This is a genomic window from Buttiauxella sp. JUb87, from assembly GCF_004361975.1.
GTDB lineage: Bacteria > Pseudomonadota > Gammaproteobacteria > Enterobacterales > Enterobacteriaceae > Buttiauxella > Buttiauxella ferragutiae.
Map to the genome: position 1 here is coordinate 57,672 of NZ_SNVY01000012.1, position 49,156 is coordinate 106,827.

The following is a 49,156-nucleotide window of genomic DNA, read 5'->3' on the forward strand; positions in this document are numbered from 1 at the left end:
CTTCCACGGTTCGTGGAGATAACGAAAGATCGCGAGCCATCTCTTTGTTCGATTTCCCCTGCATGATAAGCGCCATCACTTCATGCTCGCGGGCAGAAAGAGTCGCCAGTTTCGCCTGTAAATCGGCCTGATTTTCACGCTGTTGCTGGCTGAGTTTCTGTTGTTCGAGTGCCGCCCCCACTGTTTCAATCAGCAAATCTGCATCAACTGGCTTGGTAAGAAACTCAAACGCGCCATTTTTAAATGCACGACGGCAAAGATCGATACTGCCGTGACCCGTCATCATAATGATTGGCAAAGTGCTCCCCATTTGCTGCCAGTTCTCAAGCAACGTAATGCCTGACTTTCCTGGCATGCGAATATCCAGCAGTAAACAACCGTTCAGGTTTTGCACATCAGGCTCTGCTTCCATAAAACACTGCACGCTTTCAAAAACCTTCGTTTCCCATCCCATGGTCGCCAGAAGTGCGCTTAGCGAAAAGCGTATCGCTTCATCGTCATCAATTAGGTAGATACATTGCGCCATCATGCCTCCTGTTGAGCAAAGGGAAATATCAGGGTAAAACACGCTCCGCCATTGGGGCTATTTTCTGCCTGAATGCTGCCGTTAAGCCGTTGTACCAGCGTTTCGGTCAACGCCATTCCTAACCCCAGCCCTTCTTTTCGAGTCGTGAAGAAAGGCATAAATACTTGCTCTAAGGCCTGTTCGGATAAACCCTGCCCGCCATCCTTGACCGTCAGAATAATGCTGTCAGCCGTCTGGGATGCATTGATTGTGACCCAGGCTTTGTCCGTTTGCTGCTGCGCCTGAATCGCGTTATTGAGCAGATTATGGAAGATTTGCTCAATACCCAATGGCGAGGCGATGAGTGGAGGCAGAGACTCAGGAATCTGGTTAATGACACTGACTTTGCCACGCTCGATTTCGTTGCCCAGCAGCATGACCACTCGTTCCCAAACCTGGCGCAAATTGACCGGTTGCAGTGCCTGTTCGTCACTGTGCAATTTTTCTCTGAATGCCAGTAGCAGAGCGCTGATGCGTTTGGTTTGCATAACCGACGCATCCAGCAGTGGCTGGGCTTTTTCCGCCTGTTGCTGCTTAATTAAACGCTGTGCCGTCTGCGAATAACTTAAAATTGCCGTGAGTGGCTGATTCAGTTCGTGCACCATGCCTGCGGCGATTTCTCCCATCGCATTCAAACGCGCCAACTCTGAAAAATGAGCGCGTAAATTGGCAATATTGCGCTGTCGTTTAGTCATCTGATACTGATTATAAAAGTAGATAACGACCGCCCAAAAAACACCCACCAGCAGTAAACCCAACCAGGGCAAACTTCGCCAGTCCGGATTACTCGTCACCAGCAAATTCAACGGCTGTGAAGGGCTGGCGATGTGCTTTTCCCAACTCCACCAGTCATTCTTGCCTTCCGCCCCCTGCGTGAGAAGCGGCGTATCTTTCCAGTTAAGGCTGAAATGGTGGAATTTCTGGGTGCGAACAAAATCGGCCAGCAACGTTGGCAAATCAATCAGCAAAGATCCCTGCGGCGAGTTTATCCAGTAAGTGCCTGCACGCGCAGGGTTAATATCCGGGCGTGGTGGCTCATGGGGTTTGGTTTGCCAGCGCAGAATATAAGGGAATTTTTGCTGCACAACGGCAGGATCGCTGCTGTTCGAAAGCAGCGCGAGGATCACATCATTTTGCGCAAGTTTAACCGTGATATCGCGGTACAAAATACGAAACTCGGCGCTTTGTTCCTCATACTGCTGATGTAACGCATAGATAACCACGCCGCCGCCAGAGAGCACCGTGAGAATCAGCCAGATGAGTAGTTTACGCATCGCGTTCCTTAATTCGGCGAAGTGTTAAACAGCGGTCAAAGCCATCCTTTCCTGGTAAAGGTGATTCTGGTCGCTTCGTTTAAATCATAGTTGTTCAGGTCTGACGGTTTGACCCAGGCGATTTCCTGAAACTCTTCATTAAAAGTGACCTGGCGATTGGCGCTGATGCAATCGAACAACAGATAAATCATGTAGATTTCTTCTTTGCTACCATCAGCATAGGTTTTTACCCGAATATCATCCGCAAAGGTCCAGGGTTTGATGCGGGTTATCTGTAACTCAGCCCCCAGCTCTTCCTGGATTTCGCGCAATAACGCCTCTTCCATTTTCTCCCCAGGCTCCATTCCTCCGCCAGATAGCGCCCATTGGCCGGGAAAAACACCGCGATCGTCCGCCATCTTACACAGCAGCACTTCGCCATTATTTTCAATAATCGGGCAAACGATAACTCTCTGACGCATTGGATTTCCTTATGTTTTATGGCCGCCGTATGACCTTAACAGATTACTCAATTTGCTTAGAAAAATATTTTGCGAGGCACTTTCCACAATTTTTGGCAGTGGCTGTCGCTCCCCGTTTTCTGGTAATACAGTCGCATTTTCTCGTGACTGAGAAAATATATTACGACTCCAACAGAAACGTACAAAGTACGAGAAAGGACTTGTCAATCGTACTGTGTACGCATAGGATCATCACAAGGAAATGAGTACGATATGGATTATTTTGAATTCATCGAGACAGTAATCTTCAGCAGGCAGAGAGCTATGTTGCTAGATGATGACAGCTTCATGGAACTTCAGGTATTCCTGATCAAATATCATTCAGATGGCGATACGATACGCAAAACCGGTGGCTGCCAAAAGATAAGATGGAATCGCCCTGGTATGGGAAAACAAGGCGGGGTCAGGGTTATTTATTATGTCGTCGAACCTGATAACAGAATTTTTTTGCTAACGGTTTACGCTAAAAATGCAAAAGACGATCTGACTGACGCAGAAAAAAATACATTTAAAAAATTAACTGAAAAACTGATTATTCAAAAACAAATACCCCTCAGCTCAACGGTAAAGGCCTTGATATGGATAAAGAACTTTTTGACGATTTGGTAAAAAGCATGGAAGAGATGGTTGCCATTCATAATGGAGAAGTGCAACCGCCTCCTGAGAGGATTCACCGCCACCCGATGCCAGCGGTAAAAGAAATCCGTGAAACTGCCGGATTAAAACAAGAAGAATTTGCCCGTGCTGTAGGCGTTAGCCCTTCGCTGGTACAGAGCTGGGAGCAAAAACGCCGCATCCCATCAGGGTCATCGCTAAAAATATTGTTGATGCTCGAACACAATCCGGCGCTGATTAATGTGCTGCTGGCACTGTAGCTACAATCTTTTAATGGCTTGAGTTATTCATCATATTTATGATGAGAAATACATCCATTTATTTAAAAGCGTAATTTTTCACTCTATGCAAATCAAAAAAATTGTTTGCGAGTGGCTTTCCAGTATCTGAATCACACGCTTTCGGATGCGTTTTTAAAGCAATAATATACCCACGCACCTGCGAAATCAGGTGCCAGGCCTGGCGTCCTGCACACTGACGGAAAATCACTTTTAATCATTCATTCGTTAGAAAGGACGCCGAAATGGTTGCTTATCTTCACTACTTAACACCTATTTCAATTAACACCAAAAACCTCGACATTATCGATCTTGCCGAACGCTGCGAATTACTCACCGATATATTAATCGATAGCGAAAACCCAGCCGAATGTGCAGCGCTGTGCAATTACGTATATGCACATATTGAAGCGATAAAAGAGAATCTGGATAAACCATTATCCGCTGCACGTATTGAACAATTATCGGTTGACGATCCGTCTGAATTCCCCGAAGCGAAATGGCTTGCGGATAGCGACGATCTTTGTGATTACTGCCAGGCTGTTACGCGAGCGTTGTTATGCCGCTCGCTACCGTTGAAGACAATGCAACAACTGAATGGTTTATTGATGAGGCTGGTTAATGCACTGGTGGATGATTTAAAAACGCCGCGCTTTTTGCGTACTGTAAATGTAGCCTGAAAAACTGGTGGATGACGCTAGCGCTTATCCACCCTACAACGGCATTTCCCAGGTCGGGTAAGCGCAGCCTCACCCGACATTTTCTTTGTGCTCTTTTTCGTTTTAAAGTAGCAGCGCTGATAATCCCCCTTTACTGTAAATCCCGTTGCCGTAAATGCAGCGTCTCAGAAGGTTTCTCAAGAAACAGCCGTTGATAGTCCGTCGCAAACTGCCCCAGATGCCAGAAACCCCATTGCATAGCGGCATCTTTCACTGTGCTCCAGGTCGACCATGGGCTTATCAATTCGCGGCGGACGGCATTCAGGCGCAGGGTTTTTAACCACGCATTCGGGCCGATACCCAGCACCGCCTGGAAGCCATTTTGCAAAGTACGGCGGCTAACGTGCAGTTCATTACAAAGGTCGAGCACCGTTAATGGTTCCGACGTGCGGCTTAGCACGCAGTCACGCGCTTGCGACACCAACTTTTGGTAACTGATTTTGCGTGAGATAACCTCAGAAGAGACAGGCTGAGCACTTTCCAGCAGTTCACTCACCCCGGATAACAAATTATGGGTGAGCACTTTGCGTACATTCTCATTACGCATAGATTGCGGGTCGATACTTCCGTGAGCCAGGGCATGATGGATAAAACACCACAGTGTCTCTTTCTTCTGCTGGCAGACATCCAGCGCAGAGTTATTCAGCAAAAGCTTAAACAGTGTTTCCGGTTCATGAAACAGCCCGGCGTTACGAAATAACACATCGTTGGCGATGACGACCCCAAGAATGGTGTATTCGTCTGGCGTGCTCAGCTCAAATTCAGCCCCGCCAGGGCGGACCGCGATCTCTTCCTTCCCCAGCAGTTGGGAACCGATAAACCCCTTTTCACCATGAGTAGCAGGTATGCCAAACCAAAAAGCATTTGGCCATACCATGCACGACTGACGAAGCGCCAGACTGGTGTATTCACGAAACATCTGAATATCATCCAGCAGCATCTCCGTCAGCTCCCCCTGAAAATGCCCAGGCTGGAGCTGATCATAGAGTTGCTGCCATGCCGTTATGGTGCAGGCATGTTCATACACATCTTTAGTGACGCGCTGTTGTACGCTCTCTTCTTCAATCAGAGGCATCACTTTTTCGTCCAGCGCGTACTCAGTTTTACGCAAATGGTGTAAGTCAGCATTTATTTTGCTACTCATACGCGATTCCTTGCGTCGCTAATCCGGCTTCAGACGATAGCGGCTGCTACGTTTGCGCAATTTCCCGTCACGGAATAGCGCATCGAGCTGTGCTTTAGCTTCTTCAAGCGGCCAGTTAAAATGTGCCGCAACTTCACCGACGGTCATGCCATGCGCCTGAGTTTCCAGGGCATCAAGCAGTGGTTGGGTATACTGCGGTTTTTTAACCGCAGGTTTACGCCCAAACCCACAAACCAGCCGCTCGATGTCTTCATCCGGGCGGCCCAGTTCCTTACGGCTAATGACTCGCCCGGTGCGGCTGGCAGCAGCAGACCCCGCATCCAGCGCAGCGCGACAGGCCGCGAGGTCACCTTCGACAACCAGCGTCACCATGCCTGGGTTGAGCACTTCGTGGCTGAGTAAACGCACGTTTGCCGCTTTTAGCATCGCATCTGCAGCGTCGATACCCGCCACCAAACCGTAAACTTCCAGTAAGCCGAGAGAGTTCATTATTGGCCCCCTACGCGCGCTGGATTGGGTTACGTGCTATCTCAAGCACCGCTTCGCTAAAGGCATTACAGGCGGCTTTACATGCAGCCTGGCTACCGGTCATAAACGCCGCGGAGTAGTTGGTTTCCGATGGCGGCGGCACGTAGGTAACAATGCTCACATCAGCAGATTTCAGCGCAGCATCAATGCCAAAGGTGGCTTCAAGCGGCGGCGCAACCAGATAAGCCATTGGGTCACCCAGCAAAATTCCGGCGGTAGTCGAAAGATACGACCCTGTACGGGAAATTAAATGTGCCAAAAACGCGGTATCCTCTGCATCGTTGGCCCACTGGAATGCTGGTCCTTGTTCGATAGTGGCAAGCATGGAATCCAGTCCGGCGCGCACTTCCGCCGGATTCGGCCCACCCAGCATAATCAGCACTTCCCCGGCTGTTGGCGATGGGCCATGTGCGGCACCTGCGTACAATGAACGGCCAAATACCACTTCAACCTGTGCCTGTTTAGTCGCTTCGTCGGCTGCGATATAGGTTACATCATCGGAATCGGCAGTAATCAAACCCAGGCTACGAATATGGGAAGGCAATTTCAACTGGCGGGCAAATCCTTCGCTCACGTTGGCGATAACCCGCATCGCTTTCACATTCGGTTTAATCAAATCTAAAGCTGGCATGATATCGCTCCCTTTAACGAGTCAGGTTGATGCCCGACGCTTTCTGCGCCAGCATACGTTTTGCAAGTTCGACAATGACGGCAGCCGCTTCTACTGGCGGTGTACCACCCCGGTGAATGTTGGAAATGCAGGTACGGTCGGCTTCAACCGTGGTGGCTGTTTTTGGTGAATACACGGCGTAGCAAGACAAGCTTTCAGATTGCCCAAGCCCTGGTCGTTCGCCGACCAGTAAAATCACCACTTTCGCACCTAACAGCTCGCCGATTTGGTCTTCTATCTTCACGCGCCCGTAACGCACGAAGAAAGGCGTGCCGACATGCAGACCAGACTGTTCCAGCCCCTGTAGCAGTGGCGGTAAAATCTCGCCGTAGTTGGCGGTTATCGCGTCGGTTGAAAGCCCGTCGGAGATAACCACCTGAACATCCGGGTTTTGCTTACAGCTGGTGCGCAGCAATTCGATAGCATTAGCACTCAGACGGCGACCTAAATCCGGGCGGGTCAGGTATAGGTTTTTGTCGCTGATTTCTGATTGCAGCTCCAGCAAACCCTGTTGCTGCACCCATTCGGCTGGCACTTCTTTGAGAACGGTATCCTTGGAACGGGAATGGTCGGCCAGGAAACGTAGCAACGCCTGAGTACGCGGACGCGGGCCAGCACGCCCCGTACACACACGGGCAACCGTGCTATGGCGCAATTCTTCCAGCACATCTGCGCGATGCGGGTTCTGCACACCAATCCACATTTTCGCCTCAACAGAACCTAAATCGACGCTACAGCTTTCTTCAGCCGTAGTCGTTGCGGCAGGCGTGGTTGGGGAAGCGGCCTGCACAGGCGGTACTGCATTTTCCGGTGTATCCATATTTGCCAGAATGCTGCGTACAATTTCTTCAATCTGTTTTTGATCCATGATGATTTCCCTGATGATTTCAGAAGAACAACGACGGGTCGCCCGCCCGTGAAGTTAAACGGCCATTTGCCATCAACCCCATGGTTTCCAGCCATGCCTCAAACTCCGGCGAAGGCCGCAGGTTCAACAACTGACGCACAGTGGCGGTATCGTGGAAGGCCGTAGTTTGATAATTCAGCATGATGTCATCACCAAGCGGCATGCCCATGATGTAGTTACACCCGGCGGTCGCCAGCAAGATCATCAGGTTTTCATTGAGGTTTTGGTCCGCATCCGCGTGGTTGGTGTAGCAGCAGTCACAGCCCATTGAGATGCCGCTGAGCTTGCCCATAAAGTGGTCTTCCAGACCGGCGCGGATAATCTGCCTGTCGTTATAGAGATATTCCGGCCCAATAAAGCCGACAACGGTGTTGACGATAAACGGATCGTAATGGCGCGCCAGACCGTAATTTCGCGCTTCCATCGTCACCTGGTCTGCACCAAAGTTGGCTCCGGCAGACAATGCCGACCCCTGCCCGGTTTCGAAGTACAGGCAGTTTTCTCCGGCAATACGGTTGAACTCCGCACCTACCGCGCGCGCTTCGTCCAGCATGGCAAGCTCGACGCCAAATTCCTTCAGCCCCTTCTCGCTGCCACAAATACTCTGGAAGATAAGCCCGCCAGGTGCGCCGCGTTTAATCGCCTCAATTTGTGTGGTGACGTGCGCCAGTACGCAGCCTTGGGTCGGAATGGAGTACTTGTCGATAACGCTGTAAATGGTGTCGAGCACGCGGGTTAAGTTGCCAACATCATCCGTCACCGGGTTAACGCCAATAACCGCATCGCCCACACCGAAACACAGCCCTTCGTAAATTTGTGCCTCAATGCTGCGCACATCATCGCGGGTATCGTTCGGTTGCAGGCGTGCGCTGAACGTACCGGGTAAGCCAATGGTAGTGTTGGCTTTTTTGATGACCGGCATTTTTTTGCCGCCATAGACTAAATCTGCGTTCGAGCAGATTTTTGCCACCGCTGCCACCACTTCAGAACTGATGCCTTTGCGCAAGAACGCAATGTCATCAACGCTGGTTTCATCGCTAAGGATGTATTCACGCAGCTCGCTAATGCTCCAGTTTTTAATCCGGGCATAGGAAGTTTCGTTGATGTCATCCTGAATAATGCGCGTCACGCAGTCGTCTTCGTAAGCGATAACCGGGTTCATGCGGATATCCGCCACCGTCATCTCAGACAACACCTGTTTTGCCGCCACACGCTCCTGCGAACTCTGTGCGGCAACGCCTGCCAGCACATCACCGGAACGCAGTTCGTTGGCTTTCGCCAGCACTTCTTTAACATCCTTGAACTGATAAACTTGCCCAAACAACGTGGTTTTTAATTTCATTGTGTCGATCCCTCAGGAAGGAAAGGCGAGCGATTTAATGGTTACCGGAACGACAGCCCCGTCAAACAGTGGCAAACCAATATCGATATAATCGCCAGTACGGGTGACCACTTCGTCGATCACCGCAACTTTGCGCTGCTTCATTTGCGGATAAAGCAGCATTCCCAACGCTTTGCCCAGATCCTGCTCCGCTACCACAATCAGCGGCTGTGAACAGGGAAAACGCTGGTTGAAAATATTCAGTGCATCAATCACTTGCTGTACGGTTGCATAACAGGTTGGTAATTCAGACGGCACCGCCAGGGCGTAACAGTCTTGTGTCGCGTTGAGATCCATCAGCGCCAAAGCCTGTTGCCAGCTCAAAGCCAGGTCGTCGTGGCCGATAGGATGAACAACCGGAATGTTGCGCAGCGGTAGGGTCAGCTCATCAAGCCAGATGGTGCTTCCGGAAAGCGAAAGCGTATGCGCACCGGCACCAATGACGGTGGCTCGCACGGTTTGCTCAGGAACTTGCACCGGGAGTGTGGAAAACCCGCTGTGGCGATGAATCGCCTGTGCCAGCAGCGGCCCAATATCACCGAATTCAAAGGGGTTGGCTGGCGGCTGGCGATAGCATTCCCCCACTCCGCCAGACAGCGTAATCACGTCCGCAGCTTTCCCGCCAGACAGCGTATCGGTCATTAATAAACGCTGCGCCAGCGGTGAAATATCGCCGGTTATCACTTCAAAAAGCAGTTGCGCCATGCGGTCGGCAACGGCTTCAAGCTGTGCGGTTGTCAGCGAGTGTTGGCCTTCGCCGAATAGCTCGTCAGCAATCCACTTGCCTGGCTGATGGATAAAAGTGACGTTGCCGTGGGTATCGGTTTCAAACAGCCGCCCGCCGACATTCAGGCAGGCTGACGCCACCACCTTGCCACCTTCGAACAGCACGTAGTTGGCGGTGCCACCACCGATGTCGATATTCATCACCCGGTTTAGCTGGCGTTGTGAGAGTGCCTGCGCACCAGAACCGTAACCGGCAATCACCGACTCAAGATGCGGACCTGCGGTAGCGACGACAAAATCGCCAAGCTGTTGTGCGAGCGCAAGCACGGCAGGCCGTGCATTACGGGTTTTGGCGGTTTCGCCGGTAATAATAATGGCGCCGGAATCAATCGCTTCAGGTGCAATACCTGCGGCCTGATACTGCGCGAGGATAAGCGTTAACAGCTCGGCTTCGCGCAGATGCCCATCGACATCAACCGGGGTGAAAAACACCGGGCTTTGCCAGGTGATTTCACGTTTCACGAACTCATAGCGTGGCACCTGCGAAATCGCAGCCCGGTTGACCAACGCCAGGCAGGAGAAAATCACCTGCGTAGTGGTGGTACCAACATCAATGCCAACGCTCAGGAGTTCGCGGATTTTCACGATTGCGCCTCCGCTGATTCCACCGCAGCCGGAGTATTTTCTTCTTTCGGTACCAGCATCATGGCAACGCCAATCGCCGTCACGCCACCCACCAATTTGCCGACGATCATTGGGAAGATCATCGGTGCCATGTTGGCTGCCGCGAAGCCCAGATGGTCACCGAGCGCGAAAGCCGCCGACACCGCAAACGCGCAGTTGATGACTTTGCCGCGCGCATCCATGTTCTTCATCATGCCGTACATAGGGATGTTATTGGCCAGTGTCGCCACCATGCCGCCCGCCGCAATATTATTGATTTTCAGCAGATTGCCGACACTCATCAGCGGTTTTTCAAACCAACGAGTCAGCAGCAGAACCATCGGGTAAGCGCCCAGCAACACGCAAGAGATCGAGCCAATCACTTCGATGGCGCGCATCACTTCGCCAGGTTTGTCACCCTCGCTCATGAAGATAGGATCAAGCCCTGGAATGATGGTCCAGCCGACAAGGAATTTCACCACTGCGGCCGCCAGGCCAATGGTGATAAGGGCGACCAGAATTTTGGCGAAAATCTGGAAACCGTTGATCATTTTTTCCGGGATGAACTTCAGCCCCAGCGCCACCAGCACTGCGACGATTATCACCGGGATCATATTGAGTAGAATCAAGCTCATGGTGAATTCAATCGGTTGCCCGTTCACTTCAACACCGGAATACATCGCCACCAGCCCACCGGCAATACAACCGATAGGAATAGTGACAATCCCTGCCAGCACGCCCAATGCGAGATAACGCCGGTCGGAAGGCTCGATAATGCCCAACGCCACCGGAATCGAGAACACAATGGTTGGCCCCATCATTGAGCCTAGAATAAGCCCCGAATACATCCAGGCGGCGACATCCCCACCAGCAAGTTCTTTAGCAAGGAAGAAACCACCCATATCGCAAGCCAGCAAGGTTCCGGCAAACATCGACGGGTTGGCGCCAAGCATTTCATAGACCGGGATAATCACCGGGCCAAGCAAGTAAGCCAGAACCGGTGCCAGCGCTGTCATCCCGACCATTGCCAGCCCCAGCGCACCCATTGCCATAAAACCTTCTTCGAACTGGCCACCGGAACCGGAAATACTTTTCCCGAGTTTGCCTAGCCCAATAAAACCGAGGATTTTTTCTGAACCGCCAAACTGGGTGAATACCCGGTCAACGGCGGCAATTAGCATAAAAATCATCATGATGTACATGATAATGTCGTTAATTCCCATATCCCTTCTCCTTCATCGCCTGCTGGCAGGCGGGTGTCATGTCCGTTCAGGCGTCCTGATACAGCTCAATAATCTGGGCTTCCGTCACAGTGCGTGGATTGGTGGTAATACAGATGTCGCTCAATGCCGCACGAGCGAAGTTGGCAAAGTCAGTTTCGCAGCCTCCTGCTGCACGTAATCCGCATCCAAGTCCTAGTTCGTTAATGAGGTGTTCAACGCAGGCGATAGTCTCGCTGGCCGCGCAAGATTTCCCTGTCAGCGCGTGGCCAATTTCTCCGTAGGTGCTTTTGCATACCAGTTGGTTAAATTTCATCACGGCGGGCAACATGATGGCGTTAGCTTTGCCATGGGGGATGCCATACGCCGCGCCAATCTGATGCGCACTGGCGTGGCATAAACCTAGTCCCGCGTTGGAAAACGCCATGCCCGCCATGTAAGAGGCCAGCATCATCGCTTCACGTGCGGCTAAATCATGCCCTTGCCCAACCGCCAGCGGTAAAGCCTGGCCGATGCTACTAATGGCGCGATAAGCAAGTCCTCGAGTGAGCGGTGTGCCATTGCTTGCCACGTAGGCTTCAATCGCGTGCGTTAATGCGTCGATTCCGGTGGCGGCGGTGATATGAGCCGGGACACCTAACGTCAGGCAGGCATCAATAATCGCCAGGTCGGGTATCAGCATGGCGTGAACCAGCACCTGTTTACGGTGCGTTTGTGCCGCAATAATCACCGCGACATTAGTGGCTTCCGAACCGGTACCTGAAGTCGTCGGGATAGCAATAAACGGCAAGCGGCGATTCAGACGCGTTCCTGCCACAAGATTGTCGAGGGCTAAGTCAGGATTGGTGGCAATCACCGCGACCACTTTGGCGGCATCCAGAACGGAGCCGCCACCGAGGGCGATAATGCCATCGCACTGGCAACGGGCGATTTGCTCAACGGCGGCACCAATGTCGCGGTCGACAGGTTCACCCGGCGGGCAAGGCCAGACTTCGTAATCAATGCCGCTGTGCCTGAGATTGCGCTCCAGCACTTCGGTCATTCCGGCACCATGCAACATGCCATCGACCATCAACAAAGGGCGGTTAATGCCACGCTCGCGTAATGCTTCGCCACAACGAGCCACCGCACCCGGCCCCATAAACGTGGCGGGGGGAACAGAAAACTCGCGCACGTTGCGGGCATTCATCATGTCCAGCGCCTGATACAGCGCGGACTGCATTTCTTCACTGCGCATGAGCACCCTCCACTTCTGTCATGCCACAAACCGCGATGGCGAGTGGGGTCATGAATATTGAATGTGGCGGTAGCCGCACCGTGACACCAGGGAAAGACTGTTGGAACAACCCTTCCACACCGGGCTGCATACAGGAACCGCCCGCCAGCCAGAGGTGTTCAATGTCGTAACCTTCAATGTGGCGCGCCACGATATCGGCCATTTTTTCGTATACCGGGCGAACCACCGGCCAGAGAGTCGCATCGCTGCCGCGCTTCATCTGTTCCGCTTCTTCCAGCGCGATGCGCCGATTACCGGCCAGCGTCAGGGAAATGTGGTGCCCACCGGTCGCTTCGTCGCCGGAGTAAATCACTTGCCCTTGCGCCACCACCGCAATGCCCGTGGTGCCACCGCCAATATCCACCACGGCGGCTTTGTCGAGTTGCAGCATATCGGCGACGGCTGTCGGTTCATCCAGCACACGGCTGACTTCCAGCCCGGCGGATTCCAGCACATTGACGGAAATGCGCGGATCGGTGCCTGGTGGAAATGAGGTCGCAGCATGGGTAAAACGAAATCCCAACTGTTGTTCCAGCGTGTCGAGGTGACGGCGCACGATTTGCACCGCACCAAAGAAATCCCACACGATGCCGTCACGCACCACATCGGCCCAGTCCAGGCAGACCGCAACTGGCTGGCAGTCACTATCCACAACCAGTGACACCACATCGCAAGTGCCCAGATCGATACCCAGCCACAGCGGTTGTTGCGCAGCATCGGGTTGCCCGTTGCACAGCAAAGCAGCATGACTTAAACGGTCGTTGAGCCAGGTCTGTTCGGTACGTGACATGACAAGCTCCTTATACGATGCGGAAAGCATCGACCAGTACACAGCGACGCAGGCGCACAAAGGTTCTGGCCGACGTCACGCCTTCGCCGGTTGGCGTGGTGATGGTCATCGAGGTCCAGCCTTCACCGCCCAGCCCCAGCCCGGCAATGCAAGGGCCATTTTTAACGAAAATACTGGTGTCGATGGCATTGGCCATCGCGTTCATATTTTCGATATTGCGTGAGTGCATCGCGGCGGTGTGGTGGCAACCGCCTTCCAGTTTCACCGCCAAAGCAATGGCTTCGCTGACGTTTGCCACGCGAATCATCGGCAGCACTGGCATCATCATTTCGGTGACGGCAAACGGATGGCGCGCCGTGGTTTCGACCAGCAGCAAGCATGTTTCAGGTGCCACGTTAAGGCCGATGGCCGCGGCAATTTTCGCCGCATCACGCCCGACCCAATCGCGGCTGACTTGCCCTTTTCCGTGCTCATCGACATTTTTAAGCAACACTGGCTGAAGTTGTTCTGCCTGCGCATTGCTGAGTAACACGGCGTGATGGCGCTGCATTTCTTCGAGCAGCGCATCTGCCACGCTTGCCACCACAATCAGCACTTTTTCATCTGCGCAGATGATGTTGTTATCAAACGATGCGCCCTGCACGATGGATTTTGCCGCACGAGAAATGTCGGCAGTTTCGTCCACCACCACTGGCGGGTTGCCAGCACCGGCAGCAATCAGGCGTTTATTGGTGTGTTTGCGCGCAGCTTCTACCACCGCTTCGCCGCCCGTAACCACCAGCAAACCGATGCCAGGGAATTTGAATAAGCGTTGCGCGGTTTCAATATCAGGATTAACCACGGTCACCAGTAAATTCGCCGGGCCACCTGCCGCGACAATCGCTTCGTTAAGCCAGGTGATGGTTTGCTGTGAGACTTTTTTGGCCGCCGGATGTGGAGCAAACACCACGCTATTGCCGGCTGAAATCATGCTGATCGCATTATTAATGATGGTGGCGGCAGGGTTGGTTGACGGAGTCACCGAGGCGACAACCCCCCACGGCGCATTTTCGATAAGCGTCAGGCCGTTATCACCCGTCAGCACTTGCGGAGTCAGGCATTCAACACCAGGTGTGCCACGCGCCTGAGCAATATTCTTGGCGCATTTATCGGCGACACGCCCCATTCCGGTTTCCGCTACCGCCATTTCCGCAAGCGGTTGTGCATGTTGTTCACCCGCAAGGCGGATGGCCGCAACGGCTTTTTGACGCATCGCTACGCTGGTCAAAGATTTTTGGGCGACATTAGCCGCCTGAACCGCGTCGTCAAGTGAGACAAAAACACCCGCACCGCAGGGTTTCGCAGTGGATTCTGCTGTGGTGTTCACCGCCATGCCTGCGAGTACCGCCTTTACCACCTGTTCAATTTGCTGCCTGTCCATGTCGTTCAACCCTCACTATTTATGGAAGATGATTTCTCTATCCATGACCACTTCATCGACAATGCCTATCACGCACATGTCGACGGGAGAGGCTTCACTGTGGTGTGCCCGGCGGGCGGAGCTGCCGCCCACCAATAACACCCAATCACCGTTTCCGGCACCAATGCTGTCAGTGGCTATTGCACATTCGCCGCTCGGTTCACCCTGGCGATTAATCATCTCCACCATCAGTAATTTGTCGTGTGCCAGCTCGCTATGGCGGACTGTGCAAACGATTTGACCTACGACCATAGCTAGCTTCATGCTCGCCTCCGGACAACATTCAGGTACAACTATCCCGTGCCGCCCTGAGGCTGCCAGATAATTAGATTAAAGAAGGGTGACGTCCGGGGATGACGTCACCGACGATCAGTCGATCGTTTTGTCGCTACCCAGGCCAATTGGGAAAACTTCTTCCAAATCACCATGTGGGCGTGGAATGACGTGAACGGAGACCAGTTCACCAATACGCTGAGCGGCGGCAGCCCCGGCATCTGTCGCGGCTTTACAGGCCGCCACATCACCACGAACCATGGCTGTTACCAGCCCACCGCCGATTTGTTTTACACCTACCAGTTTGACGCGAGCCGCTTTGACCATTGCGTCCGATGCTTCAATCACAGCAACCAAACCTCTGGTTTCGATCAGTCCTAGTGCTTCCATGATTTATTTCCTCTCACTCGGTTAAAAGTCTTGTTTTGTTTCGTTTCACTGCTCGCCTTCATGTTCGCCCTCACCCTAACCCTCTCCCCCAGGAGAGGGGATCAGGCCGTTTCCTCCCTCTCCCTGAGGGAGAGGGTTGGGGTGAGGGTGGTTTGAGCGACCAACACCAATTCAACAATTTCCCGCGAACTGCAACCACGAGAAAGATCGTGAAGGGGTGCATTTAGCCCTTGAATCAATGGACCTAGCGCGCGGAACCCTCCTAAGCGTTGGGCAATCTTGTAGCCGATGTTGCCCGCCTCAAGCGACGGGAAAACCAATACGTTGGCCTGCCCTGCCAGCTCACTTTCTGGCGCTTTTTGTGCCGCGACCTGGGGAACAAATGCCGCGTCAAATTGCAGTTCACCGTCCACACACAAATCCGGAGCTCGTTCACGCACCATGTCCGTCGCCTGCTGTACCGTCGCGACACACGGGTGTCTGGCGCTACCATTGGTCGAAAACGACAACATAGCGACTCGAGCAGTTTGCCCGGTAATGGCTTCCCAGCTTTGCGCACTGCTGATAGCAATATCAGCAAGCTGTGCCGCCGTGGGTTGTGGCACCACGCTGCAATCTGCAAAACCCAGCATCCGCTCACCTTCCGGCGGCAACATCAGAAACAGCGATGACAGCGTTTTCACACCCGCCTGCAGGCCGATGACTTTCAGCCCCGCCCGCAAAACCGCGGCAGTCGATGAAATATTCCCGGCGATACACAGATCCGCTTTACCGGCCTGAACCATCGCCGCCGCAAACCACAGCGGGTCACGTAAGCGCACGGCTGCGTCATCTGGCGTTTTGTCGCCGAGACGCTGCGTAAGCTGCTGTTGAAACTGCGTCAGCCAGGCCTGTGACATCGCCGGGTCAATAATCTGTAGCCCGTCAAGCGGTAACCCCGCGGTCAGAGCGAAATGGCGCAAGGCAAACGGATTCGCCAGTAAAATAGGTTGCGCCAGGCCGTAATGCTGTAAGTAGTGCGCCGCTTCGATAACCCGGGCATCTTGTGCATCCGGGAAAACCACGCGCTTAGGCTGGTTTTGTGCCTGGCGACGACAACGTTCAAGCAGCATGAGTGCCTCCGGCTAAACGTCGTTGCAGTGTTTTCGCATCCGGCCACTCTTTTTTCAGACACAAGATCATCAACACATAAACCGCGCTGGAGAGGCGATTAAGCGCCTGCAATAAATCGGCTTTTTGCACGTGGTAATCCACGCCGATAAACACCTGCGCTGCACAGATTTCGCTTTCACGAATACTTGTGCGTAACAGATTAAGCAGTGCCACATCGCGCCCATGAGCCGCGTCGGGAACCAGATGATCGTGCCCAAGGTATTTCAGTGGTTGGTGCGATAAACGGTGTAAATCATCCGCCGATAAGCCGACGATTTGCTGCTCGGGTAGCGCTATTTCCAGTGCATCGGCACGCATGATATTGCCCAGCAAAGAACGGATATCCGCAAGCCACAGTGCGGCAGATTTATCGAACTCTGTTTGCAGCCATACCGCTGTAGCAATCGAGCTGTCCAGGCTGGCACGAAACGCCAGACGAGGATCATTTTTCGCCACCATCACTTGCGCATTCAGGTGGGTTAACGTGTCAGGCTTTTCCTGCACGTGTTGCTTGCACAACTCACAATGTGCAACCTGTGCGGCGGGTTCACTCGTCAAACCATGTACCGGCTGCAATTGTTCTTGCTCTTCAACAAACAGGCGACCCTCGTCATCCTGGAATTTCACCAGCAGATGGCGAGCGTCAATCAGTTCGCGGGCCGAGGGCGTCATGCGGCTGTCAACCGGCAGACGGATTTCGCTGCCTTCGCTGAGCGTGTGGTTTGCCCGTAGCCAATCTTCGGTGATGAAGGTGCTCATATGCGCCCCGCCTTAGCATTCCTGCCAGTTGGCAGGCCAGGCAACATACAGAAAACGAACGTGGCTGGGGGTGCCAAATTCAATACTGGAGCCTTTCGGGATAAACATCACATCCCCGGCCTTGCCAATCAGCGTTTCCCCTTCGTGGCGAATATGTAACTCCCCTTCCAGCACCATATCGATTTCGTCGTAATTCAGCGTCCACGGGAAAAAGCCGTTTTCCCACTGCATGAACCCTGCCGCCATGCTGCTGCCATCGGCACCGGTGACCAGGTCGGTTAACCCGACACACGGTTCCTGCGCGCCATCAAAGCGGCCAAATTTCACCGAACTGCCGTCAATGACTTTGATGCCGCCTTTGCCGGTGATGGAGTGAAAACCTGGCTGCATACCGATGCCAGAACGGGTTTTCTGCTCTTGTTCAACTTTCGCAATCAGCTGCGCCACCAGGCTTTCGGTGAACTGGCCTTCCGGTAGCTGAGCAATGATTTCTTCACGAATACGCTGGCGTTCTGAGCGCTGTGGTGGGCTATCCGCTGCTGGTGCCGGAGCAACCGCGTCTTCCACTAACGCAATCTCTAATTGCTCAGCAACCACACGCGCTTCAGGGGTGACGATGGATTCTTTGAGGACATAAGCAATCGTCTTCAGGCCTTGGTGATGAGCGTCACGAATATCATTCGCCGTAATGAGCTTTTTCATTGAACAGGTTCCTCCTGGCCACATGCTTCAGTCAGATAATTCTCAAGTTGCCTGACGCTTGAAGCATCAAGGCTGTTCAGCGCAAATATCGGTGGCGCAAAACCTGAATTAATTAACAGCTCCTCGGTTTGCGCAATATTTGCATCGGGTAGATCAATTTGGCTTATTACCGCAACACGTTTTAGATGTGGATAAATATCCAATAATCCCGCAGGAATACGGCACTGGGAATCATTTGCGGCGTGGACATATATCAGTAATTCGGCATCAGTCAGGGTATTAATTAACGCCGCGTACAAACGGGGGTGGCTAAAAAATTCCCCTGGCGTATCAATATTTCCGGTATCGCTAAACTCAACGGCCTGGGTTTTCCTCGCCTGCGAATAATTCCCCTGCAACGCATTAAACAACGTTGTTTTCCCTGCCCCCACAGCGCCGACAAACACGATGCGTTTCATAGGGCTAACTCCGTGTCAGCGTACAGACGGTATAGCTGAGGATGTTACTGAGGCCGGCAATGGTTTGTTGTAGCGCTTCTTCTACCGAACCTACTGATCCATAAACAACCAGCGCACCGCTGAATCTGTCGAGAAAACCAATTTGTACACTTGCAGCTTTCGTCGCAAGGTCGCCTGCGATCATCGCGGTTTCCCCTGGAGTAAGGGTCATGATGCCAATGGCTTCAGCGCCAGGAACGCCTATTTTCTTTGCCAGTTCTTCACCGGGGTGGGCAATTAGATGCGCCAGTGTGACCTGTTTTCCAGGAACAAATTCCTGAATAATGCGTTCCTTTTCCATTGCGCCTCCTGAAGAATTTTCTTCATGCTGACAATAATCTGGAAAAGGGAATAACAAATTTCGGCAACTAATGAGGAAAGGTGAAGTTGATCACCTAATAAATAAGGAAACACCGATATTGATTTCAAAATGTAAATAAAAAACGGCGAGATAATATCTCGCCGTCATTATTATTGGTATTAATCAGACCACAGCAGTTGTTAATCTGGCAGTGCAACAAAGCCGTTCTTGCTCATCGCTGATTTCAATTTGCCAAACCTGATGGCGACGCCCAACATGAACCGCTTTGCAGACACCGCGCACAATGCCAACACGTGCTGAGCGCAAATGGTTAGCGTTAACTTCTAACCCAACAATATTTTGCTCCCCTTCGGTGCATAAATATCCTGCCACCGAGCCGAGCGTTTCTGCGAGCACCACCGAAGCGCCACCATGTAACAAACCAAACGGTTGGCGGGTGCGATGGTCAACTGGCATGATGGCCTCCAGTTCGTTCTCGCCAATGCGGGTAAAAACGATGCCCACATGCTGCACCATATTGTCAGCGCCCATTTTATTGAGCGCTTCAAGATTCACTTCACGTCGCCAGATCATCCCAGAATCTCCAGTAATGCTTGTAGCGGATGGCGAACACCATTGCCTTCCACACGTTTGACCTGGCTGCGGCACGAATAGCCGGTCGCCAGGCAGCGTTGACGCGGCAGGCGCTGCATTGCCTGATGCCACGAAAGTTCGTAAATCCCCAGTGAGTTGGCATGGTTTTTCACTTCATGCCCGTAGGTTCCCGCCATGCCACAACAACCGACGCTGACATTTTCAAGTTTCGCCCCCAGACGCGCAAAAATAGCCGCCCACTGGTTTGGCGAAGTCGGCAGTGCCGTCACTTCGGTACAGTGGCCGAACAAATACCACGACTCGCCGCTCACCGCCGTGGTTTCGCGGTTATCAAGCACCGCTGGCAGCCATTCGTGAACCAGTTGCACCTGGAAATCACCACGTTCATCACCCAGCGTTTGTTTATATTCGTCGCGATAGCAAAGCACCAGCGCCGGGTCGACGCCAACCATCGGCATTCCCAACTTCGCAATGCGGTTCAGGAACTCCGAAGTCTTACGCGCGGTGCGGGCAAATTTTTGCAGGAAGCCTTTAATATGCTGCGCTTTACCATTTGGAGAGAATGGCAGCACCACCGGGTTGTAGCCTAATTTAGTCACCAGACGCACAAAATCCGCCACCACTTGCGCATCGTAATAACTGGTGAACGGATCCTGAACCACCAGCACCGTTTTGGCTCGCTGTTGTGCGCTGTAGCTTTCGAGCTGTTCAAGCGTGGTGTTCGCAGACGCATGCCCGACCAATTCCTGCTGCAGCGTTGGCGTGGAGAGCATCGGTAAATCAATCATGCCAATGTGTTTGGCCGACAGATTGCGCACCCACGGTTGGCTCATAAAGAAGTTGAAGGTTTTAGGCGCTCGCGCCATCAGTGGTGCGTAGCTTTCGACGGTCGCCACCAGATGGTCGCGCATTGGGCGCAAGTAACGGGTGTGATAAAGCTGCAAGAAACGCGAACGGAATTCCGGCACGTCGATTTTAATTGGACACTGCGTAGAACACGCTTTACACGCCAGGCAACCGGACATCGCCTCTTTCACTTCATGAGAAAAATCGTACTCGCCTTTGCGGGCATGCCAGGAGTTACGCGAGCGCTCGATTAGCGTGCGCAGGCTGGCACGTTTTTCCGGCATCTGTTTTTCTAACGCATCCGGGTCGACGCCACGATCGGCTAACAAACGCAGCCATTCGCGCGTCAACGTTGCGCGCCCTTTTGGCGAATGAATGCGATTGCTGGTGATTTTCATCGACGGGCACATTGGGCTATTCACATCAAAGTTAAAGCACAAACCGTTGCCATTACACTCCATCGCGCCACGCCATGAGGAGCGCACCGCAATCGGGATTTGCCGATCGAAAGTCCCGCGTTTTACCGCATCGACCTGCATCATCGGGTCATCGACACCTAACGGCGGGCAGATTTTACCTGGATTCAGGCGGTTATCCGGGTCAAAAACCGCTTTGATGCGGCGTAATTCTTCATACAACGTTTCGCCAAAGAACGCCGGGCTGTATTCAGCGCGGAAACCTTTACCGTGTTCACCCCACAACAAACCGCCGTATTTGGCGGTGAGTGCCACGACATCGTCGGAAATGCGCTTCATCAGCACTTCCTGATGCGGATCGGTCATATCCAGGGCCGGACGCACATGCAAAACGCCAGCATCAACGTGGCCGAACATACCGTAACTCAGGTGGTGGCTATCAAGTAATGCGCGGAATTCAGTGATGTAATCGGCCAAATGCTGCGGTGGTACGCAAGTATCTTCCGCAAAGGGAATCGGCTTGGCCTGCCCTTTGGCATTCCCCAGCAGGCCGACGGCTTTTTTACGCATGTTATAGATGCGTTCAATACCAGCCAGTTCAGTACAAACCTGCCAGCCGATAACGCCCCCCTCACCTTCGGCAATTAAGCTGTCAAGACGCTCACACAGCGCAGCAACCTGGCCTTCGATTAATTCCAGATCGTCGCCAGCAAATTCCACGATATTCAGGCCGAGCATCTCTTTGCCCGGTACATCGGTGATCAATTCATTCACTGAATGCCAGACGATATCTTCCCGCGCCAGATTGAGGACTTTTGAATCGATGGTTTCGACGGAAAGCGCGCGTGCTTCCACCATAAACGGTGCATTGCGCAGCGCGGAATCGAATGAATCATATTTGATGTTCACCAGACGACGCACTTTTGGCAGCGGCGTAATGTCCAGCTTCGCCTCGGTGATAAACGCCAGCGTACCTTCGGAGCCGCAAAGAATGCGCGTCAGGTCGAACTGCGAAAGATCGTCGTTAAAAACGTGGCGTAGATCGTAGCCCGTCAGGAAACGGTTGAGTTTCGGGAATTTGTCGATAATCAGCTGGCGTTGTTCACGGCAACGCTCAAGCACCGTGCGATAAATCTTGCCGGTCGGGCTGTCGTCACGGCCAAGGTCTTGCGCAAGTGCGGTCGACATCGGGTGGGTATCAAGAATATCGCCACTGAGCAAAACAGCGCGCACTCCCATCACGTGATCGGACGTTTTCCCGTAGACCAGCGAGCCTTGCCCCGAGGCGTCGGTATTGATCATCCCGCCAAGTGTGGCGCGGTTGCTGGTAGACAGTTCCGGAGCGAAGAAGTAACCGTAAGGTTTGAGATATTGGTTTAGCTGGTCTTTTATCACGCCCGCTTCGACACGCACCCAACCTTGTTCAGGGTTGATTTCAATGATGCGATTCATGTAGCGCGACATGTCGACGACGATGCCTTTATTGAGGGACTGGCCGTTGGTGCCAGTGCCGCCGCCTCGCGGTGTAAAGACCAGGGATTTGAAGCGTTCTTCTGAGGCAAGCCGGGTCAATAATGCAACGTCAGCCGTAGAACGGGGGAATAAAACCGCATCCGGTAGCAACTGATAAATACTGTTATCGGTTGCCATCGTGAGCCGGTCAGCGTAGCTGGTTGCGGTATCGCCGGTAAAGCCTTGTTGTTCCAGTGCCTGCAAAAAATTGAGCACCAATTGAACAACGCCTGGTGCCTGAGAAATTTGTGGGATCATTGCTGGGTCGACCCATATGAGTTGTAAGTTATCGTTTGCGTATATTAATTCTAATATTCATCCTAATACCCTAATTAATTCGAGTTGCAGGCGAAGTGATGAACGCGGTTAACGCATCCACAGCTTGAAGAATCAGGGGTCCCCATTTTTTAACACATTTTTTTAGGACATGCCTGACTGTTTTGTTCCTGTTAAAAATCCTGTAAATACATCATCATTATCGTTACCGCTTTGCGGTTTTAACGCAGGCACTTTGCCCGCGATCGGTTATTAAGGTGATTTTATCTATGGTTAAAGTCAGTCAGCCAAAGGATCTGCTGCAGATCTTGCTGTCGGTGTTGTTTATTTCGGTGATGATGATCGCCTGTATCTGGATTGTCCGTCCGTTTGTGCTCGGCTTCGCCTGGGCGGGGACAATCGTTCTTGCGACCTGGCCGTTGATGATCAGAGTGCAACATTTGTTGTGGGGAAAGCGTTCGCTAGCCGTACTGGTGATGACGCTTCTGCTACTGATGCTGTTTGTTATTCCGGTGGCGCTGCTGGTTAATAGCCTGGTGGATAACAGCGGCCCGGTTATTGAGTGGGCTACCAAAGGCAATATGGAATTGCCGAAATTTGATTGGCTCCATAGCATTCCGCTGATCGGTGACAGCCTTTACTCTGGCTGGAATACGCTGGTAGACAGCGGCGGCAGCGCCATTATGGCAAAAATTCGCCCTTATATTGGCAGCACCACGACCTGGTTCCTTGGACAAGCGATTCACGTTGGCAGCTTCCTGATGCACTGCGGCCTGATGCTGTTGTTCAGCGTGTTGCTGTATGCAAAAGGTGAAACGCTGGGCAATGGGATTCGCCATTTTGCGTTCCGTCTGGCAGGCAAACGCGGCGATGCCGCCGTGTTACTGGCCGGGCAAGCGATTCGCGCAGTGGCGTTGGGCGTGGTGGTCACAGCACTGGTTCAGTCGATATTGGGCGGCGTGGGTCTGGCGATTGCCGGTATCCCCAACGCCACACTGTTAACCGTGGTGATGCTGATGTGTTGCCTGGTGCAAATCGGCCCGTTGCTGGTGCTGATTCCATCCATTGCCTGGCTGTACTGGACGGGTGATAACACCTGGGGCACCGTGCTGCTGGTGTGGAGTTGCGTGGTCGGCACGATGGATAACTTTATTCGTCCGGTGCTGATTCGTATGGGTGCTGACTTGCCGATGATCCTGATCCTTTCTGGCGTCATTGGCGGTTTGATTGCCTTTGGCATGATTGGCTTGTTTATCGGGCCGGTTCTGCTGGCGGTTTCATATCGCCTGATTTCGGTGTGGATTCATGAAGCACCAGCCCCGCAAGACGACCCCAATGAAGTGGTTGAAGTTCTGGAAGAACGAGAATAACCGTCATTGAAACTTGTGTTGCTCCCTCAATCGGGGAGTAACACAAGCGTAAAGGTTAGCAATGCTTATCTATCCCTCCGCTTTTATCTTCCGCACAGAGTTTCGATTCGAGAAATGTGATCTTAATCGTTAACTATCCATTAACTATTGAGAGGAATCCGAGTGACGCTCCCAGGGGATATACCTACTATTACTTCACGGCTATGAATCAACGCATTGATTTATAAGCATGGAAATCCCCTGAGTGAAACAACGAATTGCTGTGTGTAGTCTTTGCCCATCTCAACGATGGGCTTTTTTTTGCGTGTTATTTAACAAAGTGCTCATCGCCAAGAATGCGCAGCGGATCGATATCGCTCTCTTTTTTTATCACAAGACTGTTCTCAGAACGGACGCACACCCCACCGTAATGCCCGCCAGTTGTAAACGTGCATAACTGCACATAACGACCAGCCACTTTAGGCAAGCACCAGAGTTGTTGGTAGATATTTTTCTGCCCGGAGAAGTTGCCGCTGGTTTCATCCAGCACTTGCTCCTGGTGACTAATCAGCCCGATATTATTGCCGCAACGTCCGGCGATCGGTTTGACGGCATAACCGCTTTGCTCAAGCGCTTTATTGACTTCGAAATCCGCATTCAGCAGGTAGCGGTGGTTCGGGAACAAAGACCAAAGCACCGGCAGTATCGCTTTGTTGCTGGGAATAATGGTCCATAGCGGTTCAAAAACCATCACTTCCGGGCGCAACAAGACATCAATCAACCTGACGCTATCTTGAGAATGCCCGGTACGAATCGGCAGCCCGGCGTAGGCGGCTTCACTCTCAGCGCGCAACTGGTCGAGTGCAGTTTCCCATGCCCACGTCTTCCACACGCAGTTAATCTGGCGATGCTCGCCGTCAACCAATTGCCCGGTGGTATCCCATTGCAGCTGATCCAGGCCATGCAGAATTTTACTTTCAAACCCCGCCTTCGCCAGAGAGCGTTGAACAAACTGCGCATGGTAATTCTCTTCCGCGTCGTTATCTTGCAGGATATGGACAAACGGACGCGCATAGCTATGTTTCCAGGTATTGGTTAGCGCATTAAACAAACGCTCACCAGGATCGCTACCTTCTGTCACACCCGCTTGCTGCGCCCATTTCGCCAGAATCAAACCGGCCTCGGTATGGCATGAGGCCGAATCCGCATTGTATTCGTACACTTTTAATCCGCGTTCATCCATGCAGAAGTCAAGACGCCCCGTCACCATATGATGGCGACGATTCTGCCAGGAGAGTCTCAGGCGCGGCCATAACACTTCCGGAATATCGAACAACGCCAACAGATCATTATCTTTCAGCACCTTGTCGGTGGCATGCAGATACATGAGATGCAGCTCATTGGTGGCGCGAATGAGTTCCTGTTCCGCACTGTGGGACAGCGTAAAGTAACGATACGGATTGGCATTAACAATGTGCCCTTCTTTGGCCTGAACATAGGCCAACTCGACCGGGTCCTGCTCATCCAGCCAGTGACTGGCAAACTGCCCTTTATCATCGACTTGCTGACAATGAATCGCCAGGCACTGGGCCGGAATTTCCGGTTGCGGCAGGCTGTATTGACTCTCCGCCGTCTGAATCATCCAGCCTAAGATCTCCGTATCATCGAAGGTGTCCTGAATGAAGTATTTCCCATCCTGATTGACCAAAACCAGTTCACGGGTCCATTGCTGGCCGACTGGCAGTGGATGATGGATGACGTTTTGCTCAGCGATCCTGACTTTATCGGCCAGAACCTGAGTAATCACTGCCACATGTCCGGTGTGGTCAAACTCGCCCCCTTGTTGCCAGACCAGCAATGAACCGGCGACTGGTGCGCGCTCACAGCCATTGGCAAACGCCTGAAGGGGAAGAATATTGTCATTGACGACCTGGCGCAGATAGCGCAACGAGAAGATTTCATATGCCATGCTGACATCGGTGAAAACTATCCCGTGATTGATATAAAGAAAGCGGCGCACGAACTCGACACACTGCCACTTATAGCCCATGTATTCGTGGTCCAGATAATGTCTGAACCACGTGTCATCCGGCCAGGCGTTGGGGTCAAGCGAATCGTAATTTGAGGAGTAAATGGCCACACCGCCAGGGGCATGGCCTAATAACGCGCCAAAAGGAGCATGGCTTTCTGAAGTGCTTACACTCATGACAACAGCCTTAGAAATTTATCGCTGCCATCCCGACAGCAAGGATAAGCATCAATCTTACGCGCTTCGTTCGGAAAAAAGGATCTTTACGCGAAAAAATGCTCTACCTCGCAATGACTTACCATTCGCCACTTCCCGTTGATGACCCGGGTGTCACCGGTGACCCGCACAATTCCCGAGCTTTTAATATCGCCACTTGATGCGCCAACACGAATCTCAAACTCGCCAGGCTCCACCACGCGTTCGCCATTGCGACGGGTGAAATTCAGCATATCGGTGGGAATATCAAAAGTGAGACTGGCACTGGCCCCTGGCTCAAGATGTACTCGCTGGAAAGCTTTAAGCTCCTGTACCGGCCGCACCATCGACGCCACTTTATCGTGCACATAAAGCTGCACCACTTCGCTGCCTGCCACCACCCCACGGTTGCTGACGGTCACGCTGACATTCACCACACCATTATCATTCGGCACCTCGTGACGGGAAAATTGCAGCGGGCTGTAGTCGAACTCAGTCCAGGTTTTACCAAAACCAAACGGATAACGGGAACCGAAGTGGAAGGCAAACGGCGTGCCGCCGCTTTTGAGTTTGTGGTTGTAGTAATACGGCATCGCGCCCGCACTTTTAGGGATGGAAACTACCAGCCGCCCGCCGGGTTCTGCGCGCCCTGTTAGCACGTCAGCAATGGCGTACCCACCTTCTTGCCCTGGCGCCCAGGCCATCAGTAATGCCGCAACATTGTCTTCCTGGCCGCCTAAATTGTAAGGACGCCCGCCGGTCATCACTACGACCACCGGTTTGCCGGTGGCAATCAGTTGGTCCAGCAATTGCTGCTGTACACCCGGCAACATCAGGCTGTCGGTATCTGAACCTTCGCCCACTGTACCGCTCTGGAATAAGCCGGATAAATCCCCGACACACAGCACCACAACATCGCTTTGTTGGGCGACTTTCACCGCATCAGGAATCAATGAAATGTCGTTTGAAACCGGAGAAGACTGCATCGGTTTGCCGCCGCTATCACCGGGGAAAACAGGCGCGCCAGCCATACGTTTTTCGATAATATGGCAACCTTTGGCATAACGGATGTTGTCGCTACCCAGTTGTTCGCGCAGTGCTTGCAGTGGGGTGACGACTTGTGAAGTTTGCTCCAGCATATCGCTGATGATCAAATGCACCGGGAAGCTATAACCACTGAGCAAAGCCAGCGGGTCGTCGGCCGTTGGCCCAATAACCGCCACGCGCGGCTGCCCTTTCAGCGGTAACGTTCCGTCGTTTTCTAGCATGGTGATGGAGCGTGTGGCGACTTCCCGAGCGATATTTTTTGTCGATTCACTTTGCAATACGACGCCGCTTTCATCGCGATAAGGCTGTTCAAATAACCCGAGGCGGAATTTCTCTTTCAACACGCGAGCGACAATCTCATCCACTTTTTCCATGGTGATTAAACCACGCTCAACGGCTTGGGCCAGATGGCGCGCGCAGTCATCTTTTGGTAGTTCCACATCCAGCCCGGCATTAAATGCCAGCGCCGCAGATTCTGCCGCATCGTGCGAAATACCGTGATGCTGATGCAGCAAACTCACGCCGCCGTAATCAGCAACAATCAGCCCATCAAAGCCCCATTGTTCACGCAACACGGTGGTCAGTAAGAATTCATCGGAGTGGCCAGGCTGGTTATCAATATCGTGATAAGCAGGCATCACCGAGCCCGCATTTGCCAGTTTTACCGCCATTTCGAACGGCAGCAGGAAGGTATCGTTTAATTCGCAAAAACCAAGATGGACAGGGGCATGGTTGCGCGCGCCTTCGCTAAATGAATGGCCGACGTAATGTTTTAGCGTTGCCAACAAGTCGCGATTTTTGCCCTGTAAGCCTTTGACATAGTGTGTGGCCATCATGCCCACCAGCCACGGATCTTCACCGAATGTCTCTTCGGTGCGCCCCCAGCGCACATCGCGTGACACATCCAGCACTGGCGCAAGTCCCTGATGGCAACCGGTCGAGCGGGCTTCTTCGCCAATCGCTGCCGCCGCACGTTCGATAAGATCAACATCCCAGGTGGAGCCGTAGTTGAGTGATGACGGGAACAGCGTGGCATCTTTGCACAGCACCCCGACTAAACACTCTTCGTGAAACAGGGCCGGAATGCCCAGCCGAGTCTCTTCAATCAGGGTTTTCTGCAAGCGATTAGCCGCACGGACACCCTCTTTAGCATCGACAATGTGGGTGCCTAACGGGCGGGTAATTTGCCCGACGCCCAGTTTCAGACGCTCGCCAAGTGCTGCTTGCTCGGTTACGCCAGCAAACTCATCGCTTAAATCGGTCCGTTCACGGTGATGGCCGTCGCTGGATAAAATCAGCCAATACGCGTGCATTTGGGCGAATTTTTCTTCGGCAGTCATACGCGAAAGCAGATCGCTGACACGTTCATGAATCGGGCGATGAGCTTGCTTATAAATGGCAGACATAGTGTTCCCCTTTCGAGTTCAGCGGTTTGCGAAAGTATCAATATGAGTGATGACTGAAGAGGCAAACAATTGTCAGAATAACCCGCAAGATTACGTTTTTTGGTTTTTAGCCATAAGTGTGACGTAATTCAAAAATATGCCAGAAAAATGAGGCTTTCAGGACGAAGCCGAGGCGATAAGAGATACCCCCGTCACATTTGATAAGAAACATAAAACACAAATGAAAAATTACAATACTCCTGCTCAGATTCACAATTTATAACTAGTGCTATCCGCGAGGTCTATATTCCGGCTCTTAATAAAGGTGAATACATGTCGGTGCTTACAGAAAAAATTACCAACAAAGAAAAAATGGGTTTTGGACTAGGTGATGCGGCAAGTCACATCGTGTTTGATTCTTCGGTCGCCATTCTGGCTTATTTTTATACCAATATTTATGGTTTGCCCCCGGCGGTAATGGGGACATTATTTTTAGTCGTCCGGGTACTGGATGCTATTACCGATCCTATCATGGGTGCGATTGCCGACCAGACCAAAACCCGTTGGGGGAGATTCCGCCCCTGGTTATTGATTATTTGTGTTCCTTTCGCCGTCAGTTGTGTGCTGGTTTATTCAACACCTGATTTCTCGCAGACCGGTAAAATTGTTTACGCCGTTCTGGCTTATATATTCATGACAATAATGTATACCGCAATAAATATTCCTTATTGCTCTTTAGGTGCGGCGATTACGTCGGATCCACAAGAAAACCTGTCCCTGCAATCCTGGCGTTTTGCCATTGCGCCAATTGGTGGTGCGATGGGTACAGCGTTGATTCTGCCACTGGCTGATTTTATTTCGCCGGGTGACAGAGCCGTTGGCATGCAGTGGGCAATGGGGATCTTCGGTGTGATTGGCTGCCTGATGTTCCTGGTGTGCTTTGCCACCACCCGTGAACGTATTACGCCGGTCAAAGAAGAAAACCTGAATATCCTGCGCGACGTGAAAATCTTATTAAAGAACGACCAATGGCGTATTCTGTCGGTTTATAACCTTGCGATGTTGTGTGGTGTCGTGGTTCGTGGCAGCCTGCTGGTCTATTTCGTGCAATATATCCTTCATCAAGGCAGCGGCATTATTTCGATGTTTATGCTGGCAACGACTATCGCGGCGGTATTTGGCAGCCTGTTTGCTAAACAATTGGGTAGCTGGATGTGTAAGATCCGCGCCTCAATATGGGTAAACGTGCTCAGTGCGGTGATCGGGTTATTATTCCTGGTGTTACCAACCGAATATTGGATACCGGCTTTCCTGGTGCATATCGTGCTTAATATCCTGCAAGGTATTAATGCTCCACTGCAATGGTCAATGATTACCGATGCTAATAACTATGGTGAATGGAAAACCCAACGCCGTATTACCGGTATGAACGTTGCGGCAAATATCTTCATCATTAAATTGGGTGTAGCGATTGGTGGTGCGTTAACCGGTTGGGGTCTTGCGTGGTTTGGTTATCAGGCGGGTGTGGAACAACAATCAGCCGAGGCCGTGCGTGGCGTACTGATTCTGTTTACTGTGTTACCGGCTATTTTCTACTTAATTACCGCTATCTCGATTCGTTATTACAAGTTAACTGAAGAGAGAATGAACAGTATTGTGAGCGACCTGCGTGTCGGCAAGTTCCAGAGTGAAAGTGAAGTCACTGGCGTGATGACGCCAAAAGCCTTGTAATAAACGATTGGTAGGTCGGGCAAGCGCAGCGCCCCCGACATAATCGACGACAATGGTGGATGACGCTGGCGCTTAGCCACCCTACAACTTATCCGACCTACAAATATTAAAGGCTCCTCAACAATGAGGAGCCTTTTTTTTACTTATTCGCTTCTGCCAGACTCAACCAGGTTTGCACCACGGTATCCGGATTCAGAGAAAGACTATCAATCCCCTGTTCCATCAACCACACCGCAAAATCTTCATGGTCAGACGGGCCTTGCCCACAGATACCGACGTATTTACCTTGTTTCTTCGCCGCTTTGATAGCCATCGACAGCAGTGCTTTTACCGCGTCGTTGCGCTCGTCAAACAGTTCGGAAACCACGCCAGAGTCGCGGTCCAGCCCCAATGCCAACTGGGTCATGTCGTTTGAACCAATCGAGAAACCATCGAAATATTGCAAGAACTCATCGGCCAGCAAGGCGTTGGATGGGATCTCACACATCATGATGATTTTCAGGCCGTTCTCACCGCGTTTCAGCCCCTGACGTTCCAGTTCTTCCACCACGGCTTTAGCCTGCGCGACGGTACGCACAAACGGCACCATCACTTCGACGTTCGTCAGGCCCATTTCGTTACGCACGCGTTTCATGGCGGCGCATTCCAGCGCGAAGCATTCACGGAAACTATCGGATACATAACGACCCGCGCCACGGAAACCGAGCATTGGGTTTTCTTCTTCCGGCTCATAACGCTCGCCGCCTACCAGGTTGGCGTATTCGTTAGATTTGAAATCAGACAGACGCACAATCACGCGCTTCGGCCAGAATGCCGCGCCCAATGTGGCAATCCCTTCAGTTAGACGACCGACGTAAAACTCAACCGGATCGTCGTAGCCTTTCATCATCTCGCGGATTTCGCTTTGCAATGCAGGCTCTTGCTGGTCGAATTCCAGCAATGCACGCGGATGCACGCCAATCATACGGTTGATGATGAACTCCAGACGTGCCAGCCCTACGCCTTCGTTTGGCAAGCAGGCAAAATCAAAGGCACGATCCGGGTTACCGACGTTCATCATGATTTTCAACGGCAGATCCGGCATGGTGTCGACGGTAGAACTTTTCACGCTGAAATCCAGCAGTTCGGCATAGACGTAGCCGGTATCGCCTTCAGCACAAGAAACCGTGACGTTCTGCCCCTCGCTCATGCGCTCAGTCGCGTCGCCACAACCCACTACCGCCGGAATACCCAGCTCACGGGCAATGATTGCCGCGTGACAGGTACGTCCGCCACGGTTAGTGACAATCGCCGCCGCCTTTTTCATGATCGGTTCCCAGTCCGGGTCGGTCATGTCGGTGACTAACACATCACCCGGCTGAATACGGTTCATCTCACTAATATCGTGGATCACTTTGACCGGACCCGCGCCGATGCGATGGCCGATGGCGCGCCCTTCAGCGACAATTTTGCCCTGAGCGTGTAACTGATAACGCTCCATGACCTGGCCCTGAGAACGCACCGTTTCTGGACGTGCCTGCACAATAAACAGCTTGCCGGTGTGCCCATCTTTAGCCCATTCGATATCCATCGGACGGCCATAGTGTTTCTCAATTTGTATCGCTTGTTTCGCCAGCTCCTGCACTTCATCCGCCGTGATGGAGAACTGGTCGCACAACGCTTGCGGAACATCTTCAATACGAACCTGTTTGCCATGTTCCTGGCTAGGTGCGTAAATCATACGGATTTTTTTCGAGCCCATGTTGCGGCGCACAATCGAAGGACGCCCCGCCGCCAAAGTCGGTTTGTGAACGTAGAATTCGTCCGGGTTGACTGCGCCCTGCACTACCATTTCGCCAAGGCCATAAGCGGAGGTAATAAATACCACCTGGTCGAAACCTGATTCGGTATCGATGGAGAACATCACGCCCGAGGACGCGAGGTCAGAACGCACCATGCGCTGCACGCCAGCAGAAAGCGCCACGCCACGGTGGTCGTAGCCCTGATGCACGCGGTAAGAGATCGCACGGTCATTAAACAGCGAAGCAAAGACGTGTTTTACGGCAACCAACACCGCGTCATACCCTTGCACGTTGAGGAAAGTTTCTTGTTGTCCGGCAAACGACGCATCCGGCATATCTTCGGCTGTCGCAGAGGAACGCACTGCGAAAGAAGCGTCAGCATCGTCAGAGGAAAGTTGTTCGTAGGCATCGTGAATGGCTTTTTCCAGCTCTGGCTGGAAAGGCGTGTCGATTATCCATTGGCGGATTTGCGCACCCGCTTTTGCAAGCTCGGTGACATCGTCAATATCCGTTTTATCCAGCAGTTCATAGATACGCTGGTTCACGCCACTTTGGTCAAGAAAGAAGTTAAACGCCTCGGCCGTGGTGGCAAAACCATTCGGCACGGAAACACCCATACCTGAAAGGTTGGTAATCATTTCACCCAGAGAGGCATTTTTGCCCCCGACCCTGTCTACATCATTCATGCCAAGTTGGTTGTACCAAAGCACCAGCGGTGACGAGTTGGACATCGAAACAATCCTTTTTGTGATATATGAATGGGTACCAGAAACACATTACATCCCTTTTAGATTGGCATAATTACTCACAGGAATGAAACCGGTGAATCGATCAAGCAAAATAAAAATTTGAAATTTTAAGATTTATTTACTTTTCACATAACTTATTGATTCTTAATTTAAACCCTATATTAATAATGGTTTAAGCTGATAATAAAAATGAACCACTCATTTCATTAAAAATAAAAACCACGTTTCAGTTTTAAAAATGAATTGAGATTGATCCATGAGGGGAAGTTTTAATTTATGCTTCAGCCAGAAGTCGTCACTTATCAGAGTTACCACTGACAGGATTGAAAAATGGATAGCACAGTAGACAGGCAAGTTTTTTATATCTCCGATGGTACCGCTATCACCGCCGAAGTGCTTGGGCATGCGGTGATGTCACAGTTTCCGGTCGCCATTAACAGTATCACGCTGCCGTTTGTCGAAAACGTCAGCCGCGCGAACGCCGTGAGAGAACAAATCAATGCGATTTACCAGCAATCTGGCGTGCGTCCGCTGGTGTTTTATTCCATCGTTTTACCGGAAATTCGTGACATTATTTTGCAAAGTGAGGGTTTTTGTCAGGATATCGTGCAGGCGCTGGTCGCCCCGTTACAGCAAGAATTGAAACTTGAACCGACGCCTATTGCCCATCGGACCCACGGTCTGAATCCGGGTAATTTAATCAAATATGATGCGCGTATTGCGGCCATTGATTACACACTTGCCCACGATGATGGCATTTCGATGCGCAATCTCGATCAGGCGCAGGTTATCTTGCTGGGCGTATCACGCTGCGGGAAAACGCCAACCAGTTTATACCTCGCCATGCAGTTTGGCATTCGGGCAGCAAACTATCCGTTCATCGCCGACGATATGGATAACATCCAATTGCCTGCAGTACTGAAACCACTGCAACACAAATTGTTTGGCCTGACTATCAATCCCGAACGCCTCGCGGCTATTCGTGAGGAGCGCCGTGAAAACAGCCGCTATGCGTCAATGCGTCAATGCCGCCTTGAAGTGGCAGAAGTGGAAGCCCTGTTTCGTAAGAACCAAATCCGCTATCTCAACAGTACTAATTACTCAGTTGAAGAGATGGCAACCAAAATCCTCGACATCATGGGGTTGAATCGCCGCATGTACTAACAAACTAGTGCAAGGGTGCGATTTTGTATGATAGGCTTTACGCAATCTGGTGGTCACGATTCAGTTGACGGTTGAATTCAACATAAATTGGTTTATCGTGACTGCCATCACTTCCCGGTACTTTTGCCGAGCTGAAGACAAAATTTCTGAGACACCCAATGAATAAAACAGATGAATTGCGCACTGCGCGCATCGACAGTCTGGTTACACCTGCGGAACTGGCACAGCGTTTGGCTGTGTCCCCACAAGTCGCACAAAACGTAACAGCCTCCCGTCGTCGTATCGAAAAAATCCTTAATGGCGAAGATAATCGCCTGCTGGTGATAGTTGGCCCTTGCTCAATCCATGACCTGGATGCGGCAATGGATTACGCCCGCCGTTTACAAGCCGCGCGTGAACAACATCAGCATCGCCTTGAAATCGTGATGCGGACTTATTTCGAAAAACCGCGCACCGTAGTGGGCTGGAAAGGTTTAATTTCCGATCCTGATTTGAACGGCAGCTATCGCGTGAACCATGGCATTGAGCAGGCGCGCCGTTTGCTGTTGCAGGTCAACGAGTTAGGTGTTCCAACGGCAACTGAATTCCTCGATATGGTGATCGGCCAGTATATTGCCGATTTGATTAGCTGGGGGGCGATTGGTGCGCGTACCACGGAGAGCCAGATCCACCGTGAAATGGCGTCTGCCCTTTCTTGCCCGGTTGGTTTCAAAAATGGCACCGACGGTAATACGCGTATTGCGGTTGATGCGATTCGTGCCGCCCGCGCCAGCCATATGTTCCTGTCGCCGGATAAACACGGCCAGATGACTATTTACCAAACCAGTGGCAACCCGTACGGCCATATCATCATGCGCGGTGGCAAACAGCCAAACTACCACGCAGCGGATATTTCTGCGGCATGCGATAGCCTGCACGAATTTGATTTACCAGAGCAATTGGTTATCGACTTCAGCCACGGCAACTGCCAAAAACAGCATCGCCGCCAGCTGGAAGTCTGTGAAGACGTTTGCAACCAGATTCGTAACGGTTCACGCGCTATTGCTGGTGTGATGGCTGAAAGTTTCATTCAGGAAGGCACGCAAAAAATCGTTGCCGGGCAACCATTGGTTTATGGTCAGTCGATTACCGACCCTTGCCTGAATTGGGAAGACACCAAAACGCTGCTCGATATGCTGGCTGACGCGACAGATAGCCGCTTCTGATATTTTGGTGGATGGCGCTTGTGCTTATCCACCCAACAACTGCCTTTCTGTAGGTCGGGCTAGCGTTAGCGACCCCCGACATTTCTTTAAACTCTCTCGTTCGCTCAAAATTGATCTATTCACAAATTTCCTACAAATAACACTTGATGGCGAAACATAGTTTATTGATAATGATTATCATTGTTGGATTGATTGTCATTTGTATATCGAGTGATACATGGAAAAAAACTTCACTGCTACGAATCCGCAATCTGCGGCCGTTCCCCGCCAGATAGACAGCAAGTTGTTACTCGGCCCTGACGGACGCGTGGTGATTGTTCACGAAGGCCAGCAATACCAATTACGTCAGACCCAGGCAGGAAAGTTAATCCTGACCAAATAAAACCCGTCATATTTCAAGCTGTAGGCGCGTTGGCTGCACTCACTTCCCCCAGTCACTTACTTATGTAAGCTCCTGGGGATAAGCTCCCTTGCCGCCTTCCTACAACTCGAATTATTTAGGGTTTATAAAACATAAATTACGCAAGCCACCCAGGTGTTCCCAAGGCAGCCAGCGATTTTAAATTTTCCTATGGAGATTTACGCATGCCTGCTTTACACACAGTCGGCTTCCGTCTGTCATTACTGACTGTTGCGGTATTTACTGCCCTGCCCACTTTCGCGAAAGATGACCAAATGACGGTGGTGGCTACCGGTAATGAACGCAGCACTTTTGAAGCGCCAATGATGGTCACCATCATTGATGCCGATACCCCTGAAGGCCAAACCTCTTCTTCCGCCGCCGATATGTTACGTAAAGTTCCAGGGATCACCGTTTCCGGTTCCGGGCGCACAAACGGCCAGGATGTAAGCATGCGTGGTTATGACCGCCGTGGCGTATTAATGCTGGTTGACGGAGTTCGCCAGGGGACTGACACCGGGCACCTCAACAGCACATTCCTTGATCCTGCGTTAATCAAACGAATCGAAGTGGTACGTGGCCCTGCGGCTCTGTTATATGGCAGCGGCGCACTGGGCGGCGTCATTTCTTACCAAACAGTGAATGCCAGCGATTTGCTGTATGAAGGCCAAAACAGCGGTTACCGTGTGTTTGGCACCGGTGGAACCGGCGATCATAGCGTCGGAATGGGCGCCAGCGCTTTCGGTCGCACCGATAACTTTGATGGCCTGGTTTCCTGGTCAAGCCGCGACCGTGGTGACATCAACCAAAGCAATGGCGAAACTGCGCCGAACGACGAAAGCATTAATAACTTCCTGACCAAAGGCACCTGGTTCATCGACCCTGCGCAGTCTCTGGCCGGTTCATTGCGTTACTACAATAACGCCGCTCAGGAACCGAAAAACCCACAGGTCACCACGGCTGATCCGAGCAACCCGATGGTGGATCGCTCAACAATACAGCGTGATGCGCAGTTGAAATATCACATTGGGCCAGAGCAAAGTGACTGGCTGAATGCCGATGCCACCGCTTACTGGTCTGAAGCGCGCATCAATGCCCAGGGCCAAACCGACGGGGCTGAATTCCGCAAGCAAACCACCAGCGGCGCAAAACTGGAAAACCGCAGCCGCCTGTTTACTGACAGCTTCGCCGCACATTTGCTGACTTACGGCGGTGAATATTACCGCCAGGATCAGGAGCCAGGCGGTAATACCACCGGCTTCCCGCAAGCCAATATCGATTTCGGTTCAGGCTGGTTGCAGGATGAAATTACGCTGCGCGACCTGCCAGTGTCCATTTTAGCCGGTACGCGTTATGACAATTACAGCGGCAGCAGCGATGGCTACGACGATGTCAATGCTGACAAATGGTCGTCCCGCGCGGCACTTTCCATCACGCCAACCGACTGGTTGATGCTATTTGGCTCTTACGCTCAGGCATTCCGCGCTCCAACCATGGGCGAAATGTATAACGATGCCAAACATTTCTCGATTGGCTCGCGTTACACCAACTATTGGGTACCGAACCCCAATCTGCGCCCGGAAACCAACGCCACCCAGGAAGTTGGTTTTGGCTTGCGCTTCGACGATTTGATGCTGGCTGACGACGGGCTGGAGTTCAAAGCGAGCTACTTCGGCACCCGAGCCGAAGACTACATCTCAACGACTGTCGATTTCGCCAAAGCGACCACCATGTCCTATAACGTCCCTAACGCCAAAATCTGGGGTTGGGATATGACCGCGAAATACACCAACAGCTGGTTCAACCTCGATCTCGCCTATAACCGTACCCAGGGCAAAGACGAAGATACTGGCGAGTGGATTTCCAGCCTGAACCCGGACACCGTAACCAGCATTCTCGACGTTCCGGTAGCCGAAAGCGGCTTCTCAGTTGGCTGGATTGGCACCTTTGCCGCGCGTTCAACGCATGTCAGCAGTGAATACAGTGAACAGCCAGGTTACGGCGTCAACGATTTCTACGTCAGCTATAAAGGCCAACAGCAGTTGCGCGGGCTGACGACTTCCCTGGTGCTGGGTAACGCCTTTGACAAGGAATACTGGTCGCCGCAGGGGATCCCTCAAGATGGCCGTAACGGCAAAATCTTTGTTAGTTATCAATGGTAAGGAAACGATATGACTCAGCATTATGAAAACTGGTTACAGCTCAAACAACAGCACCCGAAAAAATATGCCCGTGACATCGCAAAACTGATGAATATCAGTGAAGCCGAACTGACTCATGCCCGCGTCGGGCATGATGCCTGGCGCTTAAAAGGCGAGATCCGCGATATTCTCACTTCGCTGGAAAGCGTCGGTGAAATCAAATCCATTTGCCGCAACGAATATGCAGTACATGAGCACATCGGGCGTTTTGAAAACCAGCAACTGCACGGCCACGCGGGCCTGGTTCTGAACCCACGCGCGCTGGATTTGCGCCTGTTCCTGAATCAATGGGCGTTGGCCTTCCACGTTCGTGAAGAAACCGCCCGTGGCGAACGCCAAAGCGTGCAGTTCTTTGACCGTCAGGGCGATGCTCTACTGAAGGTTTACACCACCGACAATACGGATTTCAGCGCCTGGGGCGATGTGCTGGCGAAGTTTATCTATGCCGATAACCCAGCGCTTGAGTTGCAGGCACCAGAAGAAGTGGTGATGACGCCGACGGTGGATGGCCGCCAGGTGGAAGCCGAATGGCGCAGCATGAACGATGTGCATCAGTTCTTTAGTTTGCTCAAACGCCACCAGCTGACACGTCAGCAGGCGTTCCGTCTGGTTGCGGAGGATCTGGCCTGCCAGGTTGATAACAACGCTCTGGCGCAACTACTGGCAAAAGCCAAACAAGACCAAAACGAAATCATGGTGTTTGTTGGCAACCGTGGCGCGGTGCAGATTTTCACCGGTGTGGTGGAAAAAGTGGTGCCGATGGATAACTGGATTAACATCTTCAATCCACAATTCACGTTGCATTTACTGGGCGACACCATTGCGGAAAGCTGGGTAACCCGTAAACCAAGTGGTGATGGTTTCGTGACCAGCCTGGAGTTATTTGCCGCCGACGGCACGCAAATCGCCCAACTGTACGGCCAACGCACCGAAGGTGAGCCAGAGCAGCAACAATGGCGCAGCCAATTAGAAGCGCTGGTAAGCAAAGGGCTGGCTGCATGAAACGCAGGTTAATTGCCCTGTTTGCCTTGCCAGCGATTGTGTTATCGGCAATGGCCGCCGCCAATCAACGAGTAGTGACAATTGGCGGCGATGTGACGGAAATCGCCTTTGCTCTGGGAACGGGTGGCCAACTGGTCGCTCGTGACAGCACCAGTCTGCATCCGGCAGCCGCGACCAAACTGCCGGACGTGGGGTACATGCGCCAGCTCAATGCCGAAGGCATTCTGGCCATGCGCCCAACGCTGGTGCTGGCAAGCGCGCAGGCCAAACCATCGCTGGCACTGGAGCAAGTCGCCAGTAGCAAAGTCAAAGTGGTGACCATTCCAGCGAATAACTCGCTGGCAGGCATCGATGAGAAAATTGATGCGGTCGCTCAGGCGATGGGGAAAACGACGCAGGGTGCGGCTTTACGCCAACAAGTGCACAGCAAACTGGCGTCGATTCCTGAAAAACCACTGCCGGTAAAAGTGCTGTTTATCATGAGCCACGGCGGGATGACTGCGATGGCCGCTGGGCAAGAAACTGCGGCAGATGCCGCCATTCATGCCGCCGGTTTGCAAAATGCGATGCAGGGTTTCAAACGTTATCAGCCGATGTCCCAGGAAGGTGTGATTGCCAGCCAGCCACAGTTGGTTCTGATCACCGCCGATGGCGTGAAAACGCTGGGTGGGGAAGATAATGTCTGGAAATTGCCCGGCCTCGCACAAACGCCCGCAGGCAAAACTCGCCAGTTGTTGATCGTCGATGATATGGCGCTGCTCGGTTTCGGCCTGCAAACGCCAGATGCGATTCTTGCGTTACGGACTAAAGCGGAGCAACTACCTTGATACGCCGGCCCCTGCCCCAACGCGCGCTGTTCGCCATGGTTTTGGCGTTACTGGCGCTGTCTTTGGTTGCTGCTAATTTAGGTGCCATGCGCCTTTCCATTGCGGTGTTATGGCAAGCGCAGGATGAAGCGCTGCGCCATATCTGGCTCAATATTCGCCTGCCGCGCGTGTTGCTTGCCACGCTGGTTGGCGGCGCACTGGCACTTTCAGGCTGCGTGATGCAGGGGCTGTTTCGCAATCCACTTGCCGATCCGGGTTTACTCGGCATCAGCAGTGGCGCGGCACTGGCGGTCGGATTTTCGGTGGTTTTACCGTTGGCGCTTCCCGTGGTGTTGGTATTATATGTACCGATGATGGCGGCGTTTCTCGGCAGCCTTGCCGTCACGCTGGTGATTTTCTTCCTCAGCCGTCAGGGCAACAATAGCCTGTCTCGCCTGCTGTTGGTGGGCATCGCCATTAATGCCCTGTGCGGTGCAGCGGTCGGCGTTTTATCGTGGATCAGTAACGATGCTCAATTGCGCCAACTCTCGCTGTGGGGAATGGGTAGCCTGGGGCAAGCGCAGTGGTCCACGTTACTGGCAACCGCCTCGTTGATTATTCCAGCGGCAATTGTGATTTCGTTTCTGTCCAAACGACTCAACCTGTTGCAGCTTGGCGATGAAGAAGCGCATTACCTGGGTGTGGATGTCAAAAAAACCCAACGTCAGTTACTGATTTTAAGCGCGCTATTGGTCGCCGCGGCAGTGGCGGTAAGCGGCGTGATAGGTTTTGTCGGCCTGGTGGTTCCGCATCTGGTACGGATGTGGCTCGGTGCCGATCATCGCTGGTTGATCCCCGGTTCAGTGCTAGCTGGTGCGATGTTACTGCTGGTTGCTGACACGCTGGCACGCACGCTGGTCGCGCCTGCGGAAATGCCGGTGGGTTTGCTGACCAGCCTGCTGGGTGGCCCGTGGTTTTTAGCGTTGATATTCCGCCAAAAGAGGGAAAGTGATGGCTAATCTTTTGCAGGCGCACAACGTCACCTTGCGCCTGGGCGCAAGAAAATTGCTCGATGACATTAATCTGACGTTGACGGCAGGTGAAGTGGTGGCGTTAATCGGCCCAAACGGTGCAGGAAAGTCCACGCTGTTACGGGTGCTCACCGGTTTTCAACCCCCTGAAAACGGTGAAATTAGCCTTGCCGGACGCGCAATAACGGAATGGTCAGGTGAGGCGTTATCCCGTAAACGTGCGGTGATGCGCCAGCGTAGCGGGATGGCATTTAGCTGGGCGGTAGAAGACGTGATTGCCATGGGACGTGCGCCCTGGCCTGAAAAAGACACCAAAAGCGTGGTGCAGGAAGTGATGGCACTGACGGGTTGCGATGCGCTCGCCGGACGCGATTTCTGCCAGCTTTCCGGTGGTGAACAACAGCGCGTGCAACTCGCCCGCGCACTGGCGCAGTTGTGGCATAACGGGCAACCTCATGGCTGGCTGTTTTTGGATGAACCCACTTCCGCGCTGGATTTGTATCATCAGCAACATATTTTGCGTTTGTTGCGCCGTTTATCGCTGATGGGCACGCTGTCGGTTTGTGTGGTGCTGCATGATTTGAATCTGGCCGCGCTATGGGCCGACCGAATTGTGTTGTTGCATGAAGGGAGGCTGGTGGCAAATGGCACGCCGCAGGAAGTGCTGGATGAATCGACGCTACAGCATTGGTATCAGGCAGATTTGCGGGTGTTCAGTCATCCCGAACACCCGGTGCCACAGGTTTGGTTGAAGCAGTGATCAACTAAAACTCACTAACTCGAACAACTCACCTCTAACCGTTTGCCCCAGTCCGGTGGGCGCTGTGTGACATCGCCCGAATGATCGGCAAACGGTTGTTGCAACGTTTCATGCAGCTGCGCCAGAACACTCACATCTCCCTGCTCTGCCGCGTCAATGGCGCGCTGAGCCAGCCAGTTGCGTAACACTACGGACGGATTGGCGGCTTTCATCATCTGCTGGCGCTGTTCGTCGCTTATCTGCTCGGTTTGCAGACGCGCCCGGTAACGGGTAAACCAGCTATCAAAACCCTCACGGTCGATAAACTCATCGCGCAATGGCGAGCTGGCTGAGTGTTGCTCGGTCAGGCTTAACATCCTGAAGGTCCGTGTGTAATCACTGCCCTCTTTTGCCATCAGGCCGAACAACTCGGTGAGGATTTCGTTATCCGCCGTTTGTTCCGTCAACAAGCCCAGTTTGCCGCGCATTAACTCACCAAACGCTTTCATCAAGGCGAACTGATAGTGGTCGAGAATTTCATTCAGCCATTCAACTGAAATAAACGGTGACAGGGTTTGCGCCAGTCGTTGCAGGTTCCACAACCCCACGGCAGGCTGATTATCAAATGCGTAACGCCCCTGATGATCGGAATGGTTGCAGATAAAGTCAGGCTGATAATCGTCGAGAAAACCGTACGGGCCGTAATCCATCGTCAGACCCAAAATCGACATATTGTCAGTATTCATCACGCCATGTGCGAAACCGACAGTTTGCCAGTGCGCAATCATCTGCGCGGTACGCTCGACCACATCACGGAACCAAAGCTGATATTTATCCGCTTCATCGACAAGCTGTGGCCAGTGATGAGCAATCACGTAATCCGCCAGTTGCTGGACTTTCTGTGGCTCACGGCGGTAGTAAAAGTGCTCGAAGTGACCAAAACGTGCATGGCTTTGCGCCACACGGATCAGCATCGCACCTTGTTCGGTGGTTTCACGTTGCACCGGCGTGTCGCTGGTCACAATACTCAGCGCGCGGGTGGTGGGAATATTCAGCCCGTGCATCGCTTCACTGGCGAGAAATTCGCGGATGGTGGAACGCAATACTGCGCGGCCATCGCCCATGCGCGAATAAGGTGTCAAACCTGCCCCTTTCAGGTGCCAGTCAAATTTACGCCCGTCAGCCAGTTGCTGCTCACCCAGCAAAATGCCACGCCCATCACCCAGTTGTCCGGCCCAGACACCAAACTGATGCCCGCTATAAACCTGCGCGAGTGGCTGCATACCCGGCAGCAGCGTTTCGCCGCTCCAGATACCAGAATGAGATTCGTCAAACAGTGAGGCATCAAGCCCCAGATCGTTGGCAAGCGGACGGTTATAATAAAATAGTCGGGCATTATGCAGCGGCGTAGGTTTTAACGCCGTGTAAAAGCCGGGCAGTTCGTCGTGCCAGCTATTGTTAAATTCAGGGTTATTGGTCATGGAACCTCCTGCCGATAGTGTAGTGCTTGTGTGACGATTTAAACACGGCACGTTGGCAGGGGTATTAGTTCAAAGATGGCGAATTCAGGTGAAACCACTCTTCCAGCTTTGCAGGTGCAATTCCCGGCCAGAGATTTCCTTGCATGGCAAAAGCGGCGAGAGAAAGCACTTTCTGGCGAGCAGCTTCGTCATCAACTCCGGTAATTATCAGAGTCTGACAAAACGGAGAAAGCTGCGCGAGCATGGCTAACATAAATGGCTCGAAAGAGCGTTGTTTAATTTGTTTATGAATAAATGTTTTATCCATAAATACACATTTAAATAGCCCATCAAAGATCGGTTTACTGGTCGCAATTCCTGCACCAAAATTATCCAACGCTAATGGATAATGCTTAGAAATTGACTTTAAACGGACATTTTCATTACCGCGATTTAGCTCGGGAAAGTTCTCATTGATGGCAAACTCAAGGAACGAAAGCTGTGCCAGACGTGCAATCAACCCGGCATCGGCCAAAATTGCATCAACGATTACCGCGTTTATATTCACCCAGACAGTGATACTTTGAGTCTTAAAGAACGTTTGATAATTTTCAAGTAATTCTATTTGCTCGTTGAATAATATTAATTGCTGTTCCGATTTAATAACCGGCGCAACTAATTCTGTTGGAATACGTACCGGAGCATCAACCCCAACAAAATTCACTATTAGTTCAACGCCTAACACCTCACCGTCTGGTAAGTAAACCGGCTGAAAATAAAAGTCCGAACGATATTGTGTATCGAGATTCAGAATCATGATGCCAACCGTTTAGGTAATGGGGTGGATGGCATCGTGACACGATGAGCATCCAGCGTTAACTGGATTGATTTTATTGTAATTAAAGACAAGTTCATCCCTGAATGTTTTATCATAATCTTCTTTGAAGATAATGATATTATCCTGGATATCTCAATATCGCCAGTTTTAGCGAATTTGGAGAATGGAACCTCGGTGGATTATCTCCGGAGAAAACGATTGATTCTCACAATGCTTATCCAATAATTTCCGGATAGCATAGCTCGCCATTTCGGTTATTGGAAAATGAACACTGGTTAATGCCGGGCGAACAAACGGCGCTCGTTCACCGCTGTCATAACAAATAAGTGAGATATCCTGGGGAATTCTCAGACCATGTTCGGTGATGGCAAGCATCGCACCTATCGCCAGTTCTTCATTGCAACAATAGAGTGCCGTAGGCTGAATATTTTCAAGCAGTTGTGAGGTAAGTTGGTAGCCTGAGGGCATGTCGTACTCCCCTCCCAATACCGCAGCAGGTTTCAGTTTTGCTTTAGACATGGCATCCATGAACCCCTGCTTGCGCAGCAGGCTGGATGTACGCCCGCTCGGACCATGCAGGCAGGCAATCGAGGTGTGCCCGGCATCAATAAACACTTGAGTCGCAAGCGCACTCGCCGCACGGTGATCAAACACCACACATCGCTCTTCAAGCCCCGGAACGTCACGGTCTAAAACAATGAATTTGTGATCCCGCTCAGCCAATTGATAAAGCGTTTCATCGCTGATGGCGCGCACGTGCAGGACCAGGCCATCGCAACGCAGATTAAACAGGCGTTGGATAGCGTTTAGCTCCTTCTCTGCGGTGTCGCGCCCTTGCGTCACCAATAGCTGCTTGCCATGCAACTCAGTTTCACTCTGTACGGTGTCCATCAGCGCACCAAAAAAGCCGCCACGATAGGAAGTAGTGACAAGCCCTAAGGTATTACTTTGGCTTGAGGCTAAGGCGCGAGCCGCCGGATTCGGCGTATAACCCAATTCAACAATCGCCGCTTCGACTTTAACTCTTGTCTGCGCTTTGACTTTGTTGTCGCCATTCACCACGCGTGAAACGGTCGCCCGGGACACACCTGCACTTGCGGCAACATCTTCCAGAGTAACCATAAACTATCCTTTCGAGGGGGCGTGATGCTGCCAAATATTACCTGAAATTATGGGTTGTACCTGGGTTAACCACGGAATTGCTGAAGAGTGTCACGTTTAGGGCCAGTGACTGGCCCTAAGACTGGGAAAATTGCGCTAGATGCGGCGGGCCTGCCAAAACTTTTTACGCCAGTAAACGTTATCCAGCGAAGAACGCATCACACCACGGCTGGTTGAGGCATGAATGAATTGGTTGTCCGTGTCGTAAATCCCCACGTGCAGACCACTTTCACCAGCGCCTGTTTTAAAGAAAACCAGATCGCCTGGCAGTAATTCGTCTTTATCAATTTGCGTGCCGATTTTCGCTTGCTGGCGGGTTTCACGCGGCAGCTGTAGCTCGAAGCGGTCACGGAAGGTCACCGAAACAAAGCCGGAGCAGTCGACACCACGGCGGCTCATTCCGCCATAGCTATAGGGAGTGCCACGCCAGCCGTTGAGTTGATCATTGAGCCTGGCAATAACCGTTATTGAATCGGACAAACGAGAATTTGGTGGAGGCGCATGGCTGCTACACCCTGCGAGTACCAGACATGCCACAACAATTATCCATAAACGCATTCAGGCTAATCCTCACCCGTTTTAAAATTTCCAGTAATTTAGCGCTTTCCCATGATTTGGTGCAAGTATTCACCATCACCTACAATGGGGCTATTAGCATACTATGCCCTTCTATCTGCAATCGACGGAAGTGCATGTTATAAGCTGTTGCTAAATGTTGCGGCGAGAGCACTTCATCCCGATTGCCTTGTGCAATCATTTTACCCGAGCGTAATAACCAGACGGTGTGCGCATGTCGCAAACTGTGATTTAAATCGTGACTGCTCATGACCACGCCGATACCGGCTTCGCAAAGTGCCATCAGGATTCTATCCAATGCGGTTTGCTGCGCGACATCCAGACTGTTCATCGGCTCGTCCAGTAGCAGCAGACGCCCCTGCGGGTTGATTTCTGGATGAATCTGCAACACCACAGCGGCTAAGCGAACACGTTGCCATTCCCCACCCGAAAGCTGGTTCACACTGCGTGTGAGTTTGTCCGCCAGCCCCAAATCTTCGACCAGCTTGAGCATGACCGAATCGGAGGGGGTGACTGACTGGTGCAGTTGCAGATAATGCCAAACGGGCATCGAAAATGGCGGCATTTGTTGCTGAGAAAGATAAGCACGCTGTTGAGCCAGTTGCGTTGGCTGCCAGTCGCTGAGATTGCTCCCGGCAAACATAATTTTCCCGGCACCCGAGCTAAGCCCTGCGGCACGCATCAGCAACGTGCTTTTGCCCGCGCCATTTGGCCCAACAAGATGGACCAGTTCGCCCGTTTGAACAGCGGCGGAAATGGGCCCAAGCCGCTCCGCCACCGCGACATCATTAAGCTGCAACAACGTCATTACTTCGCCAGCGCCGACTTAATAGCATCAACAATAGTGACGTCATCAGGCGTCATATCCGGTGAAAAACGTTGAATCACCTGACCATCGCGGCCAATCAGGAATTTTTCGAAGTTCCAGAGAATATCGCCAACATGGGCCGGTGCGCGGCCTTTGCTGCTCATGCGCTCAAGAAAACCGCTGCCTTCAGGTGCAACGGCAGCCGGTGCGGCGGCAACCAGTTTTTTGTACAGTGGATGACGGTTTTCACCATTAACGTCCAGCTTGCTAAACATGGGGAATGTGACGCCGTAGGTCATGCTACAGAAGGTTTTGATCTCTTCTTCGCTACCCGGTTCTTGCCCCAGGAACTGGTTGCATGGGAAACCCAGCACCGAGAAACCTTCGTGCCCAAGCTCTTTTTGCAGGTTTTCTAATTGTTCATATTGCACTGTCAGGCCGCACTTAGAGGCAACGTTCACCAGCAGTAGCACTTTCCCTTTCCAGTTTTCGAGCGTTGTCGCTTCACCGTCAATGGTGGTTACTTCAGTGTTTAGAATGTCTTGCATTACGACCTCTTAGATTGTTATTTCCCCAGCCTTTAATAATAGCCAGATAAATACAGGTGCGCCTAACGTTGCCGTCACGACGCCTATAGGTAATTCGGCTGAAGCCAGTGCCAGACGCGCAATAATGTCAGCACCGAGTAATACAGTGGCACCGGCTAGTGCGCTCGCGGGTAGCAAAATCCGATGATCGGTTAACCCTTTGAGCCGTAACATATGAGGGATAACGAGGCCGATAAAGCCAATAGCTCCTGCCAGCGCGACACTCACCCCCACCAGCCATCCGGTGGTAATCACCAGAATATTTCGCCAAAGCCAGACGGGTAAGCCCAACTGGCGAGCCGATATTTCGCCAAGAGCCATTAAATTCAACGGCGCGTAGTTGCGACATAACCACAGCATCACGGGTGGCAGAGTTATCATCAACCACCATTGCCGCCAGTCCACGCCACCAAAGCCGCCCATCATCCAGTACATTAACTGACGCAAATCGAGGCTGGTACTGAAATAGATAGCCCAGGTCATTAAAGCGCTACAGATAATTCCCAACGCCACGCCAGCAAGCAGCAGGCGGCTGTTTGAAAGGTGACGCTTTGCAAAGCGCAGCAAGATAAACGTGATAACCAACGCGCCGAATATTGCGCAGATCCCTAACGCCCAGCTCGGTAGCATCCCTTGCCCAAGCAACACCGCAGCCACTAGCGCCACCCCCGCGCCATTAGAAACGCCAAGTAGCCCAGGCTCAGCCAATGGATTTTCAAACAGCGCCTGCATGATGGTGCCAGATACCGCAAGTGCCGCCCCGACCAGCAGAACAGCTAAGGTGCGCGGCATGCGAATCTGCCAGATAAACAGCTGCGCATCTTCACGCATCCAGTGTTGCGGGGAAAACCACTGCTCTCCGGCGCACAGACTCAATACAGCCATTCCCAGCATGGTGGAAAATAAGGCGAGCAGCCAGAGGCGTTCGTGACGTTGTTGTCGTTCGACAAAAATCTGCATCTGGAGGGGGGCGTCCGATTTAAAATCATTCATGCGTCTGATTTTACGGGGAGTATCCGTAACACGACAAGCTTTAAAGGAAAGCTTTTTCTTTGGGGTGAGATATCCATGAGGCTACTCACTCAATGTTATACAGGAATTAAACAAATAGCAGATCGTAGAAAAAATATAATTTACAACCGCCACTAAATAATAAACACCAGAAATTTACCTGGAAGAAATAATATCGTTAGAATACTAAAAATAACAATAAATTCATGTAATTATAAAAAACACAGGAAACCTAAATATTCTCTAAACGAAAGTAAAAATATAAACCGGCAGGTAATAACCATTCCAGATAACAGGGCTTAAAATAAGTACAAATCTATCAGGAGATAATTACCGTGTCGGACAACACACTGCTAAATACCTATCTGCACAAACCACGCAGAAATATCATTTCAGACCTCATTGCAGGAAAATTGCTCCCGAGCACGATTTGGCATAAGCGTAGTTACCGCTTCAAATTTATGCTGCGCACAGCGCTGTTCTACACACCAACATGTCGCATGCTTGAAAAGCTTGGGCAGCGTTCTGATTTTGAACAAATGTTGAAAGCGCAAGTCACCCTGCCCAGCAAGCCTCATCGCCAGTATTTAGTTCGCGGTTTAAACGCAAATCAGCGAGCGGATGCGGTGATCAGCCATTATCAATTCGTGGACGGATTACCTTCGCGACAACTCGCCGCGGTATTAACCTCAGTGTCCGAAACCCAACTGGTCACGTTCTGCGGGAAAGATGACAGCCAGTTTACCCTTTCCGCCTGCTGCGCAAAAAGCGCCGAGCGTGAAGGTGAAAGCACCATTTGGTTGCGCGATGGCAATGAAAATGTGATCGCCAGCCTGACTTTTAGCGTTATTCGTGAAAACGACCAATGGCATCTGGTGATTGGCGGCTTACAAGGGCCAAGAAAGCAAATTTCTCACGACGTGATTAAACAAGCGACTCGCGCCTGCCACGGTCTGTTCCCTAAACGCGTGATCATGGAGTTTATTTGGCAATTTGCCGCCCAGACGAATATTTCGGGGATTTATGGCGTCAGCGATAATGGCCACGTTTTCCGCGCGTTGCGTTACCGCTTGAGCAAGGGCCGGCATTTCCACGCCAGCTATGATGAGTTCTGGCAATCAATTGAAGGGGTGAAACAGAATAGCTGGCGCTGGCAATTACCTCAGCAATTAGAACGTAAAACACTTGAGAGCATCGCGAGTAAGAAACGCGCGGAATATCGTCGCCGTTTCCAGTTACTTGATGAGATGGCGGAACAGGTAGCCAAACTGGCTGCTTGATAGGTATTGTTTACACAGTGACTAGTCCTGCTATAGGTTGACACTTTTCGGCCTTACAACGCCCGATGAACCTCATCGGGCGTTTTGTATTTTAGCGACAGATGTGGCCGCCGCGTGTTGTAGATTTCCACCGACTCCCTGACCATCTTTCTTGCCTGTCCGATATC

General features: G+C 52.0%; 46 protein-coding genes, 1 other RNA gene and 1 pseudogene (1 of these 48 running past the window's edge). 15 read left to right on the forward strand and 33 right to left on the reverse strand.

Features of this window, described 5'->3' with window-relative positions; translation table 11 throughout:
• The 3 genes in view from EC843_RS22600 to nudI are tightly spaced (at most 35 nt apart) and all read right to left on the reverse strand, a layout consistent with a single transcriptional unit that may run on beyond the window.
• Positions 1-526: the 5' portion of a response regulator gene (locus tag EC843_RS22600; protein ID WP_121815522.1), read on the reverse strand. Its footprint begins 89 nt before the window's first position; the window shows 526 of its 615 coding nt (coding positions 1-526); the start codon lies at positions 524-526; the stop codon falls past the left edge of the window.
• On the reverse strand, positions 526-1,839 hold the full coding sequence (locus EC843_RS22605; protein WP_133523090.1) for an ATP-binding protein: 1,314 nt from the start codon (positions 1,837-1,839) through the stop codon (positions 526-528). The genes EC843_RS22600 and EC843_RS22605 overlap by 1 nt, the downstream gene beginning before the upstream one ends.
• Before the next feature lie 35 nt (positions 1,840-1,874).
• The gene (nudI, locus tag EC843_RS22610; protein ID WP_121815520.1) at positions 1,875-2,300 is read right to left on the reverse strand and encodes a nucleoside triphosphatase NudI; all 426 of its coding nucleotides are present in this window, start codon (positions 2,298-2,300) and stop codon (positions 1,875-1,877) included.
• A gap of 252 nt (positions 2,301-2,552) precedes the next feature.
• Here nudI and EC843_RS22615 point away from each other — a divergent pair, with 252 nt between their 5' ends.
• The 3 genes from EC843_RS22615 to EC843_RS22625 all read left to right on the forward strand — a co-directional run bounded on the left by EC843_RS22615 (position 2,553) and on the right by EC843_RS22625 (position 3,912).
• Entirely contained in the window at positions 2,553-2,948 is a 396-nt protein-coding gene (locus EC843_RS22615; RefSeq protein ID WP_133523091.1) for a type II toxin-antitoxin system RelE/ParE family toxin, read from the forward strand.
• Positions 2,918-3,214 carry a NadS family protein gene (gene nadS / locus EC843_RS22620; protein WP_133523092.1) on the forward strand — a complete coding sequence of 99 codons (297 nt, stop codon included), beginning with the start codon at positions 2,918-2,920 and terminating at the stop codon, positions 3,212-3,214. The genes EC843_RS22615 and nadS overlap by 31 nt, the downstream gene beginning before the upstream one ends.
• A 263-nt stretch (positions 3,215-3,477) precedes the next feature.
• Positions 3,478-3,912 carry a hypothetical protein gene (locus tag EC843_RS22625; protein WP_133523093.1) on the forward strand — a complete coding sequence of 145 codons (435 nt, stop codon included), beginning with the start codon at positions 3,478-3,480 and terminating at the stop codon, positions 3,910-3,912.
• Between the two features lie 130 nt (positions 3,913-4,042).
• Here the strand turns inward: EC843_RS22625 and eutR are convergent, their stop codons facing one another.
• From eutR to EC843_RS22720, 19 genes are all read right to left on the reverse strand, one after another.
• Positions 4,043-5,095, reverse strand: coding sequence for an HTH-type transcriptional regulator EutR (gene eutR / locus EC843_RS22630; protein ID WP_064547451.1), 1,053 nt, complete (start codon positions 5,093-5,095; stop codon positions 4,043-4,045).
• A gap of 18 nt (positions 5,096-5,113) precedes the next feature.
• The gene (gene eutK / locus EC843_RS22635) at positions 5,114-5,587 is read right to left on the reverse strand and encodes an ethanolamine utilization microcompartment protein EutK (protein ID WP_064547453.1); all 474 of its coding nucleotides are present in this window, start codon (positions 5,585-5,587) and stop codon (positions 5,114-5,116) included.
• A 7-nt stretch (positions 5,588-5,594) separates the two neighbouring features.
• On the reverse strand, positions 5,595-6,254 hold the full coding sequence (eutL, locus tag EC843_RS22640; protein ID WP_064547455.1) for an ethanolamine utilization microcompartment protein EutL: 660 nt from the start codon (positions 6,252-6,254) through the stop codon (positions 5,595-5,597).
• A 13-nt stretch (positions 6,255-6,267) separates the two neighbouring features.
• Positions 6,268-7,161, reverse strand: coding sequence for an ethanolamine ammonia-lyase subunit EutC (gene eutC / locus EC843_RS22645; RefSeq protein ID WP_064547457.1), 894 nt, complete (start codon positions 7,159-7,161; stop codon positions 6,268-6,270).
• A 19-nt stretch (positions 7,162-7,180) separates the two neighbouring features.
• Positions 7,181-8,542 carry an ethanolamine ammonia-lyase subunit EutB gene (locus EC843_RS22650; RefSeq protein ID WP_064547459.1) on the reverse strand — a complete coding sequence of 454 codons (1,362 nt, stop codon included), beginning with the start codon at positions 8,540-8,542 and terminating at the stop codon, positions 7,181-7,183.
• Positions 8,543-8,554: 12 nt separating this feature from the next.
• Positions 8,555-9,952 (reverse strand): ethanolamine ammonia-lyase reactivating factor EutA, encoded by a 1,398-nt coding sequence (gene eutA, locus EC843_RS22655; RefSeq protein ID WP_121815518.1) that lies wholly within the window; start codon positions 9,950-9,952, stop codon positions 8,555-8,557.
• On the reverse strand, positions 9,949-11,193 hold the full coding sequence (gene eutH / locus EC843_RS22660) for an ethanolamine utilization protein EutH (protein WP_064547462.1): 1,245 nt from the start codon (positions 11,191-11,193) through the stop codon (positions 9,949-9,951). Before eutH ends, eutA begins: the two co-directional genes overlap by 4 nt.
• 46 nt (positions 11,194-11,239) lie before the next feature.
• Positions 11,240-12,427 carry an iron-containing alcohol dehydrogenase gene (locus tag EC843_RS22665; protein ID WP_064547464.1) on the reverse strand — a complete coding sequence of 396 codons (1,188 nt, stop codon included), beginning with the start codon at positions 12,425-12,427 and terminating at the stop codon, positions 11,240-11,242.
• Positions 12,417-13,256, reverse strand: coding sequence for an ethanolamine utilization protein EutJ (gene eutJ / locus EC843_RS22670; protein ID WP_121815517.1), 840 nt, complete (start codon positions 13,254-13,256; stop codon positions 12,417-12,419). Before eutJ ends, EC843_RS22665 begins: the two co-directional genes overlap by 11 nt.
• 10 nt (positions 13,257-13,266) lie before the next feature.
• The gene (locus EC843_RS22675; RefSeq protein WP_133523094.1) at positions 13,267-14,676 is read right to left on the reverse strand and encodes an aldehyde dehydrogenase family protein; all 1,410 of its coding nucleotides are present in this window, start codon (positions 14,674-14,676) and stop codon (positions 13,267-13,269) included.
• Positions 14,677-14,691: 15 nt separating this feature from the next.
• A complete protein-coding gene (gene eutN, locus EC843_RS22680) occupies positions 14,692-14,979 on the reverse strand; it encodes an ethanolamine utilization microcompartment protein EutN (RefSeq protein WP_064547470.1) in 288 nt (95 codons plus the stop codon).
• 105 nt (positions 14,980-15,084) lie between these two features.
• A complete protein-coding gene (gene eutM / locus EC843_RS22685) occupies positions 15,085-15,378 on the reverse strand; it encodes an ethanolamine utilization microcompartment protein EutM (protein ID WP_034455942.1) in 294 nt (97 codons plus the stop codon).
• Positions 15,379-15,479: 101 nt separating this feature from the next.
• Positions 15,480-16,490, reverse strand: coding sequence for a phosphate acetyltransferase (gene pta / locus EC843_RS22690; protein WP_133523095.1), 1,011 nt, complete (start codon positions 16,488-16,490; stop codon positions 15,480-15,482).
• Positions 16,480-17,289, reverse strand: coding sequence for an ethanolamine utilization cob(I)yrinic acid a,c-diamide adenosyltransferase EutT (gene eutT / locus EC843_RS22695; RefSeq protein ID WP_133523096.1), 810 nt, complete (start codon positions 17,287-17,289; stop codon positions 16,480-16,482). The genes pta and eutT overlap by 11 nt, the downstream gene beginning before the upstream one ends.
• Before the next feature lie 12 nt (positions 17,290-17,301).
• Positions 17,302-17,991, reverse strand: coding sequence for an ethanolamine utilization acetate kinase EutQ (eutQ, locus tag EC843_RS22700; RefSeq protein ID WP_133523097.1), 690 nt, complete (start codon positions 17,989-17,991; stop codon positions 17,302-17,304).
• Positions 17,988-18,449 carry a EutP/PduV family microcompartment system protein gene (gene eutP, locus EC843_RS22705; RefSeq protein ID WP_064547479.1) on the reverse strand — a complete coding sequence of 154 codons (462 nt, stop codon included), beginning with the start codon at positions 18,447-18,449 and terminating at the stop codon, positions 17,988-17,990. Before eutP ends, eutQ begins: the two co-directional genes overlap by 4 nt.
• A gap of 4 nt (positions 18,450-18,453) precedes the next feature.
• Positions 18,454-18,789, reverse strand: coding sequence for an ethanolamine utilization microcompartment protein EutS (gene eutS, locus EC843_RS22710; RefSeq protein ID WP_064547481.1), 336 nt, complete (start codon positions 18,787-18,789; stop codon positions 18,454-18,456).
• A 183-nt stretch (positions 18,790-18,972) separates the two neighbouring features.
• Positions 18,973-19,383, reverse strand: a complete 411-nt coding sequence (menI, locus tag EC843_RS22715; protein WP_064547483.1) for a 1,4-dihydroxy-2-naphthoyl-CoA hydrolase — start codon at positions 19,381-19,383, stop codon at positions 18,973-18,975.
• Entirely contained in the window at positions 19,380-22,436 is a 3,057-nt protein-coding gene (locus tag EC843_RS22720; RefSeq protein ID WP_133523098.1) for an FAD-binding and (Fe-S)-binding domain-containing protein, read from the reverse strand. The genes menI and EC843_RS22720 overlap by 4 nt, the downstream gene beginning before the upstream one ends.
• Positions 22,437-22,723: 287 nt before the next feature.
• Between EC843_RS22720 and ydiK the strand changes: the two genes are divergently transcribed.
• Both ydiK and rprA read left to right on the forward strand, forming a co-directional pair.
• Positions 22,724-23,824, forward strand: a complete 1,101-nt coding sequence (gene ydiK, locus EC843_RS22725; protein ID WP_064547487.1) for an AI-2E family transporter YdiK — start codon at positions 22,724-22,726, stop codon at positions 23,822-23,824.
• 197 nt (positions 23,825-24,021) lie between these two features.
• Positions 24,022-24,128, forward strand: an RNA gene (rprA, locus tag EC843_RS22730) — antisense sRNA RprA.
• 3 nt (positions 24,129-24,131) lie between these two features.
• Here the strand turns inward: rprA and gss are convergent.
• Together gss and EC843_RS22740 are read right to left on the reverse strand one after the other, a co-directional pair.
• A complete protein-coding gene (gene gss / locus EC843_RS22735) occupies positions 24,132-26,009 on the reverse strand; it encodes a bifunctional glutathionylspermidine amidase/synthase (protein WP_133523099.1) in 1,878 nt (625 codons plus the stop codon).
• 86 nt (positions 26,010-26,095) lie between these two features.
• Complete coding sequence (locus tag EC843_RS22740; RefSeq protein ID WP_133523100.1) at positions 26,096-28,480, reverse strand: glycoside hydrolase family 3 N-terminal domain-containing protein; 2,385 nt, start codon at positions 28,478-28,480, stop codon at positions 26,096-26,098.
• Between the two features lie 312 nt (positions 28,481-28,792).
• Here EC843_RS22740 and EC843_RS22745 point away from each other — a divergent pair, with 312 nt between their 5' ends.
• The gene (locus tag EC843_RS22745) at positions 28,793-30,190 is read left to right on the forward strand and encodes a glycoside-pentoside-hexuronide (GPH):cation symporter (RefSeq protein WP_064547491.1); all 1,398 of its coding nucleotides are present in this window, start codon (positions 28,793-28,795) and stop codon (positions 30,188-30,190) included.
• A gap of 139 nt (positions 30,191-30,329) precedes the next feature.
• Here EC843_RS22745 and ppsA read toward each other — a convergent pair whose 3' ends face one another.
• Positions 30,330-32,702 (reverse strand): phosphoenolpyruvate synthase, encoded by a 2,373-nt coding sequence (gene ppsA, locus EC843_RS22750; RefSeq protein WP_133523101.1) that lies wholly within the window; start codon positions 32,700-32,702, stop codon positions 30,330-30,332.
• Between the two features lie 348 nt (positions 32,703-33,050).
• On the opposite strand from ppsA, the gene EC843_RS22755 reads away from it, so the two are divergent.
• From EC843_RS22755 to EC843_RS22790, 8 genes are all read left to right on the forward strand, one after another.
• Entirely contained in the window at positions 33,051-33,884 is an 834-nt protein-coding gene (locus EC843_RS22755; RefSeq protein WP_064547494.1) for a pyruvate, water dikinase regulatory protein, read from the forward strand.
• Between the two features lie 158 nt (positions 33,885-34,042).
• Positions 34,043-35,089, forward strand: a complete 1,047-nt coding sequence (gene aroH / locus EC843_RS22760; protein ID WP_064547495.1) for a 3-deoxy-7-phosphoheptulonate synthase AroH — start codon at positions 34,043-34,045, stop codon at positions 35,087-35,089.
• Between the two features lie 217 nt (positions 35,090-35,306).
• Positions 35,307-35,471 carry a hemin uptake protein HemP gene (gene hemP, locus EC843_RS22765; RefSeq protein ID WP_064547497.1) on the forward strand — a complete coding sequence of 55 codons (165 nt, stop codon included), beginning with the start codon at positions 35,307-35,309 and terminating at the stop codon, positions 35,469-35,471.
• Positions 35,472-35,674: 203 nt separating this feature from the next.
• Positions 35,675-37,651 carry a TonB-dependent hemoglobin/transferrin/lactoferrin family receptor gene (locus EC843_RS22770; RefSeq protein ID WP_064547500.1) on the forward strand — a complete coding sequence of 659 codons (1,977 nt, stop codon included), beginning with the start codon at positions 35,675-35,677 and terminating at the stop codon, positions 37,649-37,651.
• Positions 37,652-37,660: 9 nt separating this feature from the next.
• The gene (locus EC843_RS22775) at positions 37,661-38,692 is read left to right on the forward strand and encodes a ChuX/HutX family heme-like substrate-binding protein (RefSeq protein WP_133523102.1); all 1,032 of its coding nucleotides are present in this window, start codon (positions 37,661-37,663) and stop codon (positions 38,690-38,692) included.
• Entirely contained in the window at positions 38,689-39,519 is an 831-nt protein-coding gene (locus tag EC843_RS22780; protein ID WP_133523103.1) for a hemin ABC transporter substrate-binding protein, read from the forward strand. Before EC843_RS22775 ends, EC843_RS22780 begins: the two co-directional genes overlap by 4 nt.
• Before the next feature lie 35 nt (positions 39,520-39,554).
• The gene (locus EC843_RS22785; protein ID WP_133523111.1) at positions 39,555-40,517 is read left to right on the forward strand and encodes an iron ABC transporter permease; all 963 of its coding nucleotides are present in this window, start codon (positions 39,555-39,557) and stop codon (positions 40,515-40,517) included.
• Positions 40,510-41,289, forward strand: coding sequence for a heme ABC transporter ATP-binding protein (locus tag EC843_RS22790; protein ID WP_133523104.1), 780 nt, complete (start codon positions 40,510-40,512; stop codon positions 41,287-41,289). The genes EC843_RS22785 and EC843_RS22790 overlap by 8 nt, the downstream gene beginning before the upstream one ends.
• 14 nt (positions 41,290-41,303) lie before the next feature.
• On the opposite strand, the gene selO is transcribed toward EC843_RS22790, so the two are convergent.
• The 7 genes from selO to btuC all read right to left on the reverse strand — a co-directional run bounded on the left by selO (position 41,304) and on the right by btuC (position 47,658).
• Entirely contained in the window at positions 41,304-42,749 is a 1,446-nt protein-coding gene (gene selO / locus EC843_RS22795; RefSeq protein ID WP_121815508.1) for a protein adenylyltransferase SelO, read from the reverse strand.
• Between the two features lie 64 nt (positions 42,750-42,813).
• Positions 42,814-43,545: an EAL domain-containing protein gene (locus EC843_RS22800; protein WP_133523105.1), complete on the reverse strand. Its 732-nt coding sequence runs from the start codon at positions 43,543-43,545 to the stop codon at positions 42,814-42,816.
• A gap of 168 nt (positions 43,546-43,713) precedes the next feature.
• Complete coding sequence (locus EC843_RS22805; protein ID WP_064547512.1) at positions 43,714-44,688, reverse strand: LacI family DNA-binding transcriptional regulator; 975 nt, start codon at positions 44,686-44,688, stop codon at positions 43,714-43,716.
• Positions 44,689-44,823: 135 nt separating this feature from the next.
• Positions 44,824-45,285, reverse strand: coding sequence for an NlpC/P60 family protein (locus EC843_RS22810; protein WP_064547515.1), 462 nt, complete (start codon positions 45,283-45,285; stop codon positions 44,824-44,826).
• Between the two features lie 79 nt (positions 45,286-45,364).
• The gene (btuD, locus tag EC843_RS22815; RefSeq protein WP_133523106.1) at positions 45,365-46,111 is read right to left on the reverse strand and encodes a vitamin B12 ABC transporter ATP-binding protein BtuD; all 747 of its coding nucleotides are present in this window, start codon (positions 46,109-46,111) and stop codon (positions 45,365-45,367) included.
• The gene (locus EC843_RS22820) at positions 46,111-46,659 is read right to left on the reverse strand and encodes a glutathione peroxidase (protein ID WP_133523107.1); all 549 of its coding nucleotides are present in this window, start codon (positions 46,657-46,659) and stop codon (positions 46,111-46,113) included. The genes btuD and EC843_RS22820 overlap by 1 nt, the downstream gene beginning before the upstream one ends.
• A 9-nt stretch (positions 46,660-46,668) precedes the next feature.
• A complete protein-coding gene (btuC, locus tag EC843_RS22825; protein WP_133523108.1) occupies positions 46,669-47,658 on the reverse strand; it encodes a vitamin B12 ABC transporter permease BtuC in 990 nt (329 codons plus the stop codon).
• Positions 47,659-48,044: 386 nt separating this feature from the next.
• On the opposite strand from btuC, the gene EC843_RS22830 reads away from it, so the two are divergent.
• Positions 48,045-48,989: a VirK/YbjX family protein gene (locus EC843_RS22830; protein ID WP_133523109.1), complete on the forward strand. Its 945-nt coding sequence runs from the start codon at positions 48,045-48,047 to the stop codon at positions 48,987-48,989.
• A 30-nt stretch (positions 48,990-49,019) separates the two neighbouring features.
• On the opposite strand, the pseudogene EC843_RS22835 reads toward EC843_RS22830, so the two are convergent.
• Positions 49,020-49,156: pseudogene (locus EC843_RS22835) on the reverse strand (integrase core domain-containing protein); the annotation flags it as partial.

Excerpts from the sequence above, each read along its gene's own strand:
- ydiK (WP_064547487.1), top strand. The coding sequence starts at position 22,724 with ATGGTTAAAGTCAGTCAGCCAAAGGATCTGCTGCAGATCTTGCTGTCG.
- EC843_RS22810 (WP_064547515.1), bottom strand. The coding sequence starts at position 45,285 with ATGCGTTTATGGATAATTGTTGTGGCATGTCTGGTACTCGCAGGGTGT.
- EC843_RS22780 (WP_133523103.1), top strand. The coding sequence starts at position 38,689 with ATGAAACGCAGGTTAATTGCCCTGTTTGCCTTGCCAGCGATTGTGTTA.
- EC843_RS22805 (WP_064547512.1), bottom strand. The coding sequence starts at position 44,688 with ATGGTTACTCTGGAAGATGTTGCCGCAAGTGCAGGTGTGTCCCGGGCG.
- nudI (WP_121815520.1), bottom strand. The coding sequence starts at position 2,300 with ATGCGTCAGAGAGTTATCGTTTGCCCGATTATTGAAAATAATGGCGAA.
- EC843_RS22785 (WP_133523111.1), top strand. The coding sequence starts at position 39,555 with ATGGTTTTGGCGTTACTGGCGCTGTCTTTGGTTGCTGCTAATTTAGGT.
- eutJ (WP_121815517.1), bottom strand. The coding sequence starts at position 13,256 with ATGTCACGTACCGAACAGACCTGGCTCAACGACCGTTTAAGTCATGCT.
- eutC (WP_064547457.1), bottom strand. The coding sequence starts at position 7,161 with ATGGATCAAAAACAGATTGAAGAAATTGTACGCAGCATTCTGGCAAAT.
- nadS (WP_133523092.1), top strand. The coding sequence starts at position 2,918 with ATGGATAAAGAACTTTTTGACGATTTGGTAAAAAGCATGGAAGAGATG.
- eutT (WP_133523096.1), bottom strand. The coding sequence starts at position 17,289 with ATGAGCACCTTCATCACCGAAGATTGGCTACGGGCAAACCACACGCTC.
- EC843_RS22775 (WP_133523102.1), top strand. The coding sequence starts at position 37,661 with ATGACTCAGCATTATGAAAACTGGTTACAGCTCAAACAACAGCACCCG.
- EC843_RS22770 (WP_064547500.1), top strand. The coding sequence starts at position 35,675 with ATGCCTGCTTTACACACAGTCGGCTTCCGTCTGTCATTACTGACTGTT.
- pta (WP_133523095.1), bottom strand. The coding sequence starts at position 16,490 with ATGCTGCTTGAACGTTGTCGTCGCCAGGCACAAAACCAGCCTAAGCGC.
- eutN (WP_064547470.1), bottom strand. The coding sequence starts at position 14,979 with ATGAAGCTAGCTATGGTCGTAGGTCAAATCGTTTGCACAGTCCGCCAT.
- EC843_RS22625 (WP_133523093.1), top strand. The coding sequence starts at position 3,478 with ATGGTTGCTTATCTTCACTACTTAACACCTATTTCAATTAACACCAAA.
- EC843_RS22790 (WP_133523104.1), top strand. The coding sequence starts at position 40,510 with ATGGCTAATCTTTTGCAGGCGCACAACGTCACCTTGCGCCTGGGCGCA.
- ppsA (WP_133523101.1), bottom strand. The coding sequence starts at position 32,702 with ATGTCCAACTCGTCACCGCTGGTGCTTTGGTACAACCAACTTGGCATG.
- EC843_RS22615 (WP_133523091.1), top strand. The coding sequence starts at position 2,553 with ATGGATTATTTTGAATTCATCGAGACAGTAATCTTCAGCAGGCAGAGA.
- aroH (WP_064547495.1), top strand. The coding sequence starts at position 34,043 with ATGAATAAAACAGATGAATTGCGCACTGCGCGCATCGACAGTCTGGTT.
- EC843_RS22800 (WP_133523105.1), bottom strand. The coding sequence starts at position 43,545 with ATGATTCTGAATCTCGATACACAATATCGTTCGGACTTTTATTTTCAG.
- EC843_RS22605 (WP_133523090.1), bottom strand. The coding sequence starts at position 1,839 with ATGCGTAAACTACTCATCTGGCTGATTCTCACGGTGCTCTCTGGCGGC.
- gss (WP_133523099.1), bottom strand. The coding sequence starts at position 26,009 with ATGAGTGTAAGCACTTCAGAAAGCCATGCTCCTTTTGGCGCGTTATTA.
- btuC (WP_133523108.1), bottom strand. The coding sequence starts at position 47,658 with ATGCAGATTTTTGTCGAACGACAACAACGTCACGAACGCCTCTGGCTG.
- btuD (WP_133523106.1), bottom strand. The coding sequence starts at position 46,111 with ATGACGTTGTTGCAGCTTAATGATGTCGCGGTGGCGGAGCGGCTTGGG.
- hemP (WP_064547497.1), top strand. The coding sequence starts at position 35,307 with ATGGAAAAAAACTTCACTGCTACGAATCCGCAATCTGCGGCCGTTCCC.
- eutQ (WP_133523097.1), bottom strand. The coding sequence starts at position 17,991 with ATGAAAAAGCTCATTACGGCGAATGATATTCGTGACGCTCATCACCAA.
- selO (WP_121815508.1), bottom strand. The coding sequence starts at position 42,749 with ATGACCAATAACCCTGAATTTAACAATAGCTGGCACGACGAACTGCCC.
- EC843_RS22665 (WP_064547464.1), bottom strand. The coding sequence starts at position 12,427 with ATGCGCAGTGAAGAAATGCAGTCCGCGCTGTATCAGGCGCTGGACATG.
- EC843_RS22675 (WP_133523094.1), bottom strand. The coding sequence starts at position 14,676 with ATGGACAGGCAGCAAATTGAACAGGTGGTAAAGGCGGTACTCGCAGGC.
- eutH (WP_064547462.1), bottom strand. The coding sequence starts at position 11,193 with ATGGGAATTAACGACATTATCATGTACATCATGATGATTTTTATGCTA.
- eutL (WP_064547455.1), bottom strand. The coding sequence starts at position 6,254 with ATGCCAGCTTTAGATTTGATTAAACCGAATGTGAAAGCGATGCGGGTT.
- eutP (WP_064547479.1), bottom strand. The coding sequence starts at position 18,449 with ATGAAACGCATCGTGTTTGTCGGCGCTGTGGGGGCAGGGAAAACAACG.
- eutR (WP_064547451.1), bottom strand. The coding sequence starts at position 5,095 with ATGAGTAGCAAAATAAATGCTGACTTACACCATTTGCGTAAAACTGAG.
- eutM (WP_034455942.1), bottom strand. The coding sequence starts at position 15,378 with ATGGAAGCACTAGGACTGATCGAAACCAGAGGTTTGGTTGCTGTGATT.
- eutS (WP_064547481.1), bottom strand. The coding sequence starts at position 18,789 with ATGGAAAAGGAACGCATTATTCAGGAATTTGTTCCTGGAAAACAGGTC.
- menI (WP_064547483.1), bottom strand. The coding sequence starts at position 19,383 with ATGATCTGGCGACGTGAAGTGAATCTTGAAGCGCTCAATAAAATGGGC.
- EC843_RS22745 (WP_064547491.1), top strand. The coding sequence starts at position 28,793 with ATGTCGGTGCTTACAGAAAAAATTACCAACAAAGAAAAAATGGGTTTT.
- EC843_RS22720 (WP_133523098.1), bottom strand. The coding sequence starts at position 22,436 with ATGATCCCACAAATTTCTCAGGCACCAGGCGTTGTTCAATTGGTGCTC.
- EC843_RS22820 (WP_133523107.1), bottom strand. The coding sequence starts at position 46,659 with ATGCAAGACATTCTAAACACTGAAGTAACCACCATTGACGGTGAAGCG.
- EC843_RS22650 (WP_064547459.1), bottom strand. The coding sequence starts at position 8,542 with ATGAAATTAAAAACCACGTTGTTTGGGCAAGTTTATCAGTTCAAGGAT.
- EC843_RS22755 (WP_064547494.1), top strand. The coding sequence starts at position 33,051 with ATGGATAGCACAGTAGACAGGCAAGTTTTTTATATCTCCGATGGTACC.
- EC843_RS22740 (WP_133523100.1), bottom strand. The coding sequence starts at position 28,480 with ATGTCTGCCATTTATAAGCAAGCTCATCGCCCGATTCATGAACGTGTC.